43 protein-coding genes and 1 pseudogene are annotated in these 50,090 nt (G+C 42.5%); 12 read left to right on the top strand and 32 right to left on the bottom strand.

Annotation, left to right across the window (positions count from 1 at the left end; translation table 11 throughout):
* The 6 genes from ABEV15_RS09285 to ABEV15_RS09260 all read left to right on the top strand — a co-directional run.
* A partial coding sequence (locus ABEV15_RS09285) for a spore germination protein (RefSeq protein ID WP_498853035.1) occupies positions 1-94 on the top strand: 94 nt, incomplete at its 5' end.
* A 12-nt stretch (positions 95-106) separates the two neighbouring features.
* Positions 107-313, top strand: a complete 207-nt coding sequence (locus tag ABEV15_RS09280; RefSeq protein WP_192954211.1) for a spore germination protein GerPB — start codon at positions 107-109, stop codon at positions 311-313.
* A 72-nt stretch (positions 314-385) separates the two neighbouring features.
* The gene (locus ABEV15_RS09275; protein WP_064220965.1) at positions 386-970 is read left to right on the top strand and encodes a spore germination protein GerPC; all 585 of its coding nucleotides are present in this window, start codon (positions 386-388) and stop codon (positions 968-970) included.
* Positions 967-1,164 (top strand): spore germination protein GerPD, encoded by a 198-nt coding sequence (locus ABEV15_RS09270; protein ID WP_429635483.1) that lies wholly within the window; start codon positions 967-969, stop codon positions 1,162-1,164. The genes ABEV15_RS09275 and ABEV15_RS09270 overlap by 4 nt, the downstream gene beginning before the upstream one ends.
* Entirely contained in the window at positions 1,161-1,559 is a 399-nt protein-coding gene (locus tag ABEV15_RS09265) for a spore germination protein GerPE (protein ID WP_429635485.1), read from the top strand. Before ABEV15_RS09270 ends, ABEV15_RS09265 begins: the two co-directional genes overlap by 4 nt.
* Positions 1,534-1,755 carry a spore germination protein gene (locus tag ABEV15_RS09260; protein ID WP_429635486.1) on the top strand — a complete coding sequence of 74 codons (222 nt, stop codon included), beginning with the start codon at positions 1,534-1,536 and terminating at the stop codon, positions 1,753-1,755. Before ABEV15_RS09265 ends, ABEV15_RS09260 begins: the two co-directional genes overlap by 26 nt.
* On the opposite strand, the pseudogene hlpB reads toward ABEV15_RS09260, so the two are convergent.
* The 9 genes and pseudogenes from hlpB to ABEV15_RS09215 all read right to left on the bottom strand — a co-directional run bounded on the left by hlpB (position 1,752) and on the right by ABEV15_RS09215 (position 17,725).
* A pseudogene (gene hlpB / locus ABEV15_RS09255) lies at positions 1,752-2,030 on the bottom strand (HNH nuclease-like protein HlpB). The gene ABEV15_RS09260 and the pseudogene hlpB sit on opposite strands and share 4 nt — an antisense overlap.
* A 12-nt stretch (positions 2,031-2,042) precedes the next feature.
* Positions 2,043-5,402, bottom strand: a complete 3,360-nt coding sequence (locus tag ABEV15_RS09250) for an AAA family ATPase (protein ID WP_498853032.1) — start codon at positions 5,400-5,402, stop codon at positions 2,043-2,045.
* A complete protein-coding gene (locus ABEV15_RS09245; protein WP_498853031.1) occupies positions 5,399-6,562 on the bottom strand; it encodes an exonuclease SbcCD subunit D in 1,164 nt (387 codons plus the stop codon). The genes ABEV15_RS09250 and ABEV15_RS09245 overlap by 4 nt, the downstream gene beginning before the upstream one ends.
* A gap of 1 nt (position 6,563) precedes the next feature.
* Positions 6,564-10,199 (bottom strand): helicase-exonuclease AddAB subunit AddA, encoded by a 3,636-nt coding sequence (gene addA, locus ABEV15_RS09240; protein WP_498853030.1) that lies wholly within the window; start codon positions 10,197-10,199, stop codon positions 6,564-6,566.
* Positions 10,200-10,203: 4 nt separating this feature from the next.
* On the bottom strand, positions 10,204-13,668 hold the full coding sequence (gene addB / locus ABEV15_RS09235; RefSeq protein ID WP_498853029.1) for a helicase-exonuclease AddAB subunit AddB: 3,465 nt from the start codon (positions 13,666-13,668) through the stop codon (positions 10,204-10,206).
* 16 nt (positions 13,669-13,684) lie between these two features.
* Entirely contained in the window at positions 13,685-14,287 is a 603-nt protein-coding gene (locus ABEV15_RS09230; protein WP_429631302.1) for a TVP38/TMEM64 family protein, read from the bottom strand.
* 65 nt (positions 14,288-14,352) lie between these two features.
* Entirely contained in the window at positions 14,353-14,871 is a 519-nt protein-coding gene (locus ABEV15_RS09225) for a competence protein ComK (protein WP_498853028.1), read from the bottom strand.
* 99 nt (positions 14,872-14,970) lie between these two features.
* Positions 14,971-16,257 carry an isocitrate lyase gene (gene aceA / locus ABEV15_RS09220; RefSeq protein ID WP_498853027.1) on the bottom strand — a complete coding sequence of 429 codons (1,287 nt, stop codon included), beginning with the start codon at positions 16,255-16,257 and terminating at the stop codon, positions 14,971-14,973.
* A 220-nt stretch (positions 16,258-16,477) separates the two neighbouring features.
* Positions 16,478-17,725 carry a M48 family metallopeptidase gene (locus ABEV15_RS09215; RefSeq protein ID WP_498853026.1) on the bottom strand — a complete coding sequence of 416 codons (1,248 nt, stop codon included), beginning with the start codon at positions 17,723-17,725 and terminating at the stop codon, positions 16,478-16,480.
* A gap of 145 nt (positions 17,726-17,870) precedes the next feature.
* On the opposite strand from ABEV15_RS09215, the gene ABEV15_RS09210 reads away from it, so the two are divergent.
* The 3 genes from ABEV15_RS09210 (at position 17,871) to ABEV15_RS09200 (ending at position 22,104) form a co-directional block, all read left to right on the top strand.
* Entirely contained in the window at positions 17,871-18,461 is a 591-nt protein-coding gene (locus ABEV15_RS09210; RefSeq protein WP_429631296.1) for an SCO family protein, read from the top strand.
* A 94-nt stretch (positions 18,462-18,555) separates the two neighbouring features.
* Positions 18,556-20,661, top strand: coding sequence for a methyl-accepting chemotaxis protein (locus ABEV15_RS09205; protein ID WP_498853025.1), 2,106 nt, complete (start codon positions 18,556-18,558; stop codon positions 20,659-20,661).
* Between the two features lie 237 nt (positions 20,662-20,898).
* On the top strand, positions 20,899-22,104 hold the full coding sequence (locus tag ABEV15_RS09200) for an EAL and HDOD domain-containing protein (protein ID WP_498853024.1): 1,206 nt from the start codon (positions 20,899-20,901) through the stop codon (positions 22,102-22,104).
* Between the two features lie 43 nt (positions 22,105-22,147).
* Here the strand turns inward: ABEV15_RS09200 and ABEV15_RS09195 are convergent, their stop codons facing one another.
* The 12 genes from ABEV15_RS09195 to ABEV15_RS09140 all read right to left on the bottom strand — a co-directional run bounded on the left by ABEV15_RS09195 (position 22,148) and on the right by ABEV15_RS09140 (position 34,509).
* On the bottom strand, positions 22,148-22,942 hold the full coding sequence (locus ABEV15_RS09195; protein WP_498853034.1) for an ABC transporter ATP-binding protein: 795 nt from the start codon (positions 22,940-22,942) through the stop codon (positions 22,148-22,150).
* Positions 22,908-23,882, bottom strand: coding sequence for an ABC transporter permease (locus ABEV15_RS09190; RefSeq protein ID WP_498853023.1), 975 nt, complete (start codon positions 23,880-23,882; stop codon positions 22,908-22,910). The genes ABEV15_RS09195 and ABEV15_RS09190 overlap by 35 nt, the downstream gene beginning before the upstream one ends.
* Before the next feature lie 17 nt (positions 23,883-23,899).
* Positions 23,900-24,886, bottom strand: a complete 987-nt coding sequence (locus tag ABEV15_RS09185) for an ABC transporter substrate-binding protein (RefSeq protein ID WP_498853022.1) — start codon at positions 24,884-24,886, stop codon at positions 23,900-23,902.
* A gap of 101 nt (positions 24,887-24,987) precedes the next feature.
* A complete protein-coding gene (locus ABEV15_RS09180) occupies positions 24,988-26,538 on the bottom strand; it encodes a fatty acid--CoA ligase family protein (RefSeq protein WP_498853021.1) in 1,551 nt (516 codons plus the stop codon).
* A 226-nt stretch (positions 26,539-26,764) separates the two neighbouring features.
* The gene (locus ABEV15_RS09175) at positions 26,765-27,442 is read right to left on the bottom strand and encodes an ABC transporter ATP-binding protein (protein WP_498853020.1); all 678 of its coding nucleotides are present in this window, start codon (positions 27,440-27,442) and stop codon (positions 26,765-26,767) included.
* Positions 27,439-28,527: an ABC transporter permease gene (locus tag ABEV15_RS09170; protein WP_498853019.1), complete on the bottom strand. Its 1,089-nt coding sequence runs from the start codon at positions 28,525-28,527 to the stop codon at positions 27,439-27,441. Before ABEV15_RS09170 ends, ABEV15_RS09175 begins: the two co-directional genes overlap by 4 nt.
* Before the next feature lie 78 nt (positions 28,528-28,605).
* On the bottom strand, positions 28,606-30,027 hold the full coding sequence (locus ABEV15_RS09165) for a sensor histidine kinase (RefSeq protein ID WP_498853018.1): 1,422 nt from the start codon (positions 30,025-30,027) through the stop codon (positions 28,606-28,608).
* 15 nt (positions 30,028-30,042) lie between these two features.
* Positions 30,043-30,711 (bottom strand): response regulator transcription factor, encoded by a 669-nt coding sequence (locus ABEV15_RS09160; protein ID WP_429636942.1) that lies wholly within the window; start codon positions 30,709-30,711, stop codon positions 30,043-30,045.
* 10 nt (positions 30,712-30,721) lie between these two features.
* Complete coding sequence (locus ABEV15_RS09155; RefSeq protein WP_498853017.1) at positions 30,722-31,024, bottom strand: hypothetical protein; 303 nt, start codon at positions 31,022-31,024, stop codon at positions 30,722-30,724.
* 63 nt (positions 31,025-31,087) lie between these two features.
* Positions 31,088-31,750: a 3'-5' exonuclease gene (locus ABEV15_RS09150; RefSeq protein ID WP_498853016.1), complete on the bottom strand. Its 663-nt coding sequence runs from the start codon at positions 31,748-31,750 to the stop codon at positions 31,088-31,090.
* Positions 31,751-31,761: 11 nt separating this feature from the next.
* The gene (locus ABEV15_RS09145) at positions 31,762-33,594 is read right to left on the bottom strand and encodes a DUF294 nucleotidyltransferase-like domain-containing protein (protein ID WP_498853015.1); all 1,833 of its coding nucleotides are present in this window, start codon (positions 33,592-33,594) and stop codon (positions 31,762-31,764) included.
* Between the two features lie 180 nt (positions 33,595-33,774).
* Positions 33,775-34,509, bottom strand: a complete 735-nt coding sequence (locus ABEV15_RS09140) for an MBL fold metallo-hydrolase (RefSeq protein WP_498853014.1) — start codon at positions 34,507-34,509, stop codon at positions 33,775-33,777.
* 153 nt (positions 34,510-34,662) lie between these two features.
* On the opposite strand from ABEV15_RS09140, the gene yhfH reads away from it, so the two are divergent.
* Positions 34,663-34,794 (top strand): protein YhfH, encoded by a 132-nt coding sequence (gene yhfH / locus ABEV15_RS09135; RefSeq protein WP_064498958.1) that lies wholly within the window; start codon positions 34,663-34,665, stop codon positions 34,792-34,794.
* A gap of 30 nt (positions 34,795-34,824) precedes the next feature.
* Here the strand turns inward: yhfH and ABEV15_RS09130 are convergent, their stop codons facing one another.
* From ABEV15_RS09130 to hemE, 10 genes are all read right to left on the bottom strand, one after another.
* On the bottom strand, positions 34,825-36,534 hold the full coding sequence (locus ABEV15_RS09130) for a glycoside hydrolase family 13 protein (protein WP_498853013.1): 1,710 nt from the start codon (positions 36,532-36,534) through the stop codon (positions 34,825-34,827).
* An 18-nt stretch (positions 36,535-36,552) separates the two neighbouring features.
* The gene (locus ABEV15_RS09125) at positions 36,553-37,380 is read right to left on the bottom strand and encodes a carbohydrate ABC transporter permease (protein ID WP_498853012.1); all 828 of its coding nucleotides are present in this window, start codon (positions 37,378-37,380) and stop codon (positions 36,553-36,555) included.
* 11 nt (positions 37,381-37,391) lie between these two features.
* A complete protein-coding gene (locus tag ABEV15_RS09120) occupies positions 37,392-38,687 on the bottom strand; it encodes an ABC transporter permease subunit (protein WP_498853011.1) in 1,296 nt (431 codons plus the stop codon).
* Positions 38,688-38,756: 69 nt separating this feature from the next.
* Positions 38,757-40,064, bottom strand: coding sequence for an ABC transporter substrate-binding protein (locus ABEV15_RS09115; protein WP_498853010.1), 1,308 nt, complete (start codon positions 40,062-40,064; stop codon positions 38,757-38,759).
* A 35-nt stretch (positions 40,065-40,099) separates the two neighbouring features.
* Positions 40,100-41,119, bottom strand: coding sequence for a LacI family DNA-binding transcriptional regulator (locus tag ABEV15_RS09110; protein ID WP_498853009.1), 1,020 nt, complete (start codon positions 41,117-41,119; stop codon positions 40,100-40,102).
* Between the two features lie 136 nt (positions 41,120-41,255).
* Positions 41,256-43,544 carry a YhgE/Pip family protein gene (locus ABEV15_RS09105; RefSeq protein WP_498853033.1) on the bottom strand — a complete coding sequence of 763 codons (2,289 nt, stop codon included), beginning with the start codon at positions 43,542-43,544 and terminating at the stop codon, positions 41,256-41,258.
* Positions 43,545-43,638: 94 nt separating this feature from the next.
* Positions 43,639-44,208 carry a TetR/AcrR family transcriptional regulator gene (locus ABEV15_RS09100; RefSeq protein WP_498853008.1) on the bottom strand — a complete coding sequence of 190 codons (570 nt, stop codon included), beginning with the start codon at positions 44,206-44,208 and terminating at the stop codon, positions 43,639-43,641.
* A 97-nt stretch (positions 44,209-44,305) separates the two neighbouring features.
* Positions 44,306-45,724 (bottom strand): protoporphyrinogen oxidase, encoded by a 1,419-nt coding sequence (gene hemY / locus ABEV15_RS09095; RefSeq protein WP_498853007.1) that lies wholly within the window; start codon positions 45,722-45,724, stop codon positions 44,306-44,308.
* Positions 45,721-46,668: a ferrochelatase gene (hemH, locus tag ABEV15_RS09090; protein WP_498853006.1), complete on the bottom strand. Its 948-nt coding sequence runs from the start codon at positions 46,666-46,668 to the stop codon at positions 45,721-45,723. Before hemH ends, hemY begins: the two co-directional genes overlap by 4 nt.
* A gap of 7 nt (positions 46,669-46,675) precedes the next feature.
* The gene (gene hemE / locus ABEV15_RS09085) at positions 46,676-47,725 is read right to left on the bottom strand and encodes a uroporphyrinogen decarboxylase (RefSeq protein WP_498853005.1); all 1,050 of its coding nucleotides are present in this window, start codon (positions 47,723-47,725) and stop codon (positions 46,676-46,678) included.
* 190 nt (positions 47,726-47,915) lie between these two features.
* Between hemE and ABEV15_RS09080 the strand changes: the two genes are divergently transcribed.
* A complete protein-coding gene (locus ABEV15_RS09080; protein WP_498853004.1) occupies positions 47,916-48,422 on the top strand; it encodes an antibiotic biosynthesis monooxygenase family protein in 507 nt (168 codons plus the stop codon).
* A gap of 13 nt (positions 48,423-48,435) precedes the next feature.
* Here ABEV15_RS09080 and ABEV15_RS09075 read toward each other — a convergent pair whose 3' ends face one another.
* Complete coding sequence (locus ABEV15_RS09075) at positions 48,436-48,804, bottom strand: rhodanese-like domain-containing protein (protein WP_077427788.1); 369 nt, start codon at positions 48,802-48,804, stop codon at positions 48,436-48,438.
* A gap of 96 nt (positions 48,805-48,900) precedes the next feature.
* Between ABEV15_RS09075 and ABEV15_RS09070 the strand changes: the two genes are divergently transcribed.
* On the top strand, positions 48,901-50,082 hold the full coding sequence (locus ABEV15_RS09070; RefSeq protein WP_498853003.1) for a M20 family metallopeptidase: 1,182 nt from the start codon (positions 48,901-48,903) through the stop codon (positions 50,080-50,082).
* Positions 50,083-50,090: the final 8 nt, after the last annotated feature.

The raw sequence follows: 50,090 nt of genomic DNA, 5'->3' as shown, positions 1-50,090 counted from the left end.
TACGGGGGACGGCTTGCATATTTACAATCAATATAGCAACACAAATACAAACGACCACGATGTTGCCGATAGCAATGTCGTTGGAAACGCCTAGCGAGGTGGGACGATGAATGTGTACGTTCAACAAACGATTTCTATTCACCAATTAAAAATCGGCTCGCTTACTAACTCATCTGTACTGCAAATCGGAACAACTGGAAAAGTACAACCGCTCGCCATATTAAGCAATACCGGTCAATTTGCACAACCTGCTCCGGAATCAAAAATGAATATTCAAGGAGGACTGCTCGTTCCACTTCAGTCTCCTGTATAAAACTGTGATACTTCTTTCTGCTCGGCCATACATTAGAAAGTAAAAAGGTCGGCAAAGAAGGAGGCATCATACATGTGGCATGATTACTTTAAACAGCTCGAAACGTATTTAAAATGGCAACAACAAAAAATCCAATCGCTTGAAAAAGCAGTATATTATTTACAACAACAATATGAAGAATTAAAAAAAAAGCCGCGCACAACAATTGAAAAAATCGAATATCATTTTGACCAATTAAAAGTCGAGACGTTAGAAGGAACGTTAAATATTGGCCTTAATCCTGCGACGTTTGGGGAAGATACGATCGAAAATTTCGCTGTTCCCCAAAGTCAAACAATCATTCCGCAACCAACACCACTTTTTCGTAGCATTCAAACGGCTGTTCATGAATATTTACAAAAAGAAGGCGAAAACATCATCACTCGCATCGAACAAACGTATCATCGTTCGCTCGATCCAACGTATCGCCAATTTATATTGGAAGATATTGCTCGACAAATTGATGACCGCATTCATTTTTATTTACGCCAACATGGAGAAAACGAACAAGAAAACGATGAGCGACAACAAAACATTATCGCATATTTAAAGCGAGATATCGAGTATTCCATTGAAACGTTTTTAAAACATTTACCTCGAGAGGGGATGAACGAATGAATATGACGGTTGTCAACCATCATCTTTCCGTCGGTCATATTTCGATTGGTGGGGTTGCAAGTTCATCGCTCGTATTAATCGGCGACAGCGAAACGATTCAATTAGCTTCCGCATTTGATACGCCGCCGGAATCGTTAATTATCGGTCCGTTTCCACAAAAACAAGACAATAAAAAAAATGAGGAAAAGCGATGAGTCGCCTTTCCGTCGTCCACTTTCTGCGAGCAAACGCTGTCTCCTTTAGTTCCGTTGTACAAATTGGAGACAGCCAAGAAGTTCGTCTTTCTGCGCGAGTGCTTGCTGTTCAGCGGCAATTCGAATATGTGGATAGCGGAGAATTTCCGCTTGTCTTTCCCGTTTTTACAAAGCTTATTCCACGTCCGCCAGTCGATCGGGAAGTTGTTTGTCGCCTAAATTTCCACGCTTGCCCGCTCATCGCTGTTCATTCGATACGCATCATCGGAATATCTGCTACATCTGCCGTGCACATCGGTTCAACAAAACATGTGCAAACAGAGTCACGCGTTAAACATATTCGCCAACTGACAGAAAGGAGAGAAACATATGCCAGCTCTCGTCGGGCCGATTAAAATTAATCTCGTTGCAAGCGGAGCGGTGATGCAAGTCGGTGATACGTTGTATATATCGCCGAAAATCACCTCTAGAACGTTCGCTGGTGCCGGTGCGTTTAACACAGGAAACTTTATTATGGCAAACAATGGCATTAGCTTAACGAACACGCTCGACCTTGATGCATCCGATCAAAACATTGTCGGCAATGCTTAACGCTTTTGCCGCTTCGCTTTTTTTATTTTTGGAAGCCGCTCTGCCGGCTGCTTTCGAATTCAACGAAGAAATGATGCAACTTGTTCATCATGTTGTAGCCGTTCAATCGTATAGAGCCGGCTCGCTAATTCTTCATTCGTATATATGGCGTGAATTTGTTTATGGCACGGGATGCATAACTTTGCTGTTTCTGTGCCGCCATACTCTTTTGGTGTTAAATGATGGACAGTTAATACGACATCTTCTCTTCCACAAAGTTCACACATCCCTTTCATTATAATCCTCCTTTACATCACTTCAAGTTGGACCGTCGTTCCTTTTCCAGACGGTTCTGCCGGCTTAACAATCAACCGTTTCGGCATGCGCGCATGCAATTCTTGTACGTGACTAATGACCCCGATCGCCATATTGTCTGCGCGCAATCGCTCTAAAGCGGTCATGACGACATCTAATAGCTCTTGATCGAGCGTACCGAATCCTTCATCTAAAAAGAAAAATTGAAGAGGGTATTCTCCGCGCAACTGAATTTGCGCTGATAGTGCCAAGGCTAAAGATAATGATGTTAAAAATGTTTCTCCTCCGGATAACGTTGTTACCGGGCGACGTACACCACCGTTTGCGTCGTCACGAATGACAAAGCCGCCTTCAGAATCTAATTCTATCGCATATCGTTGTCTCGTTAATTCTCCAAGTCTTTCAGAAGCATAGCGCGTCACATGAACGAGCTGTTCCTCAGCAATAAATTCAACAAAGCTGTTGCCGCGCAATACTTTTTGCAATTCTTCGTACTGCGCTGCGAGCTTTTCAAGTTGCATTCGTTCTTGTTGCAGTTGTTCAAAGCGCACATGTTTCGCTTCAAGATCTGACACGATTGCCTCAAGTGAGCCAAGTTGCCGCATATGCTCATCTACTTGTTGCTTCACTTCTTCGTACTCACTCATCGTTTCTTCCCATTGCTGTTTCGTTATCGTCACGCCGTTCATCGCTTCGTTTAAACGTTGCCATTCGTTTTCTAGCTTCATCAGCATTTGCTTATATTGCTGTATGTCGTGAGCCATTTGTTGCTTGATTTGTTCTCCTAAACGAGAAGCGCGCACGTCATCGACTGTCTTCCACGGACTTTTTTGTAACTGCTCAGCCAAAACTTGTTCTGCTTCTTTTTTTCTTTTTTCTCCTTCTTGTAAAGCGACGTCTGCGGCTTGTTTTTCCGATTGTAACATTTGTAATTGTTGCTGCAATGATGTCCATCGTGCATACGCTTCTTCTTCTTCTCGTTTCACACGCTGAAGCGCTTGTTCAAGATGAATGAGCTGTTGTTGTACACTCTCCTCATCCATGCCTTCAGGCAGCGTTTGTTTATATTGTTCGTATTGTTGTTGTTGCATATTCCATTCAGTCATACGTTCTGCTTTTTGTTTCATAACTGTTTGATACGTTTCTTTCCAACGCTCAAGCTCAGCTCGTTTATCGTCTAACACCGTGATGCTTTTTTCGATGCGCTGTTGCAACTGTTGCGCTTCCCGATCACGCTCACGAAGGTTGCTAACTAGCGCATCGATTTGTTCAAACGATACATCCGGATACGCCTCATGCCACATCGCTTGTTCTTTTTCTACGCGCGCGCGTCGCTCAGCACATTTTTCCTCCAATTGAGCGATTTGTTGACGCATCGTTTCGATTTGATACGCATATTGCTGTTCTTTTTGTTTTTGTTCGTTCCATCGTTCAATATGGCGATATGTCCGATCGCGGCATGCGATATAATCTTGTTGCAACGCCCTTAATTCGACTTCAGCCTCTTTTAAAGAGGAAAAAGGTGCTTCTTCAACCTCGCGTTTCACTTTTTCGACATCGACATGTTGTGGCAGCGGCTGGCGCGCCATCAGCTCAGACAGTTGCTCAATCTGCATTTTTACTTGCTGCATGGCAGTAACAAGCTGTTCACCTGCTTGAATGGAACGATCGATTTGTTCTAGCGCTTGTTCATTAATTGCCATCTGTTGTCTCTTTGCCCGATTTGGATGATGCAACGAGCCACAAACCGGACAAGGAGCGCCGTCGCGCAAACGTTCCGCTAACGTCGCAGCTAAATCGTGCAGTCGTGCCGCTTCGATTTGCTTTTTTTCTTCCTTCCATTTGTAGACGAGCACCATCGCTTGTTTTTCTCGCTCGCATACGCGATGATACAACGTTTCGACATGATAAAATTGTGTCGTCAAACGCGCTTGTTGCTGTTCGAGCTGTTTCATTTCTTCAACATATGCTTGCTTCATGGCTTCATACATTTGCTGTTTTTCTTCTTTTTCCTTCTCCATCTCTTCAAGCGCTTGTTGCTGCAATTGCATATGCTTCTTTTTTTCATACGCTTGTTCGAGCCGCTCTTTCACATGGACGTCCACTTTTTTTTCTTCCCACTGTTTTTTTAACTCTGCTTGTTTTGCGCTCCATGTGGTATATTCTTTTGTGCACGTTTCAACCATTTGGCGCGCTTGTTGTTCTTGCCGCTCCATCTCTAGCAAACTCGCGCGTTTTTTCGCCTGCTCTTGTTCAAGCGCGCGCATAAACGCCAATGTTTGTAGCGCTTGTTTGAGCTGCTCTTGTTTTTGGAGCCATTTCGGCTCTTCTTCGTTTTTCTTCGCACGCAACTGTTCATATCGCTTGCTTGCTTGTTCATACATCGCGCTTGCTTGCTGTAATTGATCGGCTAGTTCGCTTGCTTTTTGTCGCCAATGTGCAACCTCACGTGTGCTTCGTTCGACTTGTTCAATATATGGTACGAGCCGCTCCGCTTCTTTGCTTCGCTCATACATTTGTTCAAGCTGCTTTATATGTTCTTCTTGTTCGCGCCACTTGTCAAGTTGTTGTTCCACCTTTTCTTTTTCACATTGCCATTGCCATAATTGCTTTTCTTTTTCGTATCGTTCATGAATGTCGCGCAATGCGTTTTTCGCTTGTTCGAGCGCCTCTTTTTTTTCTGCTAGCGCCTGTTTTTGCTTTTCGACTTGTTCTTTGGACGCATCGCCAAGCCCGGCTTGTTCCCCTTTAATGGCTTCTAGCTTCGCTGACGCTTCTGCTAATTTATTTTTTAACTTTTTATTTAATTCATCGCCATATCGTTCGAGATGAAACAACCGTTGCAACATTTGACGGCGTTCCGCTCCCTTTAACGATAAAAATTCTGCAAATTTCCCTTGTGGCAAAACGACAGCTCTTGTAAAATCTTTCATTTCTAAACCGATCAGCTGTTTCACTTGTTCATCAACAAGCCGTGTTTTATCGGCGATAACGACACGCTCCGTTCCTTCTTCGATAAGGCGGCTAACGACAGAACGAACGCGCAACGCATCCGCGCGCTTAAACGAACGTTCAACCGTATATCGTTTCACGCCTTTCGCATTTTGCAATTCAAACGTAAACGAAACGAATAGCTCGTTTTCTGCATGATTCATAATGCCGTTTGTTTGATTTGCAGCACGTTCCACATTTCCGTATAAAGCGAGCGTCATCGCATCTAAAATCGACGACTTGCCGCTTCCGGTCGGACCAAAAATGCCAAATAGGCCCCCTTCACATAGCTTCTCAAAATCAATCGTTTCCTTTTGGCGAAAACTATGCAACCCTGCAATCGTTAAACGAATCGGCTTCATTGTTCGTCCTCCTCGGCAACGAGCTGCAAAAATAGTTGAACGAGTTGTTCAGACGGCTTTCCTCCGCCTGTTTGCCGTTCATAAAAGCGTGTAAACAGCGTTTCAATTGGCACATCGGTGCGCACGTCACGCACAACTTCTTCTTTCTTTATATAATTCGGGCGAATATGGACAAACCCGTCATACAATTTGCGTAACCGATGTGTTTCTTCTAGCGTTAATGATTGCTCGACATCAATTTCTAAATCAATCCATGCATCGCGGTCGCGCCCCTCTTCGATCCAACGATACACTTGCGCAAGCCCTTCTGTCGCCTTCCATTTGACGAGTGGACGCCCTTTCGACAATAAGTATTCAGAAATGATCGGCGCACAGCGTGGCTGCACGTCAATGATCGTAACGGACTTGCTGTATCCCGCTTCTGAAAAACTGTAAGCAAGCGGCGACCCCGCATAGCGTGCAGGCATGGCGGCATGTTTCACATCTTGTGGACGATGCAAATGCCCCAGCGCGACATATTGCGCGCTTGCAGGGAAGCTTGCAGGCGATACGGTATACGCTCCCCCAAGCTCAATCGGGCGCTCGGAGTCGCATGTAGCTCCGCCTGCGACATATAAATGACTCATTGCAATGTTCACCGCATCCTCGCGAAACGATTCGTTCATTTTCGCAAAAATGGCGCGAATGCGCTCATCATATCGTACGCGCAACAACGCTTCGTCGCATTCCCCTGCCAACAATTCGTTCAATCGCGACTCTGACGGATATGGGAGCGCTCCGATCATTAATGTTTCATCGCTTGAAGGAACATGAATTTGTTGCACGCGATCTGTCGGAAAACCTAGCAACGTAATGGCGTGCTTTTCGGCAATCGGAGCAGCAGCGCTTAAACGCCCCGGATGATCATGGTTTCCTGCAATCACGGCAACGTGACGCTTGCCATAATCACTTAAACGCGAAAGCGCTTCGTAAAAAAGCTTTTCTGCATCGGCAGGCGGATTGACTGTATCAAACGCATCCCCTGCAAGCAATACGACATCAATGTTTTCTTTTTGTACAATTTCTACGATTTCATCAATCACCGCTTCTTGCTCAGGAAGACGGCTTCTCCCTTCAAGCGTTTTTCCTAAATGCCAATCCGCTGTATGTAAAATGCGCACATCAATCCACCTCCATCGGCACGAGTAGGGCTCCATCAAAAGCGTACACGTACGTTTCTGTTACTTCCTTTTTCCAAATGGCTTCAATCGCTTCCCGATATAGCGCCAATTGCCCTTTGTATCGTCGCTTTAATTGCTCTTTCGGATCGTTCATCCACGACACGCGATCTGTTTTATAGTCAATTAAAACGAGCCCATACCCATCTTCAAACACGCAATCAATAACCCCTTGAACGACAACTGTCTCGCCTTCCATTTCGTGCGCCAAATAAAACGGCACTTCGCGCTCAAGCCGCGTCGCCCGTTGCATTCGCTTGCCAAGCGGAGTGTTAAAAAAGGCGACAATGCTTTCTACATCAACAGCTTTTACTTGTTCTTCCGTTAGCCACTCACCGTTTACCATGCGTGCGATTTGCTCCTGCACCGCATCAACGGTGACTTCTTTTGTAACATCAATATGTTGCATCACAAGATGCATAATTGTTCCGCGTTCGGCTGGCGTCATCGTTTTCGCTTGTAAAAAGCGTGGGCGTTCAATAAGATCTTTTCGAAACGGTTGTTCTGCATGCCCACCGTATATGTCGCGCTGCCGCTTTAACTCCGATACGCTTTGTTTTGCCCTTAACACCGTTGCATCGGCATACGTATACGTCCAAAAAAGACGACGCTTTACTTCTTGTTCATATTCGCTTTTCATTGGCACAGGTTGCAGTTGTTGAATCGCCTCGACAATGTCTCGATGTTCATTCGCTTGCTCATCTTCTTGCTCAAGCGAATGCGCTGACACGATGTGAATATCCCACGATGATGGATCGTGAAGCACCGTTGAAGACGAACATATTCCTTGTGGGTGACGGGCTAATGCATAACCGATCCAATCCGCATAGCTTTTTGCCTTTTCAATCACATAAGCTGGCAATTCCCATGTTGATGTATAAGTGACTTCTTGCCATTTTTTCTTTTTCGCTTCGATATCTTTTGCCGTACAGACGATATATAATTTTTCTTTTGCACGCGTGAGCGCAACATACAAAATACGCATTTCTTCCGCAAGCAGTTGAAATTTCATTTTTCTCTTCATCGCCAATTGCACGACAGTCGGATAGCTTGCTCGCCACGTCGGGTGAACGAAGCGCATCCCTAATCCGAAATCTTTATCTAATATATAGTCGCCTCGTAAATCTTGCATATTAAACGATTTCGCTGCACCTGCTAAAAAGACGACCGGAAACTCAAGCCCTTTACTTTTATGAATCGTCATCATGCGCACAACATCTTCTTGTTCTATCAGCGAACGAGCTGCTCCGAAATCGTCTTCCCGCTCTTTTAACCGCTCAATAAAGCGTAAAAAGCGGAAAATGCCCCGAAATGACGTTTGCTCATATTGTCTAGCACGGTCATACAATGCGCGCAAATTCGCCTGCCGCTGTTTTCCACCAGGCATTCCACCAATGTAATCATAAAAATTTGTTTCACGATACAATTGCCAAATCAAGTCGGCGAGCGGCTTTTGTCTTGCCGCTGTGCGCCATTCGGATAACTTTGTCAACCACCGTTTCATTTTTTCACCGAGCGCTTCATCATCTTGAGGATGCTCGACAAAAGCAAGCAACGCCTCGTAAAAAGCCCCGTCTTTTTTCGCCAAACGAATGCGCGCCAAATCATTTTCACTCAACCCAACAATCGGAGAACGAAGCACCGCCGCCAGCGGAATGTCTTGATACGGATTGTCAATCACTTTTAAAAGCGACAGCATGATCGACACTTCTGTCGCTGAAAAGTAGCCGCTAGATAACTCCGCATACACAGGAACGTTTTGTTTGCGAAATTCTTCTAACATCGCTGAAGCAGATGACATCGAGCGGCATAAAATGACGATGTCGCGATACATTAAGCGCCGTTCTCCTTTTAAACGTCGGTCATAAACGAAAAACGGCTCGGCAAGTAGTTGTTTAATTTTTTTAGCGATCCAGCGCGCTTCAAGTTGAGCAGTCGTCACATCCTCTTGTTGTTCTTCCTCTTCGCTTTCTTCTTTTGCTCCATTCAGCCACACGCATTCAACAGGCACTTGTTTTTCTGGATAATCAAGGGCGCCAAAGCGAAGGGCAGCTTCATCGTCATAACGCATGTCGCCGATAGCCTCCGTCATAAGCTGACGGAAAATAAAGTTCGTTGCGTCTAATATTTCTTTTCGGCTACGAAAGTTTTTCGCTAAATCAATACGAAGTCCACCTTCTCCGTCTTTCGTAAACCGGTCATATTTTTGTAGAAAAAGCGATGGTTCCGCAAGACGAAAGCCGTAAATCGATTGTTTCACATCGCCAACCATAAACATGTTGCCCGTTGCTTCATCGTCGTTCGATACGAGCCGTAAAATCGACTCTTGCACCATATTCGTATCTTGATATTCGTCAACAAGCACTTCAGCAAATTGTGCCCGATAATAAAGGGCGGCTTCTGACGGCTTCAGCTCATGCTCAGGAGAAGGAGCGCGTAAAATGTGCAAACAGTAATGTTCTAAATCTGAAAAATCAACGATGCCTTTTTCATCTTTTTTCGCTTGCAACAGTGCTGCAAACCGCTGTACCATTTGGACGACCGTTGCAACAATCGGCTTCATTTCTCGCAAATGGCGGATGTATGTCCCCGGTTGAAACGAAAACAACTCTTCTGCTAAACTGCCTATTTCTTTTTTCACTTGATCGCGCAGTTTTTTCACATCATCCACAAGCTGTTCATCATACGCTCCGTCTTTCGGCTTTTTTTTTGCCGTCGCAAACGATACGTTTTTCATTGCTTCATGCAACTTTTGCCACGACTCATGGCGCGCTTCTTTTAGCTTTGCAATGACTTGTTGATCGCTAACGAGCGTATCATGCAAATAATCTGGTCCACCCGGCTCTTTCGTTTTTTGTAGCGCTTGCAACAACCTTTGTTCAGCTGCTTCAACGGTCAAGTCGACCGCTTGAAAAAGGTAATGGGCATACGGCAAATCGTCGATGCGTGCATGTTCTGCGACATCGTACATATCCACGATTTGTTGTAGCCATTCGTCTGGATTTGGGTGCGAACGTGAAAATTCATATAGACGCAAAATGAGCGTTTGTAAATCCGCATCCGTCCGATCGCTCGTATATCTGTCAACAACAGCTAAAAACGCTTCATCGTTTTCTGCGTAATATTGTTCAAATAACGTTTCTAACACTTCTTCTTTTAATAGCGCCATTTCCCCTTCATCAGCAATACGAAACACCGGATCGATGCCGATGACGTAATAATATTTGCGAATGACATCTAAACAAAATGAGTGAATCGTTGAAATCGATGCTTTTTGTAAAAGGCCTAGCTGCCTTCGTAAATGAAGCGAATGCGGCTCTTTTTCAAGCGCTTTTTCTAACGCTTCTCCGATGCGTTGGCGCATTTCGGCCGCTGCGGCATTTGTAAACGTCACGACAAGCAACCGATCGACATCGATCGGCTGCTCTTTATGCAATATTTTTTGAATGATGCGCTCGACAAGCACCGCCGTTTTTCCTGATCCCGCTGCTGCGGCAACGAGCGTATGCTTTCCAGTCGCATAAATCGCTTGCCATTGTTCATCCGTCCATTGACTTTCTCGTGGTTTTGGCGGAATCACACAATCACCCCTTTAACCATTCATCAATCTGTTTCGGTGTTAATATGCGATATTGTTCCGCATCGACCCCCTCATCAAATTGGCACACATCGCGAAACTCGCAATATTGGCATGCTGTTTTATCTTTTTGTTTATACGGTGCAATATGCGTAACGCCTTCCATCATTTGTTCGCCTACATCGACGATAAAGCGGCGGACATGTTGCCGTAGCATCGTAAATTGTTGCTCTGTTAACACCTTTGAATGTTGCGCAAACGTCCCATTTTTATTTAAACGGACCGGAATCACGAGAGAGCTTGTCCCCGGCTCCACGTTTTCATCCATTAGGCGAACGGTTTTTTCGTCTGCTAATACATATCCACCCATTTTAAACTGTTCTAAAAACTTTCTCTCCAACTCATGTTCGTCAAGCCATTCATTCACTTTAATCATCGGGTTATGAATCGGAAAATACAGCACGCCCGCTGGGAACGCTGATGTACCGACGAGCCGATGCGCGTATTCAAGCACGATATCTAAATACGCTAACATTTGCAACGCTAAGCCGTAATATACTTCCGTTAAATCGAGCGTCTTTTGCTTTGATTTATAGTCGATGATGCGAAGAAGCACACCTTGTTCGCTCGTTGCTTGATCAACGCGATCAATGCGCCCGACAAACTGCAACACCGTTCCGTCTGATAAGGTAAACGAAAGCGGTGGAAGCTGCTCCCCTTCACCGAACCCTAATTCGACACCAATTGGTACAAATCCGCTTCGTCTTGCATGTTCACTTAATACGGTTGTCGCTTTCGTCATAATCGTTTGCAATTTTTTCTTCATATATCGGTAACGATGCGTGCTTAACAATACTTCTTGTTGAATGTATGGTGCAATTTGTTCAACCGCTTCGTATGACAATTGTTCACATTGTTGCTTCGATAATTGACTCCATGGTAGTTGCTCTTGGCGCAGACGATCAGCGATCACTTTTAGCGCCTGATGAAACAATTGACCCATATCAGGTGCCTTTAACTGAAAGACGTTTCGTTCTTTTAGCTTCAATCCATGTGCGGCAAAATGGGCGAACGGACAACGATTAAACGTCTCCATGCGCGAAATGCTTGCTTTTACCTTTTTGCCATATAACTGTTTCGCCAACTGCTTGCTTAATCGTTTCGCGCGATTTTCATAAAATAACGCACGCCCAACGACCGCGATTCGTTCTTTCCATTGTTCATGCTGCACGTATGCATTGTAAACATCCCACCACATCGGCTCGATGGCATATTGTCGCTTCCATGCTTCGAGCTGCTGCATGAGCGGACCAAGTGTTGCAACGTCGTTTGTGACGTACGACAACTGTTCTGGCAACGGAAGTAAAAATGGATCCGTTCCCCATTGCATTTTTTTTACGTACGGAAACATATCTGTCAACCGTTTTATAAACATCGATGGCAACAACGTTTTTTCTTGTTCATCAGATAGCGCATACGTGACATATAAACGTTCAGACGGGCTAACAAGCGCTAAATAAAACAAAAACGGCTCATCAAGCAACCGATCGCGGCTAGCAGGGGCAACATGTAAGGAATAATGATGCAACCATTCACGATCTGCTTCCGACAACATGCCATCATCGTTTTTGCGCATCGGAATGATGCCTTCGTTTACCCCTGCAAGAAACGTACAGCGAATGTTCGAAAGACGTGAACGATCGAAATGAGCAATTAATACTTGATCCGTTGCTGGTGGCACAAGGGAAAACTGCAAACTTTCTAATCCGGTTTCAATGATTGTAAAAAACGTTTCAAGTGAAAGCGATTCATCACCTAATATTTCAACGTATTGATCGAGCAAATCAATAAACGCTTGCCATACTTGCTCGTGATGACGCGCAATGGAAAGATCGCCTCTCTCTTCCGCTTCGTTGCGCAATCGTTCTAACTTTTGTGGAATGTGAAGTTGTTCAGCATACGCATATAGCGCCTCACATTGCTCACGCCCTGTTTTCGCTTGTTTCAACCGCTTTTGTAAAAACAACAGCGGCGAAATGACAAGCTTGCGCCAGTCGTTTAATTGTTGTTCGTAGCGCTTTTCTTCATCCGTTTGCGGCGTGTGCACATCCTCGAGCCCTTTGTACTTGCGATACGTCCAATGCTCCGTCCATTTGTCTCCTTGAATCCCATAAGCAAGTACATAGTTCTCGAGCTGATCCATGGCCATGCGCATCTCATGAACATATTGGTCAAGTGAAAAAAAGAAGTCGGTTTTCACGGCACGAAATACCGCTTCATAGCGGAAGTTTGTCCGCACAGCTTCCATACTTGCGCGCAAAAATTCAACAAACGGATGATCAAGCATTTGTTCTTTTTCATCAATAAAATACGGAATGCGATAATCAGCAAACACCGTCTTTAACACATCGCGGTAATCAGCTACATTGCGAATCAATAAGGCAATGTCGCGATAACGATACCCTTCATCACGGACAAGACGAATCATTTCGCGCGCAATGCCTTCCATTTCCGCCCGCCGATTTGTCGCTTCTCCGATGACGATGGCTTCCGTTTGTTTTTCCCACTTACAGACAGGACGAGCATCGTAATAGGCTTCAAGATGGCGAAGCTCTTCATGTCGATGGCGAACATTGTCATGAAGTTGCACGACGTTTTCAATCGCCACCCCATTTTGTAATGCAATTTCGCGCAGTTGAGCATACGTTCGCCACGTGCTACGAAATAAATGCAAATCATTTGGCAGTTGTTCATGCGGAGCGTCTAACGTAAGCGTAACGGTCACATGCGGGCAATGAATGAACAGTTGTTCAAGCACCATATATTCTTGTGGCGTAAACTCATAAAACCCGTCAATATAAATGCGCGCTCGTTTCATATAAGAAGAATGGCGAATTTTTTCGGCAAGCAAGCGCAAGTAATCTTCCGAATCAGTATAATGACGCGCCATATGTTGTTCAAATTGCTCAAAAATGAGCGTTGTATCTTTTAATTTATCGGCAAGCACAACTTCGTTTGCCGTTGCCTGACGGCGCAACTGCTCTTCCGTCTGTTTTAACGCTGCTGGCGTAATGCAATACCGTTTATATTCGGTCAACATGTGCTCAAGCTGTGCAATAAAGCCGCGTTTATCTGCTGCTTTACGAAATAACGTTAGCTGTTCTTTTTGCTGTTCGACAATTTTTCTAAGCAACATATGCACGCCTGTTTGCGTCAAATGATAGCGGCTCATACCACCTGTTTCTTGCAAAACGCGCCAAGCGAGGCGCGTGAAACTAAACACTTGCGCGCGAATCATGCCTTTTATGTTTGCGTTCATTAAGGCGTATTCCGATTGAAACGTCATTTGTTCAGGAACGAGATAAATGATCGGATCTCCATCGGGTTCATGTGTGAGCTGATTGATGATTTCTGTTAAACACCTCGTCGTTTTTCCGCTTCCAGAGCGCCCGATCATGAAGCGTACAGCCATATCGTTCATCCTTTCTTTATTTTCCATCGTGCACCGCAAAACGTTGCTCGACTTTTTTTCCGATGTACCAAAGAAGAAAAATGGCGATTGCTGCAAAAATGGCGCGGAGCGGTTGGCGAATTAATGCCTCCACGTCATAGCCGATAAAACTAATTATAAAGACCATCACCATTTTTCCAAGCAACACGGCAAGCACATATTGTTGTATCGCAATGCCCGATAGCCCTGCAACAACATTGACCGCCGCAGATGGCGTAAACGGAAAACAAAGCAGTAAAAAGAGCGGACCGAAGCCACGTCGCTCAATCCAATGCATCATGCGACGAATCGTCGGGTGGCGATGTAAAAAGGAGAAAAATCGTTGCCTCCCGATTTTTCGAACAAGGAAAAAGACGAGAAGCGAACCTGCGCTCGTTCCAAGCCATGAAATGAAAAATCCTTTCCAAAGCCCAAATGCCGCTGCGTTCGCCATCACAAAAACAAAGAGCGGCAAAAACGGCAAAAACGCCTCTGACATTGGTAGCACGATACCTGGAATAACGCCGAGCGAACGATATTGTACTAACATGTCGAGCATATGTTTTACTGTGAGCCATTGCTTTAATTCCTCTAAACTCATACTGTAACCCCTTTGCCACATGCTGATGTTTATATTGTACAAGTTTAGAGGAAAAGAGAAAACTACTACGACAATTCCTTTTCCCGTAAATATAATAAATACATCATTTTCCTTTCGCGTGCTTCGATTCGTTCGTTCATTTTTGTTCGCAACTGAGCGGTGCGATGTAGTTGGTTCACGAATGAATGATGCGAAATACATACCTCTAAGCTTTTACCATTTGAAAACGTAATGCGCGTTTTTCCACCTTGAACATGCTCATGATGACGAATATGTAAATGCGACAGCCATACACATTGAGGATTCGTTGGGGAGATCGTTGGAAAAAAGAAAATTTCGTTCGTTGGTTCGATTGCAATCGGTGCTTTATGCGAAGTACCGATAATATGTCTCGCTCCATCTTTTCTTCCTCTTAAACTTGCGCCATAATACAAACAACTTTGCTCAATAATTTCCATTGGCTTTTGTTTGACGATAATTTCTCCATCTTCCTCTAACACTTTCGTCCACATTTGCTTATCGTGAAAAAACGGAAAAAGCCCCATCGTATAGCGCGTCAAATACAGATACTCGACGATGAGCATACCGCTCCCTCCCTTATATACACATTTCGACAATATTATACCATAAATATACGAAATTTTCATGAAAAATCCCCTCGTTTTTTTCGAGGGGATGTTATTTTATGCACCTGTAAATTGTTCTTCTTCTGTCGAGCCTTTTAGCGCCACAGTTGATGCTTGACCGCCCGTAATGACAAGCGATACTTCGTCAAAGTAACCTGTTCCGACTTCACGTTGATGGCGTGTAGCTGTGTAGCCATATTTTTCTGCCTCAAACTCCGCTTGTTGCAATTCGGAGTAAGCAGCCATGCCGCGATCGCGATAGCCATGTGCTAACATAAACATGCTGTAGTTGAGGGCATGGAAACCAGCCAACGTAACGAATTGGAATTTGTAGCCCATTTTTCCGAGCTCCACTTGGAAGTTGGCGATCGTTTCGTCGTCCAACTTTTTCTTCCAGTTGAAGGAAGGCGAGCAGTTGTACGCAAGCAATTTGCCTGGGAATTTTTCATGAATCGCTTCCGCAAAACGACGCGCTTCTTCTAAGTTCGGTTCGCTCGTTTCGCACCAAATTAAATCAGCATACGGTGCATATGCCAATCCGCGCGCAATCGCTTGGTCTAATCCGGCACGCGTACGGAAGAAGCCTTCTGGCGTACGCTCACCTGTAATAAATTCTTGATCGCGCGGATCGATGTCGCTTGTAATTAAATCCGCTGCGTTTGCATCTGTGCGCGCAATTAATACGGTTGGGACGCCCATGACATCTGCCGCAAGTCGCGCCGCAATTAAGTTGCGAATCGCTGTTTGTGTCGGAAGCAACACTTTTCCACCTAAATGGCCGCACTTTTTCTCAGAAGACAATTGGTCTTCAAAGTGGACGCCAGCTGCTCCTGCTTCAATCATCGCTTTCATCAGTTCGAAGACGTTCAATTGGCCGCCAAATCCTGCTTCCGCATCGGCAACGATCGGCAAGAAATAGTCGATATCTTCTTTTCCTTCTACATATTGAATTTGATCAGCCCGTTGAAGCGCTTGATTAATGCGCTTTACAACGTGCGGCACGCTGTTTGCTGGATATAAGCTTTGGTCCGGATACATATGACCGGCTAAGTTCGCATCTGCCGCCACTTGCCAACCACTTAAATAAATCGCTTTTAAACCAGCTTTTGCTTGTTGCACCGCTTGATTTCCTGTTAACGCCCCAAGCGCATGTACGTAATCTTCCGTATTTAATAAGCGCCAAAGTTTTTCCGCCCCACGACGCGCTAGCGTATATTCAATATCAAGCGAACCACGCAACTTAATGACATCCTCTGCGCTATACGGGCGCGTAATGCCCTTCCACCGTTCATCCAATTGCCAACTTTCTTCTAATTGTTTTACACGTTCTTCAAATTTCCCCATATATATTCTCCCCCTTGTATTGAATAAAAACCCGTTGTTCAAACCGTGCATATGACCCCCAAAAAAGATGTGTCGCTCTTTTCTCTATGTACGAGCTTTGATACATCTCCCACCCTTCTTGTTATAATACACTTTTTCCTTTTGACGTTTTTATTATATAACACAATTTTCAGAAAAGAAAGTATTTTTATGAATTTTTTTCAAAAAAAATTTGCCTTTCCTACTTTTGTTCTAAAGAAATAATGCGCTCTAAAATGGTCGGATGACTGTAACGAAACAGTTTGACAAGATAAGGTGGATGCACTTGGCTTAAACTTGACCGCGTCAATTCTTGAAATGTCGAGATCGCTGCTTCTTTATTTTTCGTCAGCTCAATCGCATACTTGTCCGCCGCATGTTCTTCATAACGAGAAACAGCATTCATCGCAGGGCTTGCGGCAAAACTTAATAGCGAAATCAACAGTAAAAACATGGGTAAAGAAGCAAGTTCGTTCCATTTTTCAATGCGACAAAGCGCGCCAAAACGTCCAATCATTCGTTTCATCCATCGATTCGTCAACAGCAATCCGATAAATGTAACAACAATATATAACCCAATTCCCCAATAAATATGTTTCATCACGTAATGGGCCATTTCGTGCGCCATAATAAATAAAATTTCATCTTCGTTTAACCGCTCAAGCGTCGTATCCCATAATACAATGCGCGAGTTGCCTCCAATACCTGTGACATACGCATTTAACGCATTCGTTTTTTCCGACATGTTCACTTCAAATACGTGTTCCGCTGGAATGTTCGCCTTTTCTGCTGATGCTAAAATTTTTGCTTCTAACTGTTTATTTTTTAATGGATAAAAATCGTTATAAAGCGGATCGATGAAAACAGGTTGAATAAACGTTAAAAAAAGTGTAAATGGAATCGAACAAAGCCATGCGTACACCCACCATCGTTTTTCGAATTTTTGCATAAGCGTATATAATACATACACAATGACAACCATGATTACATAATTGACCCAAAAATCAATGAGCTCATCGCGCATCCAACTGGAGAATGTTTGGGTTGAAATGTTATACATTTTCGTGACGTAATAACTTATGTAACTAAGCGGAAACGTAACAACTTGTACGAAAAGTGACAGCCAAAATACGTAAATCGCCGTTTGCATAAACAGACGTTTTGTCGTCGCTTCCGCCCACTGTTGAAAGCGCGCCGATAAACCAAACAGCAACACAAATATATAAATGACCCACTCATATGGAACGGATAAAAAGAATAAAAAGTTTTTCGCTTCGGAAAACTGTTCGGTAAGCATCAGTTCTTTTTTCGTTAAAAACGTCGCAGGATCTGCACTTGTGCCTTTATATTGCGCCGGAATGGATGAGTCTGTCCATTGAAATAAGTAAAATGCAAAAAATAGCGCGTACATCGCATAAAGGAATAACGTCCAAAAAGCTATTTTTCTCATTGCCCCTTCCCCCTTGTCCATCGTTACTATTAGTTTAGTTTTTCATTCGCCATTTAGAACAACGAAAAAAATTCAAATAATTGTCACGCCCCGTTCTCCCCATTAACACGTTGATTATGTATGATGAAAGTGGGAGGGATGTACGTTGAAAAAACTATATATCGGCTTTTTTAGTTTACTTGCGATTTGTATTGGTATAGGCATCTTTTATTTTTCTTACTACCGCCAAGATCAAATGGAGTTTCCAAAAGACGTGACGATGGAAACCGCGTGGGGAAAACCGTATTCATTCAATAACATGGAACCGAAAGTACGTCTACTCGAGTTTGTGTACACAAACTGTCCGGACATTTGTCCAAGTACGTCATTTCAAATGAAACAGTTAAAAGAACGGCTCGAAAAAGACGGTTTATTTAAAAAGAAAGTCGAATTTATTACAATTACGATCGATCCAAAACGCGACACACAACAAGTGATGCAAACGTATGCGAACATGTTCGGAGTAGAAAGTGATAATGAAGGATGGATTTTTTTACGAGGTAGTGAAGAAGATACAAAAAAAGTAGCGGACGCGTTTAACTTCCTATATCGCGATCCTGGAAACGGCATGCTTATTCATACAACACTCACATACTTTTTAGACGAAAACAACCGCGTCATCGACACATTCGGCATGGGCGAAAAAGGGTTTGATAAAGAGAAAGTTTATAAACGTATTCTCAAAGAAGCGAAATAGCCTCTTTTAACCTTCTACGATGACTTGCTGTATAATACTATATTACTATGTGAAAGAATAGCACTTCGGATCTATATGGGGAGGGGTATATCATATGAAAAGATGGAAAGACCGCAGTCTTATTTTTCGAACAGCTTTTTTACTTTCAATAATTGTTGCAACGATTTCGACTAGCGCCGTTTCCTTTTTGTTGTACCAGTTTTTAAATGAAGAAAAGCAGTTGACAAAATCATTTGCGGTCGCTGAAACAAAATCATATGCACACAATATCGAAACGCTTTTCGCACGTGCTGAAACGATTGCTGATACATTTGGAAAGTATATGTTGTTTGCAAAGAAAAACGATTTAACTCGCGAACAAATATTAGAACATATGCACGATTTGCTCGATCATAACAAGCAATTGCTCGGCATTTATACGTTGTGGGAGCCAAATGCATTTGATGGAAAAGATGCGATGTACGTTAATAAAGAAGGACATGATGCAACAGGCCGCTTTGTACCGTATGTTGTCCGTAGCGATGGAGCAATCATTGTAGAAGCAAGCCGTGATTATGATAAAGAGGGGCCAGGGAATTATTATTTAACGCCAAAAAATACTAAAAAACCGTTATTGCTTGAACCGTACACATATGAAGTGAACGGAAAAAGCGTGTTGCTCACATCGCTCGTTCTCCCTCTCATTGACCCTGAAACAAATCAGTTTTTAGGTATTGTCGGGGTCGACTTTGAAGTGTCGTTTTTACAACAACTAATTAGTAAAGAAAAACCGCTTGGTGGATATTTAAATTTTATTGATGGAAATGGAACAATTATTGCCAGCGGTTTAGATGAAAAATTTATCGGTCAAACGATTACATTAGATAAAGAAAAAACCGTATTACAACGTATCGCAAATTATGAACATTTTTCCGACGAAATTTATTCGAAACTTGTCCAAGACGATGTTTTACGCGCCTTTGCACCGATTGAGTTACCACGCTTCGAAAAAACATGGGCGCTTGTATTATCCGTCCCTTCCCATGTTGTGTTTAAACATGTGCAAACATTAGCAATTGAGGGGATAGTTGGCGTTATTGTGATCGTTTTATTGCTTATAGTTTTTATTACAGTAATGCTTCACCGTATTTTACTACCTGTTCGTCATACAGCACTCGCTGCCCAACAAATTGCTGAAGGAAACTTAAACGTTCATATTCAATCGTTACCTTATGCAGATGAAGTAGGCGCGTTAACGAAATCAATGGAAACAATGGTAAATCAACTTCGCGAGCAAATTGGAACATTGTCTGATGAAAGCAACCAATTATCAAACGAAGCCAGCCATATCGCGACAAACGCAAAACAAAATAGTGAAGCAAGCACATATGTGCATGAGGTAATGAGTGAAATTACAGAACGAACGGCGTCACAAACTGAAGCATTGCTTGAAAGTATGAGGGCGATGGGGGAAATGGCGACTGGGGTTCAAAAACTAGCCGAGTCGACATCGGAAGTAGCCAACTCAGCGAAAGAAATGTCCGATGAGGCAAAACAAGGAAAAGAGCAACTTGAACAAACCGTAAAACAAATGAAGCAAATCGAACAATCTTTCGCTCTTATTAACAAACAAGTGAATAGTCTCACATCATATTCTGAACAAATTGGACATATCGTTGCAACGATTAGCGCCATCTCATCACAAACAAATTTGCTTGCTCTAAATGCCGCCATTGAAGCAGCTCGTGCTGGGGAAGCTGGGCGAGGATTTGCGGTCGTTGCAGAGGAAGTTCGAAAACTAGCTGAACAAGCAGATGAAGCAGCAAAACAAGTGAGTGAACTTATTGGACACGTCCAATATCAAGTGAAGGAAGTTGCCGAAGTAACAAAACAAGGTGCAGATGACATTAAACAAGGTAGCACAGTCATCACAAACACCGCTCAGGCCTTTGAACGAATTGTCCAAAAAACAGACATTGTTTCAGAAGAAATTCAAGAAATATCTGCGACAACAGAACAAATGTCAGCTGGAGTGGAACAAGTCACCGCATCTATTGAAAACATTGTAGAAACAGCAAAAGATGTTCAACAAGAAATTCAAGAAGCGACAAATTCAATTGACGAACAAGCAAACATTTCAAAACAACTAGATGAATCCGCAAAACAACTTGCGCATATTTCGACGAAACTACAACAACTCATTCAACGCTTCACCTTGTAGATCAGCCATCGGCTGATCTACCTTGTGAAATATTTTTTTTTACAAAAATGAATCGACAATAAAAGAAGATTCACTTCGTATATCAACGCCTACATTATTACAGTATGGTACTACAAAATGGAATGTTTTTCCTAAATTAAAAATCATATTAATAGCGTCTTTCAAAAGCTTGAGGTAAGACGTCGTTCGCAGTTGATCGCAAAATTTAGCCATTTTTTATAAATTGGGGGATAAAATATGGACATTTACGTAGGTAGACAACCGATTTTTAATAAAAATTATGAAGTCATCGGATACGAATTGCTATATCGAAGTGGAGACAAAAATTTTTATGATGCGATCGATGGAGACAAAGCTACCATTGATGTATTGATCAACAGTTTTATGAACATCGGTATTGAAAAATTAACGAATGGGGCTCGTTGTTTTATTAACTTTACAGAAACTTTATTAAAAAAACAATTGCCCTTTCATTTTCCGAAAAATTTAGTCGTCGTCGAAATTTTAGAAAACATTCCATATTCAGAAGGATTGCTAGACATTTGCAGGAAACTAAAAACCGAAGGATATACGATTGCTCTTGATGATTTTATTTTTTCCGATCAATATATCCCTCTTTTTCCATACATTGATATAATAAAAATTGATTTCTCAAAGCAAAATGATTATAAACGATTTAAACCATACATTGATATGTACCATATTCACTTGCTAGCAGAAAAAATTGAAACAAGTGATCAACTAGAAGAAGCAGTTCGTAACGGTTTCTCTTGTTTTCAAGGTTATTTTTTCAGCAAACCGATTATAGTAAAAGAAAAATCGTTGCCAAAAACCGCACACACATCTCGTTTATCTTTAATTACTCAATTAAATAAAAACGAACTAAACTTTGAAGAAGTCGTTGCAGCAATCGAAAGCGATCCTTCTTTAACATATCAGCTATTAAAAACCGTTAATTCGTTTTTTTTATCTTCTACTCCAAAAATCAAATCAATTCGACATGCAGCGGTTTTATTAGGAACAAACCACTTAAAAAGCTGGCTTATCGTTTTAACGTTACAAGAGCCAAACGAGCCATTTAAAAATGAAGTAATTATTAATTGTCTTGTACGTGCAAAAACATTGGAGCAACTAGCTGAACTTATTCATTTGCATGATGAAAAAGATGTTTTATTTTTTATGGGTATTTGTTCGTCTTTACATTTATTACTTCATCGCCCATTACATGAAATATTACAAGAACTACACGTTGACGAGGCAATTCAACAAGGACTAAATGGCTGTCCTTGTATTTATTCACTTTTATACGACCTTGTTATCGCATTAGAAACAAACGATACAAAAAAAATAAGCGACTTGACAAACACATTAAATGTCCCTATACAAGAAGCATTGGCTATTTACCAGCACAGTATCGAATGGGTTGTGCAACTAAAATTGTAGCCAATTTAGTTAATTAAAATCCCCGATGTAACTCGGGGATTTTTTATACGAGCACCGCGCGGTCGCTTGCAAATTGACTGCCACGAATGCGCTGAAACTCTTGAAGCAACGCTTCGACAGTGAGCTTTTTCTTTTCCTCTCCACTCGCTTCAAAAATAATTTGCCCACTGTCCATCATAATAAGCCGGTTGCCTAATTGAACAGCTTGTTCCATATTATGCGTCACCATTAACGTCGTAAGGCGATGTTGTTCAACAATTTGTTTCGTTAAATCAGTAATGAGTTGGGCGCGCGCTGGGTCTAGCGCTGCCGTATGTTCATCAAGCAACAACACATGCGGTTTCGTAAACGTCGCCATAAGCAGCGATAACGCTTGTCTTTCCCCACCAGATAACAAACCGACTTTGGCATGTAGACGATTTTCTAATCCGAGTTGAAGCGTAGCGAGCGTTTCTTTAAAAAATTCGCGTCGCTTTTTCGTCACACCGAAACGAAGCGTCCGCTTTTCTGTTCGGTTATAAGCGATCGCTAAGTTTTCCTCGATCGTCATATTTGGCGCAGTTCCTGCCATCGGGTCTTGAAAAACACGACCGATATAACGCGCTCGCTCATGTTCGCTCATCGTTGTTACATCTTTTCCATCAATCACTACTTCCCCTGTATCTGGCGCCAGTCGCCCTGAAATAATGTTCATGAGCGTTGACTTTCCTGCCCCGTTGCTGCCGATAATCGTAACAAAATCACCCGGCTGAAGCGACAGCTCGATATGTTTTAACGCGATTTTTTCATCAAGCGTTCCTTCGTTAAATACTTTCGTAATCTGCTTGAGTTGAAGCAACGGCTGCACCTCGCTTTCTCGCTTTTCGCTGTTTTTCCGCACGCGCTGCCACCATTTGCGGAACGACCAGCGCCAAAATGACGATACATGCTGTAATGAGCTTCACATCGCCCGTCTCTAAAAATTGGACACGTAACGCCAGCGTAATAACGACGCGATAGATGATCGCTCCTAAAATAACAGCCAACGTCGCCCGCACGATCGTTTTAGCGCCAAACAGCGCTTCCCCAATAATGACTGACGCTAAGCCAATCACGATCATTCCGATGCCCATGCCAATATCGCTAAAACCGCTATATTGCGCAATCAACGCCCCTGAAAATGCGACAAGTGCGTTTGACAAGCCAAGCCCGATGATAGTTAAACGGTCTGTATTGCCTGAAAAACTAGCAATCATTTTTTTATTGTCACCAACTGCTCGAAGCGCCAAGCCGACTTCCGTTTTTAAAAATAAATCCATAACGACTTTAGCGATCACTACTAACAACGTTCCAAAAACGATAACCGCCCATGTTTTCGGAGCGAACGGAACGATCATCGCTAGCGCTGCATCCACTCGTTGAAATTGAGCTGTCACCATCGTCATCACAGTTTCTTGCTGCAAAAGCGGAACGTTCGGTTTGTCCATAATGCGCAAATTGATCGAATATAAAGCGATCATCATTAAAATGCCGGACAACAACGGATTAATTTTTCCTTTCGTATGCAAAAGACCTGTCATACATCCTGCAAGAAAGCCCGCCCCAAGCGCTGCAAGCGAAGCAATAAACGGATTGACACCAGCGACGATAAGGACGGAAGCAACAGCCGCTCCCGTCACAAAGCTTCCGTCCACCGTCAAATCGGGAAAATCTAAAATACGAAACGATATATACACACCAAGCGCCATAAGCGCATATAACAATCCTGCTTCTACAGAACTAAACAATGCTGTAATCATACGATCCATCCTTTACGTTATTCAATAAATTCCGCCATGCTATCCCATTCGCTTCTCCATTCCACACCCATCTCTTGCGCTGCTTTTTTATTGATGACAAGCTTTAACTTTTGCGGATATTGCACTGGAAGTTCGGACGGTTTTTTCTTTCCTTCTAAAATGTCAGCTGCCATCACTCCTGCTTCATAACCGATATCGTAGTAGTCAAAGCCGTATGCCGCAAAACCACCGCGTTTTACCGAGTCTAACTCCCCAACAAAAAGCGGGATGTCTTGATCGTTTGCAACTTGAATGACGGATTCAAGTGCAGAAACAACAGTATTGTCTGTAATAACATAAAAACAATCCACTTTGCCGACTAACGATTCCGCTGCTTGTTTCACTTCCGCCGATGTCGACACCGACACAGGTACGATCGTTAAATCTGTGCCTTCCATCGCTTTTTTCACCGCATCCACTTGCGCGACGGAGTTTTGTTCACCAGCGTTATAAATCATCCCGACGCGATTTCCATCGACAAATTGATCAATAAATTGCACCGTTTTTGGAATCGCATCTGGATGTGTGTCTGTCGTTCCTGTCACGTTTCCGCCCGGCTTTTCCATCGACTGTACAAGTTTCGCGCCAACCGGATCCGTCACAGACGTAAAGACGATCGGAATATCTTTCGTTGCATTTAATGCACCAAGCGCACTCGGTGTTGAGTTCGCGAAAATTAAATCGACTCCATCCGCGACGAAGTTGTTTGCGATCGTTTGGTTATTGTTCATATCTCCTTGCGCAATTTGCACATCGTATTCCACTTTTAATCCTTTATCTTCAAGCGCCTTTTTAAATCCGTTAAACGCCGCATCAAGCGATGGATGTTCAACAATTTGCGTCACGCCGACTTTATACGTTTTTTCTTTTTCCCCACTCGTTTCTTTCGTCGTTTTCTCTCCTGAACATCCAGCGAGCACGCTGCCGGCAAGCAACAACGCCCCACACGTCTTCAACCACTTCATTTGTATCCCCCTTACTTTTTCGCTTTTATGCGTTAAATTATACAAGTATATTTTCTAAGTATCAAGTAAATTATAAAAAAAACAAATAAAAAAAACGGTGCTTACATCGCACCGCTTTGAGAAATGACTTGCTCTTTTAACGCGCGTCTTAAAATTTTTCCTGTCGTATTTTTTGGTAACTCGTCTAAAAATTCGATTGAACTTGGCACTTTATATTTTGCCAAATGTTCGCTACAATAAGCAATCAGCTGTTGTCCTGTCAATTGTTTATTTTTACTTACGACATAACATTTTACCGCTTCACCAAAATTCGGATCAGGGACGCCAATGACAGCCGCTTCAACAACATCTGGATGGCTGTACAATACTTCTTCTACTTCACGTGGATATACGTTATACCCACCGACGATAATCATATCTTTTTTCCGATCGACAATATAAAAATATCCTTCCTCATCCATTTTTGCTAAGTCGCCTGTATATAGCCAACCGTCGCGAATCGTATGCGCCGTTTCTTCCGGCATTTTATAATATCCTTTCATCACATTCGGACCGCGTACGATGAGTTCCCCCACTTCCCCAACAGGTACTTCTTCTCCTAATTCATTGACAATTTTATTTTCAACGTTCATAATGCTCGTTCCGATCGAGCCTGGTTTGCGCGGACGATCGAGCGGATTAAAACATGTAACTGGCGAAGCTTCTGAAAGTCCATACCCTTCAGAAACGATGACATGAAATTTTTTCTCGAAATTTTTCAATAATGCAACAGGCATTGACGCACCGCCTGAAATGCATAGACGCATATGTGCAAAGTCTTCCGCTTTTCCGTCTGGATACTGATATAAAAAGTTATACATCGTCGGTACGCCTGCAAACACCGTCGCTTTTTGTTCACGCGCTACTTTAAACACTTCCGCTGGGCTAAATTTCGGAAGAATCAGCACCGTTCCCCCGTTCATAAGCGGTGCATTAAGCGCAACTGTTAAACAAAACACATGAAACATCGGCAACGTCGCAATGACGCGGTCATCTTCGTTTATTTTTAGGTAATCAGCTACATCTTGAGCGTTGCTGTAAAGATTTTTATGCGTCAACATCGCTCCTTTCGGCTTTCCAGTCGTCCCTGATGTATATAAAATAACTGCTACATCGTCATCGTGAAGCTCTGGCCCGAAGAACGGAACTTCACCTGTCGCTAACACCGTTGTAAACGATTTCATTTTTTCGGGCAAAACGATTCCATGTTCTTTTCCTTGCGGCGTTTCGCAAATAATGATATGCCCGACGCTCGGTAAGCGTCCGTCAAGCTTCATAAGCGTCGGAATGACAAGATCAAGCGCAATGACAACTTTTACATCACCGTTTGTTAAAATGTAATGAATTTCATCGGGCGTATAAATCGGATTAATTGGAATGACTGTCGCCCCGGCGCGCATCGCCCCGTACAAACTGACGATAAAATACGGTGAATTGCCTAGCAAAAGTGCCACATGATCCCCTTTGTTTACTCCGAGCTTTGCTAGACCGCTCGCAAACTTCATAATCGCTCCGTTTAATTCACCGTACGTTGCAGACGTTTGCTCAAACATATACGCCTGCTTATTTGGCTTCTCCGTAGCAATTTGCTGTAACCGTGAAACTAAATTCATCTTCCCCACCCCTTTAGTGAATGAATGATCATTCACTTAAAAATTAAAAAAATTCTAAATATATTATATTTTAAAAAAGAACAACAAGCAAGCAAAAAACATAGGTGTCACATGTTTGGACGTGTGAAATATCGTTTAAGACGAATACGATAAGCAAATGTATGCCGTTCAAACGAAACGGCTAATAACAAAGGGCTCCCACGATATTGAGGAGCCTTTACGCGTTTCATTGCTCGATCAGTTTTCCATCCGAAAGATAAACGACTTTGTCGCAAGCGTCAAGTACACGCTCATCATGAGTAACCATCACAGCCGCCTTATTTCTTCGTTTCACTTCATCACGCAACATTTGGACGACAACACGCCCCCGCTCAGCATCAAGGCTCGCCGTCGGCTCGTCCGCTAAAATAATGGCCGGATCATTCATAAAGGCACGTGCAATCGCAACGCGTTGCCTTTCTCCACCCGATAACTGATTCGGATAATGATGCTTTCGATGCAGGAGATGAAGTTGAGCAAGTAGTCCATCCGCGCGTTGCTCTGCCTTTTTACGATTTCCTTTCGCTAACTGTTGAACAAGCAACAGCTGATCGCGAACAGTTAAATACGGTACAAGGTTTGCTGCCTGAAAAATAAAACCGATTTTTTGCAAGCGAATAGCGCTCATTTCTTTTTTCGATAGCTGTTGAATTTCCGTTCCGTCGATGATGACTCGACCGCTTGTCGGTGAAAGAAGCGCTCCTGCAATAGACAAAAACGTACTTTTTCCAGATCCAGATGGGCCAACAACAGCAACGAACTCTCCTTCTTTCACCGAAAAAGAAACTTGATGTAACACCGTCACTTTCTGTTCTGCATCTTCATACGTTTTCGTCACACGATCAAGCACTAACAACTCATTCATGCAGCAACCCTCCCGATCGCATCGATAGCATCTACTTTTGCTACTTGATATAACGATAAAAACGTCCCAAGCATCGATAAAACGATAAATAGTGTACCATAAATCCATATGAAAAGAATCGGAAGTTCAAACGGTATACTTTCTGGTAATAAGAGAGACATACCATACGTGCATATGACGCCAACGACAACACTTGCGCTCGTTAAAAGAAACACTTGTGAAAAAATCGTTTTCGCTAAATAGCTAAACGGCGCGCCAATCGCCTTCAATATACCGAACTGATTTATTTTTTGAATAGTTATAACATAGAAAAAAACAGACGATAAAATGGCGGCGATGATAAAAAGAAAAACGATCATTAGTTGCAAAGAGCTTTGCTCCTCTTTGTAACCCGGAATTCCTTTCAAAGCCTCATCTTTCGTTATTACTTTTACGTTAGATAACTCATCTTCAATTTTCTTTACTTTTTCTGTATTTGTTAAAGCAATAACCGTGAAAAAATGTTTTTCTTTTTGTATGTTTCTCCAGCCATCAAGTGGAACGTGTATGACCGGCGTATGACTAAATGTTTGCTTTTCACTAAATCCTTTAATCGTAAACGTAATTCCCGATCTCTCGTCTTTTATGCGATCACCGATATGAAAACCAGCCTGCTTAAACGATTGGTCTACAACTACTTCATCTGCTTTTAAATGCCGAAACGCTTTTCCTTCCACCACTTTCGGATCCAAATAAGAAGCTTGTTCAATCCCGAAAAATGTAGCGTCTGTTTTATTTTTTCCATTATCCGACGTCACTGCGGTCATATAAATACCGACAGGAACAGCTTTCGATTTTTCTACATATTTTTCGACCTTCTCCACGGTGCTTTCTGACAATATAGAGCGACTAAGTTTGCCATCGGCGTCTTTTTCAATGACAAAATATTGAGCATTCATTTGTTGGATAGAGGAAGCGTTATCGACGGCTAATCCTTGAGCTAGTCCTGAGACAAACAAGACGAGCCAAACAATAAGCGCCATAATAAACCCGATTAAGCTATAGCGCAGCTTAGCGTATTTCATTTCTTGCACGGCTAAAAACATTCGATTCACCTCTCCTACACGATATTCGTTACGTCGTTAAGTATAAAAAGGAAAGATGAACAGAAGATGAACGAGCGATTACATTTTTCGTAATCGAACAACAAATGTCGTCCCTTCGCCTAGCTTACTTTTCACCTCAATTTGTCCGTCATGAAGGTCAATAATTTTTTTAACAATCGATAAACCGAGACCGCTCCCTTCCTTTTTACGTGTCCGCGCCTTATCCACCTTATAAAAACGGTTGAAAATATACGGTATATCTTCTTCGGCAATTCCGATACCTGTATCTTCAATTTCAACGATGCCGTACTCGTCTGTCTCTTTTATTCGAACGGAAATCGTCCCACCTGTTTCTGTGAACTTGATACTATTTATGAATAAATTTAACCACACTTGTTGTAGTAAGTTTTTATCCCCTTTCACGAGAACAGGGAGTAATTCTAAATCGAGCGCTAACTCTTTGTCGCGCCATTGCCATTCTGTTGACATGATGACTTGTTTCCATTGAACAGCGAGATCAATTCGTTCTTTTTTTATTTTATCTCCTTCTCTATCAAGAAAAGCGAGCGTAAGCAACTGTTTACTTAACAGCGACAGCCGCTTACTTTCCTCTTCAATAATCGATAAATAATACGTTTTTTGTTCTTCAGAAAGCTTCTCATTTTGTAATGCTTTTGCAAATCCTTGAATGGAAGTTAGCGGCGACTGAATCTCATGTGAAACGTGAGAAACAAACTGCTGCCGCATATTTTCAATATTTGATAACTCACTTGCCATTTGTGAAAAATGTTTCGCCAATTGACCAATTTCATCGTCTCTCTTTACTTGTAGCTGAATATGGTAATGCCCTTTCGCAATCATTTTCGTTGCTTTCGTTAACTGTTCAAGCGGCTTCACTAAATAGCGTGTGTTTAGTAAAACAAAAACGACGCTCAATACAATCACGAACAGAAGCAAAAGAGCAAAAAAAATGCGCATCTCCCAAAATTGCCATTCGACATTCGGACGAATAAATAACGCTATTTTCTCGCCAGCAATCGTGATCGGCACACCAATCGTATTGCGCAACTCATTATCAAAAAATCCTGTCACGAACAATCCGATCGGGAAATGTGCAATTCCATGATATACATTCCCTCTCAAAACGCTTTCTACATCGTCTTCATTTATTTCTGTACTTCGAAAGCTCCCGCCATAGCATGTTCGCTCTTTTTTATCATTCACTAAACAAATTTGATATCCTAAGTTTCCAATATGTGAAAAGTAATCATCTCGGCTGATTTCCGGATGTTGCTGAACGAACTGAGCGATGTGTAACGCAACTTCAGCAACCTTTTTGTCATTTTCTCTTTTCAACTGCAATTGATAATAAACGTTTGCAGCAATAAATGAAAATATACCGCTGATCATCATTACAAGCAACGTCGTTACAACAACGCGAACATAAAGTGTCTTCATCGTCTTTTCGGCGACTTCTTTCTTTAACGTCGCGCCTTCCACCTTTCTTTGCTCGTTTTATTTTATATGTAATCGATACCCGACACCCCGAACAGTTTGAATGACAAAATCATCGCTGTCGGCAAACCGCTCGCGAATTCTTTTAATATGAACATCAATCGTCCGCTCATCACCTTGAAAGTCCATTCCCCAAATGAGTTGGATAAGTTCTTCACGCGAAAATGTTCGGCCTGGATAACTTGCGAGTTGAGCAAACAGTTCAAATTCTTTCAACGGCAACATATACACTTTTCCATCGGAATATATTTCATAACTTTTGCGATTGATCGTCGTTCCTTTCACTTGAATGATGTGTTCACTTACCATTTGGTATCGACGCAACAATGCTTTTATCCGAAACAACAGCTCCTTTGGCTCAAATGGCTTCGTCACGTAATCATCCGTCCCAGCCATATATCCTTTTTCTTTGTCCACAAGCTGATCTTTAGCTGTTAATAAAATAACAGGCAGATCGTAATGTTTGCGTATTTCTTCACACAACTGATAACCATCTTTATTTGGCATCATAATATCAATAATCGCTAAGTGAATCGTTTGATGATGAAGCACTGTCAAAGCTTCCTCTCCATCCGCCGCTTCATATACGACGTATCCTTCTCTCGACAAATACAGCTTTAACAATTCGCGGACGTGACGATCATCATCAGCGACTAGTACGTGAATCATCCTTCTCCTCCTATTCCTCCATTAAAATCGCGCGTTGTACAGGTGGACAATATGTTGCCGCAACATTTGTTTCGTACAAATGATATTTTTTTCCGTCTACTACTAATGTGTTTACATCAATAATTTCACACTGTTTTCCTTCGTTCTTTACATGTTGTGCAACTGCGTGCATCAAACTGTTTTTATCAAAATATCTTTCATCTAACTCAATCACGATTTTATGATTAAGATTGCGATTGCTTTTAAACACATGATTAAATATGCTAATCCTCTCCTTGTTCCTAAAAATACAAAGGTATGTTGTATTTCTCATAGACATCTACCTCTCTATCATTTATATTTTACCATAAAATAAAAAAAGGGCGTCATGCCCTGATTAAAACGACAACGACCGCATTTGGCTATCTGTGGCGCGCAACAGTTCTCCCCACGTTCGATAACCGCGCAGGCGAAATTGTTCTAATAGCTCCACAAATAAATACGCAGTCGTAAGCGCATCGCCGATCGCCGAATGACGTTCATACATACGTGTGCCAAACGCTTGGGCATATCGCTCTAAATCGCGCATATCATATGATGGCGCAATAAAGCCAATTAAATCGAGCGTATCAATAAACGTCGGCTTGTGAAATTTTATTTTTTCGCGGCGCAATTCATGTTTGATGACCAATAAATCGAATGGAATGTAATGGCCGACAAAACAGGCGCTTTGTTTTTGTTCAACAAACTGGAAAAATTGTTGCAACACCTCGATTGCGATGGGGGCATGTCGCACTTTTTCTTCCGTAATGCCTGTTAACTCTACAATGACAGGCGGAATGTCGCGGTTTGGATTCACATACGTATGAAACGTCTCATTTTCAAGCACCGTCGTTCCTTTCACTTGCACCACACCAATTTCAATTAATCGATCGGTCGTTGCGACATCAAATCCCGTCGTTTCTGTATCAAATACGGTAAAAATAATATCATCGATCGGTGTCGATAACGGGATGTTGTCGTTCAACTTGCAGTCAATCGCCTTTCGTAAAAAAAACATCATCATCCCCCTTAAAAATAAGAAAATAATTGCGTTTGTAGCTGTTTTAACGTTTTTAAGCTTAAAATAAGCTCATCTTTTTCACGCGTCGTCATCGTCGTAAACGATAAAACAGATGACGCTTGTTTATTCGCTTTATAATGGTTCCATTTATGGCGAATGTAAATGGCTAGCACGTTTTCTGCCGCTTTTTGCACATCCTTTGCAAACGATGGGGACAACACGTGTTTCTCCTTTAGCTTCTCAATTCGCTCAAACGGTGTACCGGATACAATTCCGTGAATGAGTGATAAAATTTGCACGCTATGATGGTACGGAAATAGCACTTCTTTTTTCATATCAATCGTTTTCCGCTCAAGTCCAAAAATCGAACGAATCGGGCGGTCAAGCGTCGGAATTTCATTTTGCTTTTCCATCTCCACAAGCCGAAAAAAGAAAATTTTCGCTCGGTTTAACTGCTCGCGAATTTGTTGTTCAAACGTGCGATGCAAATCTGTATTCCCATATACAAACCGATATGAAAAAAAGTTTTGCGCCAATAACAAATTGTCATTTGTCGCATGAATCATCCACTCTCGCAGCCTGTCTCTCCACACTTCAAGAGAACCGCGCCACGCTTCTTCACTCGCCATCATTTTTCCTTTGCATCGCTCATATCCAGCCTTCTCCATAAAGCGCACAATCGCCTCACCAAGCTGAGCAAAATACGAAGCATATTCGTCGCTTTCATAGACGAGAAAATGGTCCTGATCGGTCAATAAAAATTGCTCTCTCCGTCCACCTGAACCCATTAAATAAAAAGCAAAGCGACACGGCGGCTCCCCTACTTCGTTTAGCGCTAACGCCATACAACGCCATACGAGCCGATCGTATAATTTCGTAATCATATTTAAACATTGTGCAATTGGTACTTGATCGCGTAGCATCGTCGCTAATAACTCGTAAATGGCAGTTTTCATTTTTGGTAACGTCTGTTCATCTGCATGATCAATTTGTTGAATGGTACGCATGATGCTTTCGTTTTTCTTTCGCATTAAATCAGAAAACGTCACGATACCTTGCCCTTTTCCGTCATCTACAACAGGCAAATGTTTCACCCCACGTTCAATCATTAGCGCAAGCGCATCGTAATAATACGCAAATCGCGAAATCGTCGCGACGTCTTTTGTCATCACTCGTCCAACAACCGTATCGTACGGAAGCGATTGCCCTAGCACACGCTCGACAAGATCCGTTTCCGTTAAAATTCCACATAACGTTTGTTCGTCTGTCACGACGATCGAACTAATATGAGTCGCCGCCATTTTTTTCGCCGCCTCTTGTACGGTTGCCGTCAATGGAAGGGTCACAACGTCGCGAATCATAACATCTTGCACAGGAACAACAAACGATGTAGCGTCCCCGAATTTACGCGCTTGCTTAATTTGCTCAGCAAGCGACACATATACATCTTTTAAACGAACACACACCTGCGCAAGTAAATAGTCATGTACGTTCGGATCATCCCATAACCGTGTTAACACGGAAAACGGCATGACAAGCACTTCACATCGTTCGGCAGCGCGCACAGCGACAAGCTCTTCTTTTCCTCCTTTTGATGCACCTAAAAAATCAGCTAAGCTTGAAAAACCGATCAATCCCCCTTTTTGCACAACTTCAAGCACTTCATCATATCCTTCATGCTCGACGTACACTTCCGCTACCCCGTCAAGCAACAAGACAAGACCTTTACGTCGCTCATTTTTTCCTAAAATCATCTCATCTTTTTCAAACGTTTTTTGTTCGCACTCAGCAAGAAGTTTTTTCATCTCTTGTTTTGAAACACCGCTAAATAACGGATGCATTCATTCCCCCTCCCTTATAAAAACAGCATCTGTTTGCACAGACGCTGTTTTATCTCAGACGGTTAATTTCCGATTATTTTGTAAGCGTTATCACTTACATTTTCCCTCCTTTCCGATTCATCGTCAAGTTTATATTAAAAATTTTCTGAATTTTAATTATAAAAACAAGGTAGCTGATCGCTACCCTTCCCATGTCCATCTCGTTTTTGCTATATGCACGTCGCCATGAAAAATCGTTTTTGCTTCGTCCGCAAGTTGTTCAACGTTACCGAAATGAGGTAAGTGCGTTAGTAGCAATGTTTTAACGCCAGCGTCTCGCGCGATCGTTGCCGCTTCCTCGCTCGTCATATGCCCTGCTTGTTTCGCTTGTTGCCCGGCATAAAAGTTGCATTCGCAAATCAGTACGTCCGCATGTTTTGCAAAAGGAACAAACTCAGGCAAATAACTAGAATCTGCTGTGTATACGACCGTCTTTTCTCCTGCACAAATGCGCATCGCATAACAAACAGCTGGATGTTCTGTCGGCATAAACGTAATCGTAAATGGACCGATATGAAGCTCATCGTTCGGATCGTACGCCACCGCTTTCGTCACTCCTTTATGAGCAAGGCGTGCGAATCCATCCCGATCAAACGAATGTCCATAAATAGGAAGCTCAGGCAAATGTGCGCCTAAATTTTTCTTAATGAGTCGCGCGTATTGAAGCGGTCCGATATCTGCGACATGGTCGTGATGATAATGCGATATGATAACCGCATCAATTTGCTCAATGTCGATGACGTTTTGAAGTTGCGCTAACGCTCCGCTTCCACAGTCCACTAATAAACGAAAACCGTCGTGTTCAAATAAGTAACATGACGTCGCCTCATTCTTTTTTGGAAACGCTCCCCAATAACCGATAACCGTCACTTTCATATGTATTCACCTTCCTCGCAAAAATGTGTACAACTACACAATACCAAATTTCTGAACAAATTTCACATGCACAAATGTTATAAAACAACTATTGACAAATATATATCTGTTATAATACAATAAAGTCAACAAAAGCGAAGGGGATGGAGAGTTATGTTAGAAAAAATGTCTGAATTTTATAAAAAGTTGCCACCGAAAACATGTTGCGAGTGCGGCGAAGAAATGGAAGAACAACATGAATGTTACGGAAATGTTTGTGCGCAATGTTTAAACGTTTCTTGTTAAAGTAAAAAGGCAGCCAATGTGGCTGCTTTTTTACTTTAATTTATAAACGCGTGCTTCATACGGTTTTAGCACAATCGTGTCAAGCGATTCATTTTCATCGACCGCATAGTTGCTAATGAGCAGTTGTTTTTCCGTAAATGTGATGTGTGACGGCAATGTAAATGTTGGCTGCTCGCTACTAAAATTCGTGATAACGAGCAGTTGTTCATCGTTGAACTTGCGTACGTACGCATAAATTTGTTCATCATCTTCAAGAAGTAACTCGTATGAACCGTATACGATAATCGGATGTTCTTTTCGAAGGCGAATGAGTTTTTTATAATAATGGAACACCGAGTTTTCATCTTTCAACGCTTGTTCAACGTTAATGTCGCGATAATTCGGATTTACATTAATCCACGGAGTGCCCGTCGTAAAGCCTGCGTGTTCTGTCGCATCCCATTGCATTGGCGTACGTGCATTGTCGCGACCGCGATAATGAATCGCCTTTAATATTTTGTCTGGATCATACCCTTTGTTTACTACAACATCGTTCCATAAATTAATCGTTTCCACGTCGCGATAATATTCAATCGATGGAAAGGCAACGTTCGTCATACCGATTTCTTGTCCTTGATAAATGTATGGCGTTCCTTGCATCATATGTAGCCATGTCGCTAACATTTTTGCACTTTCTACCCGATACGTTTTGTCGTCACCAAAACGCGAAACAGAACGCGGTTGATCGTGATTTTCTAAATAGAGTGAGTTCCACCCTTTTCCGTGAAGTTCCACTTGCCACTTGCTCATAATTTTTTTCAAGTCGGTCAATTTCCACGGTTGAATGTCCCATTTCCCAAGCGGACTTCCTGGCTTCGAATCAACATCCATATGCTCAAATTGAAACAACATATTCATAACGCCATCTTGCTCGTTCGTAAATCGAATCGCATCGTCTGTCGTGACCATTGGTGTTTCGCCGACTGTCATAATGTCATATTTGCTTAATACTTTTTCTTTCATTTCACGCAAATAGTCCATTAATTTCGGACCGTTCACAAAATATTGACCGCCCCATTGATAACGATCGTTTGGATTTGTCACCGGCGCATCTGGCAAACCTTCTACTTTTGATAATAAGTTGATAACATCCATCCGGAATCCGTCAATGCCACGGTCTAACCACCATGTCATCATGTTAAAAATCTCTTCGCGCACCTTTTCATTTTCCCAGTTTAAATCTGGTTGTTTTTTTGAAAATAAGTGTAAATAATATTCTCCTGTTGCTTCGTCGTATTGCCAAGCGGAACCGCTGAAAAACGATTGCCAATTGTTCGGCTCTTTTCCGTCTTTTCCTGGGCGCCAAATGTAATAGTCGCGATACGGATTGTCTTTTGACTTGCGCGATTCAATAAACCAATGATGTTCGTCAGACGTATGGTTGACGACTAAATCCATCACTAATTTCATGCCGCGTGCATGCATTTCGTGAAGCAGTTCGTCCCAGTCAGCGAGCGTACCAAACTCGTCCATAATGTCTTGATAGTCGCTAATGTCATAGCCGTTATCGTCGTTTGGCGACTTATATACAGGCGATAACCAAACGACATCGACGCCAAGCTCTTGTAAATAATCTAATTTTTCGATGATGCCGCGCAAATCGCCAATTCCGTCCCCATTTGAATCTTTAAAACTGCGCGGATAAATTTGATACACGACTGCTTCTTTCCACCATTGTTTCGTTTTTGGAATCGATTCCATCTTCTTCTCCCCTCTCCATTATTCTTTTACTGAACCGGACGTTAAGCCCGATACGATGTGGCGTTGGAATAATAATACCATAATGACGAGCGGAATCGTCACAATGACCGTTGCTGCTGAAATTTCGCCCCATGGAATCGTATATTGCCCTTGGAACATCGCGATCCCAACCGGTACCGTTTTATAATTTTCTGCTGTGTTAATCGTTAGCGCGAATAAAAATTCGTTCCATGCCGCGATGAAAACGAGAATGGATGTCGTAAAAATACCTGGTACAGCTAATGGTAAAATGACTTTAAAATACGTCTGCAACGGTGTTGCCCCGTCCATTTTCGCTGCTTCTTCTAAATCGAACGGAATTTTACGGAAAAACGTCACTAATAGCCAAATCGAAAGCGGCAACGCAAACGTCGTATACGGAATAATTAACCCTAAATAACTATTTGTTAACTCAAACTTTTTCACAAACATGTAAATCGGTGAAATAGTCGCAATTTGCGGAAACATCGACACCGATAACACGATGCCAAGAATGACCGATTTTCCTTTGAAATCTAAACGAGCAATTGCATATGCGGCAAACGCGGCAACAAACACAGTGTACACCGTTGTAATTGTCGCGATCACCGTACTGTTCCATAAATATTTTAAAAACGGATAATTGACAAAAACGGAAACGTAACTTTTTAACGTCGGATGGCTCGTAAACCAATTGAACGCTTCTTCTCCAAACAGTTCGCTCAATGGCTTAATCGAACTTAACAAAATCCACAAAAATGGAAACATGACTAAAAAAACGAAAATAAATAAAAACACGTAAAACAATGGACCGGCTTTCTTTTGCATCGTTGCACCTCCTATTTTCGGTCAGAAATGAGGTCAGCACCTAAAAATTTAATGTAAATTGTCGAAATGATCGCTACGCAAATGAAAACGATCACCGCTAACGCTGAACCACCACCGAAGTTTGTTTGCGAGAACATGACTTTATACGCTAAGATCGAGATCGTTTCTGTCGAGTTCGCTGGTCCTCCGCCTGTTAAAACGAAAATTAAGTCAAACACACGAAACGCATCAAGCGTACGGAACAAAAGCGCAACGAGAATACTTGATTTTAAAAGCGGTAACGTAATTTTGACAAACTGTTGCCATTTTGTCGCTCCGTCAATCGATGCCGCCTCGTATAGTGAGCTTGGGATCGTTTGCAAACCAGCAAGCAGTAATAATGCCATGTATGGGGTCGTTTTCCAAACGTCAGCGAAAATGACAGCAAACATTGCTCCTGTTCCTGTCGTGAGTAGCTCACTCATATCATTAATAATTCCGATATCCGCGAAGTATTTTGCAACAATTCCGTTTTGTCCATCATATAAAAATTTCCACATTAACGCGGATACGGCTGTCGGAATCGCCCACGGAATTAAAATCGTTGCTCGGACAAGTCCGCGTCCAAAAAACGCTTTATTAATCAACAGCGCGATCGCTAAACCGAGCACTAATTCAATGGATACAGAAATAACCGTAAATACAGTTGTATTCCAAAGCGCTTTCCATAAGCGAGCATCCGTAAAATAGTTTTTATAATGAGCCAAACCAACAAAGTTCGGTTCAATAACCGCCCCGCTTAATCCGTTCGCAAGCCCTGTTAATTTGTCCCCTTGTTTTAATTGTCCGTTTTCATTTAACGTTTTTAACGTTTGTTTAGCATCTTGCATCGTTTCTATTAAATCTTTTGCCGCTTGTTCATCAATCGAAACAATTTTTATTTCTTCACTCGGTACTTCAAAATTATTTAAAATTTCATCTACTTGTTCATACCGTTTCGCCACGTCTTCATCGGCACGAATTTCTTCATCGACTTGTTGTAGTCGCTCTTGTAATGACGTGAGCTTCTCCTTTTCCTCACCTGTTGCTTGTGAAATTTCTTGTTTTAATGTGTTCATTAAAAACGGATAACTTTCTAAATATCGTTCTAAGTTTAAGCTGTAATCAAGATGGAGAGAAGATTTCGCTGGATTGTTGAGACGATAGTCAAATAAACTGAAATAAAATGACTGAATGACTGGCCAAATGGCGACAGCTAAAATAAGCAAAAGCGACGGAGCAACAAGAATATACGCTAAACGGCGCTCCGATTTTTTTTCGTTTTTCACTCGTTGTTCCCCCTTTATGCAAAGGATTTAGCCTTCAGCGCTCATATGAGGCTGAAGGCTAACGTGCAACTACTGCATCACTGCTTTAATTTCTTTTTCCATGTTCGCAACTGCTTCTTCAACTGTAATTTGTCCTGCAATCGCTTTTGATACGTTAATTTGAATAATTTCAGACACTTCTGGATAGTTCGGTACAACTGGACGTGGTACTGCTGCATTTAATCCGTCAACAAATCCTTGTTCTGCAAAGAATGGGTTCGCTTTTAACACTTCTTCGTCTTTAAATAGTTCTGGAAGCGTTGGTGCTAAACCGCCGTAAATCGCAGAAATTTTTTGACCTTCTGGACCAGTCATAAATTTCACAAATTCCCAAGCTGCTTCTTTATTTTTCGAATATGCGTTAATTGCTGTCATCCATCCACCTAATGCAGCAGCTGACCCTTTATCACCCGCTGGTAGTGGCGCAACGCCGACTTTGTCAACGATTTTTGATTGTTCTGGATCGTTTGCTAACGCGTATTGGTATGGCCAGTTGCGAATAAATGGCGATTGACCTTCAATAAACGCTGTATGAGATTCTGGTTCTGTAAATGTCGTAATGTTGCTTGGCACAACGTCAGACGTTGCAATTTCAACCATTTTCTTTAATCCTTTAATTGTTTCAGGGCTGTTGACGACTACATTGTTGTTTTCATCAACAATTTTTCCACCGTATGCCGCAATAAATTCAATCGCATTACATACTAACCCTTCATATTGTTTCGCTTGCATTAAATATCCGAATTGTGTACCGCCTTTTCCTTTAAACTCACGTGCAGCGGCTAACAACTCATCCCATGTTTTTGGCACTTTATCTTCTGGTACGATATCTTTACGATAAAATAATAATCCTGTGTCAATAAATTTTGGCATCGCCCATTGTTTTCCATCGAAATTCCCAGCGGCAAGCGCACCTTGGTTGTATGCACTTAAATCAATGCCATCTTTTTCGATGAAACGATCAAGCGGAAGAACGTATCCAGCTTGTGCAAACTCTGCTGGCCAAACAACGTCCAAATCCATGACGTCAATTTCAGACGATTTAGCGTTTAACATGGTGACGTATGCATCATGCTGAGCCCCTGTGTCTGAAGGCATTTCGCGGAACTCTACGTCAATGTTCGGATATTTTGCTTCAAACGCTTTGACAATTTCTTCAGTTGCTTTTGTCGCATCTTTACCACGAGCATAAACGATTTTTACAACTTCTTCCGATTTTTTTGTATCATCGTTTTTATCCGTTGTTTCTTTCGTCCCTGTGTCTTGACCGCTAGAGCATGCTGTCAATCCGAGCGTAAGCGCTAACAATGCAGAAGAAAATTTTGTTGCCTTCTTCATGAAAAATCCCCCTTATATTTAAATTGGAATGTATGTCAAGCTTCACGTTGATGAAGCTTGCTACCAATCGTTGATGCGCGCACAATAAGCTGAAGTGGAAACTCGTAAATTTCCTTTGTTTCATATTTTTTTGTTTGAATTTTTTCAACGATCACATCCACTGCTTTTTGCGCCATTTGTTTCACCGGTTGATGCACCGTCGTAATTGTCGGATTCGTTAACTCTGTAATAGCTTGATTATCGAAACCGACGACTGCTAAGTCTTCAGGGATACGATAGCCGCATTTCACCGCTTCCGATATAATGCCAGCGGCCACTTCATCGCTTCCAGTAAATACAGCCGTCGGTCGTTCTGAAAGCGCCATCATTTTTCGAAACACACGCTTTCCATCCGCAATGTGAAACGCATCGCGAAAAGCATACTGCTCATGAAATGAAACTTTATACTCCGCCAGCGCCTTTTTAAAACCGATTTCACGCGACTTTGCCACATTGCTTCGATAACCGCCGGAACAGTATGCGATTTTCGTATGGCCTTGTTCGAGCAAATGTTTTGTCGCTATGTATCCCCCGTATACTTGATCGAGCCGAACGGTTGGAACGTTTGCACGATCATCAAACTCATTGCAAAGGACAATCGGCCCGTATTGCAAAAAAGGTTTTAGCTTTTTCCATTCATTGTGAATAGAAGCTAAAATAACCCCGTCAACTTGTTTTGTTTTTAATAAATTCATGTAGTTTAATTCTTTTTCTGGCGAATAGCGCGTCTGACAAATAATAAGCTGATAACCATGTTCTGCTGCTGCCATTTCTGTCGCTTCCACAAGCTCGCTGAAAAAAGGATTTGTAATGCGCGGAATAAATAACGCTAAAATGCTCGTTTTTTGATTCCGCAAACTTCTAGCCGATGAATTCGGTACATACCCTAGCCTTTCCATCGCTTCAAGCACGAGCTTTCGTTTCTCTTCTGACACGTACGGGTGATTGTTAATGACGCGCGAAACCGTCGTCCGTGAAAGCCCTGTTAGCTTGGCGACATCTTCAATCGTCGCCATCCTCCCATTCCCCCCTCATTCCAATCGAAAAGAAACGAATGAAATCGTTCTCATACTCGTATTATACGCACATCACCTTGTATATGCAAATTAATTTTTTAAAAATTTTTTCATCAAAAAAAGCTTCTGAAGCGTATTACGCTTCAGAAGCTTGTTCCACAATTGTTGTGAATTGGCGACGATGTTGAATCGTAAAATACGTCATCGTTCCTGCCATCATAACGACGATAAACATAAGCAATTTGCCGACGTTTTCCCACATAAACGAGAAATCACCGCTTGAAATGACAGCTTTTAATCCGAAAACAGAATATGTCATTGGAAGCCATGCGTTAAAATGTTGCAACGAACGTGGAATTAACTCAAGCGGGAACGTTCCGGCACTCGTTGTCAATTGTAAAATTAAGACGACAATCCCGATAAATCGTCCCGGATCACCAAAAACGGTCACGAGAAATTGAATGACAGATAAAAAGGCAATGCTTGTAACAATGCTAAACAAAAGAAATAACGGAACGCTTTTCACCTGTAAATCAAGCCCGAAAAGCAATACGCTGTCCGCAAGAAGCGCTTGTAACACACCCACACCAATGAGTACACCAAACTTCGCAAAAAACCATTGAAATGGTGAGCGTGGCACTCCAGCCGGTTCGCGAAGTGGAAAGACGATCGAAAGTAAAAGCGCACCGACAAACAATCCTAACGACAAGAAATATGGTGTAAACCCTGTTCCGTAGTTTGGCACTTCATTGATTTTTTTATCTTTTACTTTCACCGGTTCGGCAAACATGTTATATACGTCTTCGTTTGCTTTAACGTTGCTTGCTTTTTCAGCACCTTCTTTCAATTTATCTGCTAGTTCTCCTGAACCGTCTGCAAGCTGATTCATTCCAGCTTGTAATGCTTCGGTTCCGTTTGTTAGTTCATTCATTCCGTTCGCTAATTGTTGTGCACCATCCGCTAACCGATGCGTACCATCTTGCAGTTGGTCGCCTCCATTCGCAAGAGCTTGCAAACCAGAAGCAAGTGTTTGACCACCACTTGCGAGCTTCTCTGTCCCTTGTTTCGCTTCTTGCATTTTTTCATGTAACGTATGCATGCCCGAAACAAGCTGCTCTTGTCCGTTCACTAATGCATTTGCGCCATCGGCGAGTTGCTGTTGTCCAGCAAGCAGTTGGTTTACACCGCCATCGAGGGCGATATGCCCTTCGTGCAACTGCTTCGCCCCTGCGCTTAACGATGCCGCTCCCTCTTGTAACGCTTTTGCTCCATCGTTTAACTGCGCAACTCCACCCTGTACTCGCTTGCTTCCAAGTGATAGTTGCACAACGTTTTGTTTTAATTGCTCATACACCGCTTTTTGGGCCGGATCTGACGTTTGCGCAATAAGCGTATTAAGCTGTGCAGCGAGTTGCTCTAACCCGCTTGTCACTTGCGTAGCGCCCGTTTGAACTTGCGTAGCTCCTTGTTGCCACTCAGCAAGCGATGTAACTAGCTTTTCTGTTCCGCCGCTCAATTGTTCTGAGCCTTGTAAAAGTTGTGGCATGCGAGCATCGAGAGCTTTCATTCCTTCAAGTACACGATTTGTACCTAAAGCCAGTTTTACTGTTCCTTCTTTTGCTTGCTGTGCTCCTGCAAGCAATTGTCCTTGCCCATCTACCATGCGCTTCATTCCATCATGAAGCGTTTGAACACCGGTTTGAACTTGCATTGAACCGTCAGCTGCTTGGTGCAAACCGTCCGTAAATGTAATTGATTTTTCAGCAAGCGTCGCTAAATGGCGATACAATTCATTGGAGCCATCTTGCGCTTTGTTCATCCCATCATATAGCCTGTTCGTTCCGTCTTTTGCATCTATCAATCCGTCATGCAATTTGTTTGCCCCATCGCTTGCTTTTGTTAGTCCGTCCGCCAACGTTTTTACGTTTTCAAACATGTTTTCGGCGTACGTTTCGGTTAATGTTTTTGCTACCTCTGTTTTAATTTTTTCTACTGCTGTTCCACCAATTTGAGCAGATAAAAAGTTAAACCCTTCATTTGGTTTGTAAATAAGTTGAAGCTTTTTCGGGTGATCATCTTGTAACGTCGTTGCGTTTTTAGAAAAATCTTCAGGAATTTCAATCAGCATATAATACCGTTGCTCTTTTAATCCTTTTTCCCCTTCACTTTGGCTTACAAAATGCCAATCAAACTGTTTTTTTTCTTTTAGCTTGTCAACGAGATCATCACCAATATGGAGCTCTTCTCCTTCAAATGTCGCACCTTTGTCATTATTGACAACAGCGACAGGCAAATCGTCTAAATGATCATACGGATCCCAAAACGCCCATAAAAACATACCGCTATATAAAAGAGGAATAAATAAAACAGCGATAATCGGAATGAGCACTTTCCGATTGGACGTGACTGCTTTTATTTCTTGCATCAATAATCGGAATGTATGCACATACTCAACCCCCTTTTTAAAATATTGACCAATTTGTTCATTTAGTCATTTCATGCAAAAAAGAGAAGGATCATCATGGAGATAATCCTTTCAATAAATACAAATCAAACAGTTCAGCAATTTTTTGTTGTGGCAACGGTTCGTGTTCTTTTTCCCAATCGACGTTTAAAGCAATATACATTTTAAACATTAAAAATGCCATTAATTCCGCATCGCACGAACGAATTTCACCTTTTGCCATCGCTTCTTCAATTTTTTCACGAACGTAAGTGATCATTTCGCGATCAAGCCGCTGCATCACATCACGTACCGCTGGCGTGCCGATATCGCGCACTTCTTGTAACAGCTTAATCGTTAATTCATGTTCTTTGCGAAACGTAAAAATGCGTTGCAAAGCACGTTGCACATTTTCATTAAACGATAAGCGATGATCAATCGCGGCATCTGCCTCACGCTTAATTTCGGAAATGATAGAAGAAACGATGTCTTCTAGCAGCTCTTCTTTGCTTTTGAAAAACGTATAAATCGTTCCTTTTCCGACATTCGCCATTTTCGCCACTTGATCGATCGTTGTTGCCTTATAACCGAATAACGAAAATGACTTTGCTGCCGCTTCAATAATTTGCTTCCTTTTATCTAACATAAGCGTTCATCCCTTGTTGTGACTAAATGAACATTTTGGTCATTTCGTTTTATATCATAACATAAATTACATGCGCTTGCAAGAAAAAGGTGCCCGATCATGAAGACACCTTTTTCTTCATATAAGACAAATAGTGTAACACTTTTTTTACCGCCTCTTCCCCTTGATCAATACAATCTGGGAGACCAAGCCCCTCGTACGAACTTCCCGCCAAAAAGACGCCAGGGAGATGTTGTTGCATATCTTGTTTCATGCGCTCGATCCGTTCACGATGACCGACGATATATTGCGGCATCGATTGTTTCCAGCGTGTCACGATCGAAAACATCGGATTCATCGTAATATTCATCACTTTATTCAAATCGTCCATCACGACTTGGACAATATCCTCGTCTGTTTGATCGACAATCGCTTCATCACCTGGACGTCCGACATAACAACGCAACAAGACGTAACCTTCTGGTGTTGTATGCGGCCATTTTTTATGCGTCCATGTACACGCGGTAATCGTATAGTCGCTATCACGTGAGACGACAAAGCCTGTTCCGTTCATATCTTTCGCCACCGCTTCTTTCGGAAACGCTAACGCGACCGTCGCAACGGACGTAGACGGCATCGTTTTAAAAGAGGAAAACAATGTTTCATTCGGGAAAAGCAATGTTAATGATTGATGCGGAACAGCAATAACGACGCTATCCGCTTCTTTTTTCTCTCCGTTGCTTAACGTTAACACATATCGTTCCTCAACCTTCTCAATCCGCTCAACACGGACTCCTTTATGCACCGTTCCTTTTTCTAACTTTTGCTCAATCGCATCAACGAGCGATGACAATCCTGTTTTTAACGTTTGAAAAATGCCTTTATCGCTTTTTTGTTTCGTTTTTTGCTTCGGCATCGACCGCTTCATTCCTAACACGAGACTCCCGTGTTTTTGCTCTAAATGAAAATATTGAGGGAATGTCGCCATTAAGCTTAACTGATCAATGTCTCCCGCATAAATCCCCGATAATAAAGGCTCAATTAACCGATCGACGACTTCGTTGCCGAGGCGGCGACGGAAAAATTGTCCGAGCGACACGTCTCCTTCCGCTTTTAACGGCGGCAAAATAAAATCAGCCGCTGCGCGCAATTTGCCAAACGGAGAAAACAGACGCGTCACAACAAACGGTGCAAGTTTTGTCGGGATGCCCATCACCGCACCACCCGGAATCGGATGTAGCGTTCGATTGACGAGAATGTACGATTGGCCTGCCGTATTATGCACAAGTTCCTTTTCAAGCCCAACTTCGTGAATGAGACGCGAGGCGCTCATTTTACGCGCTAAAAAGGAGTCCGGACCTCGTTCAATGACAAACCCATCGCGATAAACCGTTTGTACTTTCCCCCCAAGTCGATGGCTCGCCTCAATTAATTCACAGGAAATCGGCAGCTTATTTTCGCGTGCTTCTTTTTGTAAATAGTAAGCAGCTGTCAATCCCGTCATACCACCGCCAATAATGACGACTTTCTTTTTCATAATGACCCGCCTTCTTTACGTAAATGGTTTAACACAACGGTTGCAAGGGCGTCAATAAACTGTGGATGAGCGTTTGGCATCGGTGGACGATAGTAACTGACGCCAAGTTCATCTGTCACTTGCTTACATTCAATGTCGTTATCATACAACACTTCTAAATGATCCGCGACAAATCCAGCTGGAACATATACAAACGCTTCGTATCGCTTTTCTTCATAGAGTTGCCGCGTTAAATCTTGCACATCAGGGCCTAGCCACGGCTCTGGTGTGTTTCCTGCGCTTTGCCAGCCGATCACATAGTCTGAAACACCTGCTTCTTTTGCAATGAAATCCGCTGTTTCTTGCAGTTGTTTTGGATATGGATCGCCCATCGCAATAATTTTTTCAGGCAAACTGTGCGCTGAAACGATCAGCACCGCTTTTTCCCGTTCTCGTTCAGTCATCGAAGCATACGTTTCTTTTACTCGCTCTGCCCAATATTGAATAAATTTCGGTTCAGTATACCAACTTTCAACGCATGTCAATTTCGGTCCGCCTAAGCGAGCTGCTTCTTCTTTTGCCCGTCCGTTGTATGATTTCACACTAAATGTCGAAAAATGCGGCGCTAATACGATCGAAACCGCTTCTTCTATTCCGTCTTCATGCATTTGACGAACCGCATCTTCAACAAACGGTTCAATATGTTTCAACCCTAAATACATGCGAAATTCGATGTCATCCTGCACTTCGTTGAGCCGTTCCGCAAGTTTTTCCGCCTGTTCTTTTGTAATGGCCGCAAGCGGAGAAATGCCGCCAATCGCTTCATACCGCTCGCGAAGATCGGCCAGCATCTCTTCTGATGGTTTGCGACCGTGTCGAATGTGCGTGTAATATCGCTCTAAATCTTCCTCTTTATACGGCGTGCCATACGCCATGACAAGCAATCCCATTACTTTTTTTGACATCGTTTATTCATCCTTTTCTTTTTGCTGAATAATCGTGGATAAATGCTGTAAGTCGTTTTAACGTCTCCGGCTTAATTTGTGGGAAAATGCCGTGCCCTAAATTAAATACATACCCGCCTTCATGCGCCATGCCTTCATCTAAAATTTGTTTGACGCGCGCTTCAATGACTTCCCATGGCGCAAGCAATACGGCTGGATCTAAATTGCCTTGTAGCGCTTTTGTAAGTCCCATTTCTCGCGCTTCATGAATCGATAAGCGCCAATCTAAGCCGACAACGTCAAGCGGTAAGTCATGCCATTCTTTCGCTAAATGGCTTGCTCCGACACCGAACATAATAAGCGGAACGTTTTCGTCACGAAGCGCTGTAAAAATACGCTCCATCGTTGGTTTAATAAATTGTCGATAGTCTGCAACGTTCACCGCTCCAACCCATGAATCGAAAATTTGAACCGCACTTGCGCCGGCGCGAATTTGCGCTTTCACGTAGCGAATCGTCATATCTGCTAGCTTATCCATAAGCGCAAACCATGCTTTCGGCTCCGCATACATAAACGCTTTCGTTTTATTATAGTTTTTCGACGGTCCACCTTCAATCATGTAGCTTGCTAGAGTAAACGGTGCACCAGCAAAACCTATGAGCGGAACGGTCAGTTGCTCTTTCGTCAATAGACGAATCGTTTCAAGCACATACGGCACATCGCTCTCTGGATCAATTTCTCCAAGACGCTCCACATCCGCAAGCGAACGAATCGGATTGTCAATGACCGGTCCGATGCCTGCTCTAATATCGACATCGACGCCGATCGCTGGGAGCGGTGACATAATATCTTTATAAAGAATGGCCGCATCGACGTTATATTGTTCGACAGGCAAACGCGTTACATATGCGCATAACTCCGGCTGATGTGTAATTTCAAAAAGTGAATATTTTTCTTTTAACGCACGATACTCTGGCTGCGAACGCCCTGCTTGTCTCATATACCAAACCGGGACGTATTCCGTTGCCTCCCCGCGACAAGCACGTAAAAATGTATCGTTTTTAATCATCATGTCCATCCTTTCCCGTTATGTAATCGCTTATATTATCTTATATTGTAGTGTAACGAAACGGCTGATTTGTTTCCACTAACACAACTATACCGATTTTTTCACCGTCTGGGTAGTAATAATACGCAATGTTCATGAAATCGCCAAGAAGAAAAGAAAGTGGTAAAATATGAGTAGTGAATGGAAGGAGAGGATACCTGTGTACGTATTTATGACAAATGGCACAATCGACTATTTGCAACGATTGCGTAGCCAATATGTAAATGAACATATGTTGCTTGTATACAATGAAGACAATGGCTTGCTTATTCATGAAACGGAAGGAACAAGCGTCTTTCACGAGCCGCGTCCATACGAAGTACTTGATGCAGTTGGTCCATTAGGTGGATCATTTGTTGTTTGCAATAATATTCCTGTTACTGATGAAGGGAGACCGTTATTTGAACATCGTTTTCAACAACGGGCGCGCTTAATCGAAAAAGAACCTGGATTTGTCGCCATTCGCGTGTTACGTCCGTTAAAGAGCGATACATATGTCATTATGACGATGTGGGAAAATGAAAGTGCCTTTCGTCGTTGGCAACAGTCAAAAGCTTACGAAAAAGCGCATGAAAAACGTGGCACAGAAAAAGGAATCAATCAACAACGGTCCATTTTTCCGCGTCCATCCTATGTGACAACATATGCAGTTGTAAAAGAAGGCTGACACATCGTCAGCCTTATCCATTCCAAGCGTTCATGCCGCCGCGCACGTTCACGACGCGCTTAAATCCATTTTTCGCTAATATTTTTGTCGCTTGATTGCTACGCATACCACTTTGACAAATCACAATCGTCTCTTTCTCGCGATCGAGCTCATGTAGTTGATCAGCCAACTGATGAAGCGGGATATTTTTAAATTGACGAATGTTGCGCGCACGATATTCCGCAGGTGTGCGTACATCAATAAATTGGCGGTCTTTCGTTTGTTTTAATTTTTCTTTTAACTCATCTGGTGTAATATGCTCCACACCTTTTGTCGGCAACATTTTTGCCGCAACAAAATAAATAAGCAAAATGATGAGAACGACATTAATCCATGTACCCATATATGTTCCTCCTAAATACGTATATGGGTATATTAACCCGTTTTCGATCATTTGTCAACGATGGTATAATGGAAAAAAACAGAAGGAGCGGTTCACGTGAAAACATTACTATTTGCTAAACTTGATGAATATTACAACGAGATGGTCGCCATTCGTCGTCATTTACATCAACACCCTGAACTGTCGTTTCAAGAGTATAAAACAGCAGCGTATATTGCGAATTACTACAAACAGCTTGGCATTCCTGTGCGAACAAATGTCGGAGGAAATGGGGTTGTCGCGACAATTCAAGGTCAAACAGGCGGAAAAAAGATCGCGCTTCGAGCGGATTTTGATGCCCTTCCGATTCAAGACGAAAAAGATGTGCCTTATAAATCGACCGTTCCAGGTGTCATGCATGCGTGCGGCCATGACGGGCATACCGCCACGTTGCTCGTCCTTGCCAAAGCGCTTTATGAATTACGCGAACATTGGCGTGGCACGATCGTTTGCATTCATCAACATGCAGAAGAATACGCGCCAGGCGGGGCAAAAGCGATGATCGAAGACGGTTGTTTAGAAGGAGTGGATGCGATTTTCGGCACACATTTATGGGCAACAGAGCCGACAGGCATCATTCAATATCGTTCGGGACCGATCATGGCAGCGGCAGACCGCTTTCAAATCATTATTCAAGGTTCAGGCGGTCACGGAGCAGAGCCACACAAAACAAAAGATGCGATCGTTACCGCATCACAGCTAGTATTACACTTACAACAAATCATCAGTCGGCGCGTCAATCCACTCGAACCTGCTGTTGTTTCCATCGGCTCATTCGTTTCCGACAACGCGTTTAACGTTATCGCTGATCGAGCCACATTAGTTGGGACAGTGCGCACATTTTCCGAGCAAGTAAGAAACGACATTGAACGAGAAATTGAACAAATTATTAAAGGTACATGCATCGCCAACGGTTGTACGTATGAATACACATATATGCGCGGCTATCCACCTGTTGTGAATCATGAAGACGAAACGAAATTTCTCGTCTCGATCGCTCGTGAAATCGAAGAAGTAACCGATGTAGTCGAAATCCATCCGCATATGGGTGGGGAAGATTTCGCCTACTATTTGCAACATGTAAAAGGAACGTTTTTCTTTACAGGAGCAAAAGCAAAAACGACATCCGTTGCCTTTCCGCACCATCATCCGAAATTTGATTTTGATGAACGCGCGATGCTTATTGCGGCGAAAACGCTTGGTCTTGCAGCAATTAAATATATGGAAAAAATCGAGTAGGAGGAGGT

It is taken from the genome of Bhargavaea massiliensis (assembly GCF_050480245.1).
Classification (GTDB): Bacteria; Bacillota; Bacilli; order Bacillales; family Anoxybacillaceae; genus Anoxybacillus.
The sequence above is the reverse complement of the archived record's forward strand: the minus strand, read 5'-3'. Positions and strand labels throughout refer to the sequence as shown.

Bases quoted from the DNA above. Each gene is read 5' to 3' on its own strand.
- ABEV15_RS09280 (WP_192954211.1), top strand. From the start codon at position 107: ATGAATGTGTACGTTCAACAAACGATTTCTATTCACCAATTAAAAATC.
- ABEV15_RS09275 (WP_064220965.1), top strand. From the start codon at position 386: ATGTGGCATGATTACTTTAAACAGCTCGAAACGTATTTAAAATGGCAA.
- ABEV15_RS09270 (WP_429635483.1), top strand. From the start codon at position 967: ATGAATATGACGGTTGTCAACCATCATCTTTCCGTCGGTCATATTTCG.
- ABEV15_RS09265 (WP_429635485.1), top strand. From the start codon at position 1,161: ATGAGTCGCCTTTCCGTCGTCCACTTTCTGCGAGCAAACGCTGTCTCC.
- ABEV15_RS09260 (WP_429635486.1), top strand. From the start codon at position 1,534: ATGCCAGCTCTCGTCGGGCCGATTAAAATTAATCTCGTTGCAAGCGGA.
- ABEV15_RS09250 (WP_498853032.1), bottom strand. From the start codon at position 5,402: ATGAAGCCGATTCGTTTAACGATTGCAGGGTTGCATAGTTTTCGCCAA.
- addB (WP_498853029.1), bottom strand. From the start codon at position 13,668: ATGGCTGTACGCTTCATGATCGGGCGCTCTGGAAGCGGAAAAACGACG.
- ABEV15_RS09230 (WP_429631302.1), bottom strand. From the start codon at position 14,287: ATGAGTTTAGAGGAATTAAAGCAATGGCTCACAGTAAAACATATGCTC.
- ABEV15_RS09225 (WP_498853028.1), bottom strand. From the start codon at position 14,871: ATGCTCATCGTCGAGTATCTGTATTTGACGCGCTATACGATGGGGCTT.
- aceA (WP_498853027.1), bottom strand. From the start codon at position 16,257: ATGGGGAAATTTGAAGAACGTGTAAAACAATTAGAAGAAAGTTGGCAA.
- ABEV15_RS09215 (WP_498853026.1), bottom strand. From the start codon at position 17,725: ATGAGAAAAATAGCTTTTTGGACGTTATTCCTTTATGCGATGTACGCG.
- ABEV15_RS09205 (WP_498853025.1), top strand. From the start codon at position 18,556: ATGAAAAGATGGAAAGACCGCAGTCTTATTTTTCGAACAGCTTTTTTA.
- ABEV15_RS09200 (WP_498853024.1), top strand. From the start codon at position 20,899: ATGGACATTTACGTAGGTAGACAACCGATTTTTAATAAAAATTATGAA.
- ABEV15_RS09190 (WP_498853023.1), bottom strand. From the start codon at position 23,882: ATGATTACAGCATTGTTTAGTTCTGTAGAAGCAGGATTGTTATATGCG.
- ABEV15_RS09185 (WP_498853022.1), bottom strand. From the start codon at position 24,886: ATGAAGTGGTTGAAGACGTGTGGGGCGTTGTTGCTTGCCGGCAGCGTG.
- ABEV15_RS09180 (WP_498853021.1), bottom strand. From the start codon at position 26,538: ATGAATTTAGTTTCACGGTTACAGCAAATTGCTACGGAGAAGCCAAAT.
- ABEV15_RS09175 (WP_498853020.1), bottom strand. From the start codon at position 27,442: ATGAATGAGTTGTTAGTGCTTGATCGTGTGACGAAAACGTATGAAGAT.
- ABEV15_RS09170 (WP_498853019.1), bottom strand. From the start codon at position 28,527: ATGTTTTTAGCCGTGCAAGAAATGAAATACGCTAAGCTGCGCTATAGC.
- ABEV15_RS09160 (WP_429636942.1), bottom strand. From the start codon at position 30,711: ATGATTCACGTACTAGTCGCTGATGATGATCGTCACGTCCGCGAATTG.
- ABEV15_RS09155 (WP_498853017.1), bottom strand. From the start codon at position 31,024: ATGAGAAATACAACATACCTTTGTATTTTTAGGAACAAGGAGAGGATT.
- ABEV15_RS09150 (WP_498853016.1), bottom strand. From the start codon at position 31,750: ATGTTTTTTTTACGAAAGGCGATTGACTGCAAGTTGAACGACAACATC.
- ABEV15_RS09145 (WP_498853015.1), bottom strand. From the start codon at position 33,594: ATGCATCCGTTATTTAGCGGTGTTTCAAAACAAGAGATGAAAAAACTT.
- ABEV15_RS09140 (WP_498853014.1), bottom strand. From the start codon at position 34,509: ATGAAAGTGACGGTTATCGGTTATTGGGGAGCGTTTCCAAAAAAGAAT.
- yhfH (WP_064498958.1), top strand. From the start codon at position 34,663: ATGTTAGAAAAAATGTCTGAATTTTATAAAAAGTTGCCACCGAAAACA.
- ABEV15_RS09130 (WP_498853013.1), bottom strand. From the start codon at position 36,534: ATGGAATCGATTCCAAAAACGAAACAATGGTGGAAAGAAGCAGTCGTG.
- ABEV15_RS09125 (WP_498853012.1), bottom strand. From the start codon at position 37,380: ATGCAAAAGAAAGCCGGTCCATTGTTTTACGTGTTTTTATTTATTTTC.
- ABEV15_RS09115 (WP_498853010.1), bottom strand. From the start codon at position 40,064: ATGAAGAAGGCAACAAAATTTTCTTCTGCATTGTTAGCGCTTACGCTC.
- ABEV15_RS09110 (WP_498853009.1), bottom strand. From the start codon at position 41,119: ATGGCGACGATTGAAGATGTCGCCAAGCTAACAGGGCTTTCACGGACG.
- ABEV15_RS09105 (WP_498853033.1), bottom strand. From the start codon at position 43,544: ATGCAAGAAATAAAAGCAGTCACGTCCAATCGGAAAGTGCTCATTCCG.
- ABEV15_RS09100 (WP_498853008.1), bottom strand. From the start codon at position 44,208: ATGTTAGATAAAAGGAAGCAAATTATTGAAGCGGCAGCAAAGTCATTT.
- hemY (WP_498853007.1), bottom strand. From the start codon at position 45,724: ATGAAAAAGAAAGTCGTCATTATTGGCGGTGGTATGACGGGATTGACA.
- hemH (WP_498853006.1), bottom strand. From the start codon at position 46,668: ATGTCAAAAAAAGTAATGGGATTGCTTGTCATGGCGTATGGCACGCCG.
- hemE (WP_498853005.1), bottom strand. From the start codon at position 47,725: ATGGACATGATGATTAAAAACGATACATTTTTACGTGCTTGTCGCGGG.
- ABEV15_RS09075 (WP_077427788.1), bottom strand. From the start codon at position 48,804: ATGGGTACATGGATTAATGTCGTTCTCATCATTTTGCTTATTTATTTT.